General features: G+C 51.5%; 48 protein-coding genes (1 of these 48 running past the window's edge). 20 read left to right on the top strand and 28 right to left on the bottom strand.

Annotation, left to right across the window (positions count from 1 at the left end; all coding sequences use genetic code 11):
* Nucleotides 1-2,372, bottom strand: partial view of a PAS domain-containing protein gene (locus K3G39_RS13490; RefSeq protein WP_220626693.1) — the 5' portion only. 739 nt of this gene lie to the left of the window's left edge; 2,372 of the gene's 3,111 nt are visible here — the first part of the coding sequence; its start codon is at nucleotides 2,370-2,372; its stop codon lies off the left edge, out of view.
* A gap of 610 nt (nucleotides 2,373-2,982) precedes the next feature.
* Here K3G39_RS13490 and K3G39_RS13485 point away from each other — a divergent pair.
* From K3G39_RS13485 to K3G39_RS13475, 3 genes are all read left to right on the top strand, one after another.
* A complete protein-coding gene (locus K3G39_RS13485) occupies nucleotides 2,983-3,207 on the top strand; it encodes a hypothetical protein (protein ID WP_220626692.1) in 225 nt (74 codons plus the stop codon).
* Between the two features lie 56 nt (nucleotides 3,208-3,263).
* Nucleotides 3,264-3,935, top strand: coding sequence for a hypothetical protein (locus tag K3G39_RS13480; RefSeq protein ID WP_220626691.1), 672 nt, complete (start codon nucleotides 3,264-3,266; stop codon nucleotides 3,933-3,935).
* Nucleotides 3,936-4,160: 225 nt separating this feature from the next.
* Nucleotides 4,161-4,997, top strand: coding sequence for a tRNA pseudouridine(38-40) synthase TruA (locus K3G39_RS13475; protein ID WP_255594324.1), 837 nt, complete (start codon nucleotides 4,161-4,163; stop codon nucleotides 4,995-4,997).
* Nucleotides 4,998-5,097: 100 nt separating this feature from the next.
* On the opposite strand, the gene K3G39_RS13470 is transcribed toward K3G39_RS13475, so the two are convergent.
* From K3G39_RS13470 to K3G39_RS13450, 5 genes are all read right to left on the bottom strand, one after another.
* Entirely contained in the window at nucleotides 5,098-5,607 is a 510-nt protein-coding gene (locus K3G39_RS13470; RefSeq protein WP_220626690.1) for an SRPBCC domain-containing protein, read from the bottom strand.
* Nucleotides 5,604-5,924, bottom strand: a complete 321-nt coding sequence (locus K3G39_RS13465; protein ID WP_220626689.1) for a helix-turn-helix transcriptional regulator — start codon at nucleotides 5,922-5,924, stop codon at nucleotides 5,604-5,606. The genes K3G39_RS13470 and K3G39_RS13465 overlap by 4 nt, the downstream gene beginning before the upstream one ends.
* 403 nt (nucleotides 5,925-6,327) lie before the next feature.
* Nucleotides 6,328-7,260, bottom strand: coding sequence for a phosphate/phosphite/phosphonate ABC transporter substrate-binding protein (locus K3G39_RS13460; protein WP_220626688.1), 933 nt, complete (start codon nucleotides 7,258-7,260; stop codon nucleotides 6,328-6,330).
* Between the two features lie 57 nt (nucleotides 7,261-7,317).
* The gene (locus K3G39_RS13455) at nucleotides 7,318-8,406 is read right to left on the bottom strand and encodes a DUF3616 domain-containing protein (RefSeq protein WP_220626687.1); all 1,089 of its coding nucleotides are present in this window, start codon (nucleotides 8,404-8,406) and stop codon (nucleotides 7,318-7,320) included.
* A 286-nt stretch (nucleotides 8,407-8,692) separates the two neighbouring features.
* A complete protein-coding gene (locus K3G39_RS13450) occupies nucleotides 8,693-8,920 on the bottom strand; it encodes a hypothetical protein (RefSeq protein WP_220626686.1) in 228 nt (75 codons plus the stop codon).
* A gap of 61 nt (nucleotides 8,921-8,981) precedes the next feature.
* On the opposite strand from K3G39_RS13450, the gene K3G39_RS13445 reads away from it, so the two are divergent.
* From K3G39_RS13445 to K3G39_RS13435, 3 genes are all read left to right on the top strand, one after another.
* Nucleotides 8,982-9,188, top strand: coding sequence for a hypothetical protein (locus tag K3G39_RS13445; RefSeq protein ID WP_220626685.1), 207 nt, complete (start codon nucleotides 8,982-8,984; stop codon nucleotides 9,186-9,188).
* Between the two features lie 160 nt (nucleotides 9,189-9,348).
* Nucleotides 9,349-9,963, top strand: coding sequence for a c-type cytochrome (locus K3G39_RS13440; protein ID WP_220626684.1), 615 nt, complete (start codon nucleotides 9,349-9,351; stop codon nucleotides 9,961-9,963).
* Between the two features lie 231 nt (nucleotides 9,964-10,194).
* Nucleotides 10,195-11,328: an ATP-binding protein gene (locus K3G39_RS13435; protein ID WP_220626683.1), complete on the top strand. Its 1,134-nt coding sequence runs from the start codon at nucleotides 10,195-10,197 to the stop codon at nucleotides 11,326-11,328.
* 24 nt (nucleotides 11,329-11,352) lie between these two features.
* On the opposite strand, the gene K3G39_RS13430 is transcribed toward K3G39_RS13435, so the two are convergent.
* Entirely contained in the window at nucleotides 11,353-11,838 is a 486-nt protein-coding gene (locus tag K3G39_RS13430) for a DUF6644 family protein (RefSeq protein WP_370627263.1), read from the bottom strand.
* 2 nt (nucleotides 11,839-11,840) lie between these two features.
* Entirely contained in the window at nucleotides 11,841-12,194 is a 354-nt protein-coding gene (locus tag K3G39_RS13425; RefSeq protein WP_220626682.1) for a DUF6152 family protein, read from the bottom strand.
* A 435-nt stretch (nucleotides 12,195-12,629) separates the two neighbouring features.
* Here K3G39_RS13425 and K3G39_RS13420 point away from each other — a divergent pair, with 435 nt between their 5' ends.
* From K3G39_RS13420 to K3G39_RS13410, 3 genes are all read left to right on the top strand, one after another.
* Nucleotides 12,630-16,544, top strand: a complete 3,915-nt coding sequence (locus tag K3G39_RS13420; protein ID WP_220626681.1) for a S8 family serine peptidase — start codon at nucleotides 12,630-12,632, stop codon at nucleotides 16,542-16,544.
* 290 nt (nucleotides 16,545-16,834) lie between these two features.
* The gene (locus tag K3G39_RS13415) at nucleotides 16,835-17,626 is read left to right on the top strand and encodes a hypothetical protein (protein WP_255594322.1); all 792 of its coding nucleotides are present in this window, start codon (nucleotides 16,835-16,837) and stop codon (nucleotides 17,624-17,626) included.
* Between the two features lie 116 nt (nucleotides 17,627-17,742).
* Nucleotides 17,743-17,919 (top strand): hypothetical protein, encoded by a 177-nt coding sequence (locus K3G39_RS13410; protein ID WP_220626680.1) that lies wholly within the window; start codon nucleotides 17,743-17,745, stop codon nucleotides 17,917-17,919.
* Nucleotides 17,920-17,970: 51 nt separating this feature from the next.
* Here the strand turns inward: K3G39_RS13410 and K3G39_RS13405 are convergent, their stop codons facing one another.
* The 6 genes from K3G39_RS13405 to K3G39_RS13380 all read right to left on the bottom strand — a co-directional run bounded on the left by K3G39_RS13405 (nucleotide 17,971) and on the right by K3G39_RS13380 (nucleotide 25,125).
* The gene (locus tag K3G39_RS13405; protein WP_220626679.1) at nucleotides 17,971-20,178 is read right to left on the bottom strand and encodes an acylase; all 2,208 of its coding nucleotides are present in this window, start codon (nucleotides 20,176-20,178) and stop codon (nucleotides 17,971-17,973) included.
* 309 nt (nucleotides 20,179-20,487) lie between these two features.
* Nucleotides 20,488-22,236, bottom strand: coding sequence for an ABC transporter ATP-binding protein (locus tag K3G39_RS13400; RefSeq protein ID WP_220626678.1), 1,749 nt, complete (start codon nucleotides 22,234-22,236; stop codon nucleotides 20,488-20,490).
* 78 nt (nucleotides 22,237-22,314) lie between these two features.
* A complete protein-coding gene (locus K3G39_RS13395; RefSeq protein WP_220626677.1) occupies nucleotides 22,315-22,932 on the bottom strand; it encodes a hypothetical protein in 618 nt (205 codons plus the stop codon).
* A 105-nt stretch (nucleotides 22,933-23,037) separates the two neighbouring features.
* Nucleotides 23,038-23,247, bottom strand: coding sequence for a hypothetical protein (locus K3G39_RS13390; RefSeq protein ID WP_220626676.1), 210 nt, complete (start codon nucleotides 23,245-23,247; stop codon nucleotides 23,038-23,040).
* A 13-nt stretch (nucleotides 23,248-23,260) separates the two neighbouring features.
* Entirely contained in the window at nucleotides 23,261-24,745 is a 1,485-nt protein-coding gene (locus K3G39_RS13385) for a S41 family peptidase (RefSeq protein WP_255594321.1), read from the bottom strand.
* Nucleotides 24,746-24,756: 11 nt separating this feature from the next.
* Nucleotides 24,757-25,125 carry a hypothetical protein gene (locus K3G39_RS13380; protein ID WP_220626675.1) on the bottom strand — a complete coding sequence of 123 codons (369 nt, stop codon included), beginning with the start codon at nucleotides 25,123-25,125 and terminating at the stop codon, nucleotides 24,757-24,759.
* Nucleotides 25,126-25,419: 294 nt separating this feature from the next.
* Here K3G39_RS13380 and K3G39_RS13375 point away from each other — a divergent pair, with 294 nt between their 5' ends.
* The gene (locus K3G39_RS13375) at nucleotides 25,420-26,346 is read left to right on the top strand and encodes a macrolide 2'-phosphotransferase (protein WP_220626674.1); all 927 of its coding nucleotides are present in this window, start codon (nucleotides 25,420-25,422) and stop codon (nucleotides 26,344-26,346) included.
* A gap of 90 nt (nucleotides 26,347-26,436) precedes the next feature.
* Here K3G39_RS13375 and K3G39_RS13370 read toward each other — a convergent pair whose 3' ends face one another.
* The 3 genes from K3G39_RS13370 to K3G39_RS13360 all read right to left on the bottom strand — a co-directional run bounded on the left by K3G39_RS13370 (nucleotide 26,437) and on the right by K3G39_RS13360 (nucleotide 28,422).
* Nucleotides 26,437-26,913, bottom strand: a complete 477-nt coding sequence (locus K3G39_RS13370; RefSeq protein WP_220626673.1) for a DinB family protein — start codon at nucleotides 26,911-26,913, stop codon at nucleotides 26,437-26,439.
* Nucleotides 26,914-27,142: 229 nt separating this feature from the next.
* Nucleotides 27,143-27,856: a hypothetical protein gene (locus K3G39_RS13365; RefSeq protein ID WP_220626672.1), complete on the bottom strand. Its 714-nt coding sequence runs from the start codon at nucleotides 27,854-27,856 to the stop codon at nucleotides 27,143-27,145.
* 74 nt (nucleotides 27,857-27,930) lie between these two features.
* Complete coding sequence (locus K3G39_RS13360; protein ID WP_220626671.1) at nucleotides 27,931-28,422, bottom strand: hypothetical protein; 492 nt, start codon at nucleotides 28,420-28,422, stop codon at nucleotides 27,931-27,933.
* A 290-nt stretch (nucleotides 28,423-28,712) separates the two neighbouring features.
* On the opposite strand from K3G39_RS13360, the gene K3G39_RS13355 reads away from it, so the two are divergent.
* Both K3G39_RS13355 and K3G39_RS13350 read left to right on the top strand, forming a co-directional pair.
* Nucleotides 28,713-29,552, top strand: a complete 840-nt coding sequence (locus K3G39_RS13355) for a hypothetical protein (RefSeq protein ID WP_220626670.1) — start codon at nucleotides 28,713-28,715, stop codon at nucleotides 29,550-29,552.
* 87 nt (nucleotides 29,553-29,639) lie between these two features.
* Entirely contained in the window at nucleotides 29,640-30,008 is a 369-nt protein-coding gene (locus K3G39_RS13350) for a hypothetical protein (RefSeq protein WP_220626669.1), read from the top strand.
* Nucleotides 30,009-30,067: 59 nt separating this feature from the next.
* Here K3G39_RS13350 and K3G39_RS13345 read toward each other — a convergent pair whose 3' ends face one another.
* The 3 genes from K3G39_RS13345 to K3G39_RS13335 all read right to left on the bottom strand — a co-directional run bounded on the left by K3G39_RS13345 (nucleotide 30,068) and on the right by K3G39_RS13335 (nucleotide 32,110).
* Nucleotides 30,068-30,559 (bottom strand): hypothetical protein, encoded by a 492-nt coding sequence (locus K3G39_RS13345; RefSeq protein ID WP_220626668.1) that lies wholly within the window; start codon nucleotides 30,557-30,559, stop codon nucleotides 30,068-30,070.
* Between the two features lie 14 nt (nucleotides 30,560-30,573).
* Complete coding sequence (locus K3G39_RS13340) at nucleotides 30,574-31,725, bottom strand: zinc-dependent alcohol dehydrogenase (protein WP_220626667.1); 1,152 nt, start codon at nucleotides 31,723-31,725, stop codon at nucleotides 30,574-30,576.
* 253 nt (nucleotides 31,726-31,978) lie between these two features.
* Nucleotides 31,979-32,110, bottom strand: a complete 132-nt coding sequence (locus tag K3G39_RS13335; protein WP_370627265.1) for a DUF1059 domain-containing protein — start codon at nucleotides 32,108-32,110, stop codon at nucleotides 31,979-31,981.
* A 292-nt stretch (nucleotides 32,111-32,402) separates the two neighbouring features.
* On the opposite strand from K3G39_RS13335, the gene uvrA reads away from it, so the two are divergent.
* Together uvrA and K3G39_RS13325 are read left to right on the top strand one after the other, a co-directional pair.
* Nucleotides 32,403-34,940 (top strand): excinuclease ABC subunit UvrA, encoded by a 2,538-nt coding sequence (uvrA, locus tag K3G39_RS13330; protein WP_220626666.1) that lies wholly within the window; start codon nucleotides 32,403-32,405, stop codon nucleotides 34,938-34,940.
* Nucleotides 34,941-35,497: 557 nt separating this feature from the next.
* On the top strand, nucleotides 35,498-36,031 hold the full coding sequence (locus tag K3G39_RS13325; protein ID WP_220626665.1) for a hypothetical protein: 534 nt from the start codon (nucleotides 35,498-35,500) through the stop codon (nucleotides 36,029-36,031).
* Here K3G39_RS13325 and K3G39_RS13320 read toward each other — a convergent pair.
* The 4 genes from K3G39_RS13320 to K3G39_RS13305 are packed head-to-tail and all read right to left on the bottom strand — an operon-like array spanning nucleotide 36,028 to nucleotide 40,306.
* Entirely contained in the window at nucleotides 36,028-37,221 is a 1,194-nt protein-coding gene (locus tag K3G39_RS13320) for an anhydro-N-acetylmuramic acid kinase (protein ID WP_220626664.1), read from the bottom strand. The genes K3G39_RS13325 and K3G39_RS13320 overlap by 4 nt on opposite strands.
* 36 nt (nucleotides 37,222-37,257) lie before the next feature.
* A complete protein-coding gene (locus K3G39_RS13315) occupies nucleotides 37,258-37,938 on the bottom strand; it encodes an ABC transporter ATP-binding protein (protein ID WP_220626774.1) in 681 nt (226 codons plus the stop codon).
* Between the two features lie 29 nt (nucleotides 37,939-37,967).
* Nucleotides 37,968-39,227 carry an FtsX-like permease family protein gene (locus K3G39_RS13310; protein ID WP_220626663.1) on the bottom strand — a complete coding sequence of 420 codons (1,260 nt, stop codon included), beginning with the start codon at nucleotides 39,225-39,227 and terminating at the stop codon, nucleotides 37,968-37,970.
* 2 nt (nucleotides 39,228-39,229) lie between these two features.
* Nucleotides 39,230-40,306 carry an efflux RND transporter periplasmic adaptor subunit gene (locus K3G39_RS13305; protein ID WP_255594319.1) on the bottom strand — a complete coding sequence of 359 codons (1,077 nt, stop codon included), beginning with the start codon at nucleotides 40,304-40,306 and terminating at the stop codon, nucleotides 39,230-39,232.
* Between the two features lie 276 nt (nucleotides 40,307-40,582).
* On the opposite strand from K3G39_RS13305, the gene K3G39_RS13300 reads away from it, so the two are divergent.
* The 4 genes from K3G39_RS13300 (at nucleotide 40,583) to K3G39_RS13285 (ending at nucleotide 45,626) form a co-directional block, all read left to right on the top strand.
* On the top strand, nucleotides 40,583-41,356 hold the full coding sequence (locus tag K3G39_RS13300; RefSeq protein ID WP_255594318.1) for an SDR family NAD(P)-dependent oxidoreductase: 774 nt from the start codon (nucleotides 40,583-40,585) through the stop codon (nucleotides 41,354-41,356).
* A 121-nt stretch (nucleotides 41,357-41,477) separates the two neighbouring features.
* Nucleotides 41,478-44,255: a cation-transporting P-type ATPase gene (locus K3G39_RS13295; protein WP_220626662.1), complete on the top strand. Its 2,778-nt coding sequence runs from the start codon at nucleotides 41,478-41,480 to the stop codon at nucleotides 44,253-44,255.
* A gap of 11 nt (nucleotides 44,256-44,266) precedes the next feature.
* Entirely contained in the window at nucleotides 44,267-45,082 is an 816-nt protein-coding gene (locus K3G39_RS13290; RefSeq protein ID WP_370627262.1) for an alpha/beta hydrolase, read from the top strand.
* An 82-nt stretch (nucleotides 45,083-45,164) separates the two neighbouring features.
* Nucleotides 45,165-45,626, top strand: a complete 462-nt coding sequence (locus tag K3G39_RS13285; RefSeq protein WP_220626661.1) for a TerB family tellurite resistance protein — start codon at nucleotides 45,165-45,167, stop codon at nucleotides 45,624-45,626.
* 18 nt (nucleotides 45,627-45,644) lie between these two features.
* On the opposite strand, the gene K3G39_RS13280 is transcribed toward K3G39_RS13285, so the two are convergent.
* Both K3G39_RS13280 and K3G39_RS13275 read right to left on the bottom strand, forming a co-directional pair.
* Complete coding sequence (locus K3G39_RS13280; RefSeq protein WP_220626660.1) at nucleotides 45,645-46,064, bottom strand: DoxX family protein; 420 nt, start codon at nucleotides 46,062-46,064, stop codon at nucleotides 45,645-45,647.
* Between the two features lie 159 nt (nucleotides 46,065-46,223).
* The gene (locus tag K3G39_RS13275; protein WP_220626659.1) at nucleotides 46,224-49,409 is read right to left on the bottom strand and encodes an AsmA family protein; all 3,186 of its coding nucleotides are present in this window, start codon (nucleotides 49,407-49,409) and stop codon (nucleotides 46,224-46,226) included.
* A gap of 294 nt (nucleotides 49,410-49,703) precedes the next feature.
* Here K3G39_RS13275 and K3G39_RS13270 point away from each other — a divergent pair, with 294 nt between their 5' ends.
* Nucleotides 49,704-50,036 (top strand): hypothetical protein, encoded by a 333-nt coding sequence (locus K3G39_RS13270; protein WP_220626658.1) that lies wholly within the window; start codon nucleotides 49,704-49,706, stop codon nucleotides 50,034-50,036.
* A 73-nt stretch (nucleotides 50,037-50,109) separates the two neighbouring features.
* Here the strand turns inward: K3G39_RS13270 and dacB are convergent, their stop codons facing one another.
* Nucleotides 50,110-51,504: a D-alanyl-D-alanine carboxypeptidase/D-alanyl-D-alanine-endopeptidase gene (gene dacB, locus K3G39_RS13265; protein ID WP_220626657.1), complete on the bottom strand. Its 1,395-nt coding sequence runs from the start codon at nucleotides 51,502-51,504 to the stop codon at nucleotides 50,110-50,112.
* Between the two features lie 102 nt (nucleotides 51,505-51,606).
* Entirely contained in the window at nucleotides 51,607-52,269 is a 663-nt protein-coding gene (locus tag K3G39_RS13260) for a hypothetical protein (RefSeq protein ID WP_220626656.1), read from the bottom strand.
* A gap of 838 nt (nucleotides 52,270-53,107) precedes the next feature.
* Between K3G39_RS13260 and K3G39_RS13255 the strand changes: the two genes are divergently transcribed.
* A partial coding sequence (locus K3G39_RS13255) for an InlB B-repeat-containing protein (protein WP_220626655.1) occupies nucleotides 53,108-57,671 on the top strand: 4,564 nt, incomplete at its 3' end.

Here is a 57,671-nt window from a genome sequence, read left to right as displayed (position 1 = left end):
ACATCGGTGGCCGTTCCGAACCATGCTGTCACTTTGCCCTCACTGTCGCGTTGAGGAAGTGCGCGGCTCAGGTGCCAGCGATAACTGCCGTCCCGCACCCGCAACCTGTGCTCAATCTCATAAGGCATACCCGTCTGCACAGCCTTCTTCCAGGCCTCTACCGTTGACTGCTCATCCTCTCCAATAAGAATGCTCTCCCAGTGCCATACACCGTTCGGCAGTTGCCTGGCCCCCGAAAACTCAGATACTCTGTCGTTGTAGTAGGTCACTGTCCCTTTTGGTTCGGCGATCCAGACGAGCTGCGGCATGGCGTTGGCCAGATTCTGCAGGTCCCGGGCGCTTTGTTCAATTTTTTTTCTGGCCTGTACCTGTTCTGTTACATCAAGCGCTACATGTATTACGCCGGTCACTTCGCCTTCTTCCATCAGCGGTGTGTAAGACAGATTCAAATAGTGCGGTTCCACTTTCCCGTTTTTCAACAAATGGACCAACACTTCGTTCCCGGTTCTGGTCTTTCCTGTTTGCAGCACTTCACGTACAATTTCCAGCACCGACTGGTCCTTCACCTCTGGCAGCGCCTCCACTAATTTCTTCCCGTTCACTTCGTCTGCCGACTCTCTGCCCATAATATGCAGCATGGGCGCGTTTACGTTCTCAAACACCATGTCGCAGCCCCATGTTAAAGCGATGGCGACGGGTGACTGCTTGATCATATTCCGGAAACGTGACTCGCTTTCCGCTAATCGCTTTTGGACCAGTACCTCTTCTGTGACATCCACGGCTGTGTGGTGGATACCGTAAACTTCGCCTTCTTTGTTAAAAAGCGGTTTATAGGTATAGTTGAAGTAAGCAGTCTGTAAGCGGCCATCTATTTCCAGTTCCGCTCTTTCTTTAGCACCAACATAGGTTTGCCCGGTCCTGAAAACGGTCTCCAATAAGTCGGAGAACGGCTGGCCCTCTAACTCCGGCAATGCCTGGCGAAGTGTTTTCCCAACTACAGCGCTGTCTTTTCCCCAATAATCCAGCATGATTTTGTTGGCATACTGTATTTTTATATCCTTGTCCAGATAAAGTGCGGTGGCAATCGGTGCTTCCTCGATCAGGGTGCGATAACGGGATTCGCTTTCTGCCGCTCTTTCGTGGGCTTGGTTGAGTTCTGTCACATCCGCCCCTGTGTTGATGACACCGTATACCTCGCCGGCTGCGTTAAACAGGGGCGTAAAGCTAAGATCAAAAAAATGCGTCCGCAGCACTCCGCCCACCTCCAAGTTCAGTTTGTGATTTTTGGCTTGGAAAGGTACGCCTGTTGTATAAACTGTTTCAAGCTGGTCGAACACCTGCTGGTTCTCCAACTCTGGCAACACCTCTTTGTAGAGCTTGCCCACAATGTCATTGCCTTTGCCCAGACCGTTTTTGAGCGCCTGGTTGGCAAACTGTATCCGCATCTCACTGCCCATGTATACACCTATGGGGTGGTGCGAGCTTTCTATAAAGGATCGTAGCTGCTGTTCGCTCTCCTCTACCTTTCTGCGGGCCAGCACCTGCTCCGTGACGTCATGCGCCACACTAAACACTCCGGCAGCTGCCGTATCGCCTGCGTTGGCATAGTATGGCTGGTATACAAAATTGTAGTAGCAGAGAACTTCCTCCCCATTCTTAATTAGTTTGACAGGAAACTCTGTCGCATAAAAAGGCACGCCTGTATTACGTACCTGGTCCAGCAATTCCGGGAGACCTTGCGATGTGATTTCCGGAATGGATTCAAATAATGGCTTGCCAATGATATCGGATGTTCTTCCCAGTATGGTGAGTATTTCCTCGTTGGCGAGCTCTACCATATTCTCAGGCCCGGTTACAATGCAGACTGCTACTGGAGCCTGCATAAACAGACTGTACTTTTTTTCAATCTCCCGCATGGCAGTAGCCTTTCTTTCTGCCATCACCTGCTCCGTGATCTCAGATGGAGCATGCAAAATATACAGCACGTTGCCCTTCGCATCCAGCACCGGCTTATTACTTGTTTTCCAATACCGCTCTTCAAATATGCCTGCAGCGTTTACCAGATCATAACGCAGCACCGGCATCTGATCGCTCACTTTGTCTTCCAGTACTTTCGCAAGCGAAACGCTTAAGTTGGAGGGACCCGTTGAGGAGGCATCTTCCGGGTTCTCAGGGTATGCCTCAAAGACATTCTTCCCAACTAATTCTTCCCTGTTCTGCCCTGTCAGTTGCAGCTGTTCGTCGCTCACGGCCAGTATGGTAAACAGGGGTGGATTGGGTTGCAGCAACAAAAAATTGCCTGATAAGGTGTTAAAAACTACCTGAAAGTCTGTTGCCGGAACATGCCCTCCGGCAAAAATAGCTTGCTGCATGCAGTGTGTAATAAATGATGTTGTAAGATACACAATTACGCAGCAAGATTAATTCCGCTGCGCTGCAATGTCAGTGTTAAGCCAGAAAATTTTATAACAGACAAACTACCCGGAAATGCCTATACCTCGGCCCCAGCCACCTATACCTATTAGCTGACCCACAACGGACTGGCCGGCCGGAAAGAAAACAGAAAGGTGCTGGATGCGAATAAAAAGGACAGTACCTCCGTCACGGTTCAGGATTAAGCGACAAAGGCATTATGGTTTCGCTTGTTAGGGTCGAGAACGGGGCCATACCTGGCCGGGCAGTGCACCCTTTAGCATTGGCTACCCTTTGGGCAACACGACCTCAGACATCAATGAAATGAAGTGGAACACTTTCAACAAAAACAGGAAGCGCTAAGGTATAGCAGTTGCAGCAAATCTAAAGAATCACTTTACTTTTAAAACAAAGCAGTCTTGGGAGATTAGTACCGGGACTGCTTAGTCTTTGATGAGAGCTGATCTATAGATTAATACTACACTTTTTTCATAGCCTTAATGTATTGTTTTAAGATTAAGTTAATAGATTTTTGTATATTTTAAAGAATATATAAGAAACTTAAACTATATGGATTCAATTTTTGCTTATGTAAAGTATGAAGGGGAATCAGTTGAGGATGGCTATCTAGATGCAAGAAAAGCAGGTGAGGCATTAATTGGTATTGAAGTAGCTCTAAGATACTTCATTAATCATGAAAATCCAGAGTTACAGAAAATAGAATACGAAACCCTGTTAGAGTTCGCAAAGGAAGCTGGGAAGCCATCTTTCAGGAAAATTTTGACAAACTTATAATTAATGCAGGATTACGTTGGGCAGCTAAACAATATGTTGGGCCTGCTCTTAACAAAATGGCTAAAAACAATTTTAAGGATGTTGGATTTAAGAATATATTCAAAAATGCATTTAAGGCCATGACTTGGGTTATAAAATTGGCAACCCATCTTGGTACATTAAAAAAGAAGCGTTTTGATAATGTAGTCTTTTCAGATCATAACAAACTTGTAGGAGTAAGAAACCCAGATGGCAAATTATTATGGATTCCTGTTGAATACTTAGAGCAATTCGCAAATTGTCCTGATTCATTTTTCAATAATTTAGCTAAAGTTATCGACAATGAAAGGGTGCTTGTTGTTGGCTACGCTGAAAATAACACGGATAATAAAAAAGTTGAGGCTAGAGTTAACTTAAAAAATAAATTAATTTTCTTGCAAGAAGAAAATTCTGAAGAAGACCTATTTCCAGAATTAAAACATAATGACTTTGTAGAATTATATGGATACATCACCAGGGGTAATGAAAAAGCCAATAACCTTGGTTTTTTATATAATGGACACATTATTACTTGCTATCCAAATGAAGGTTATATTAAAAATTACAGACAAGCCCTCTTCAATAACTGCCTAATTAGGGGATTTGTAGAGAGAATTGATATAAATGGACATGCGCAAAAAAGACCATCGATTAAATTTAGTAATATCTCAATAAATGATCCAGGAGGAAACCAACTGAGATTATTCTAGAAGCCTACTCCCCGCTGGCGCGAGTTCGTAGTTCGTGCCTTTTCTATCCATAAAGCCAAACCTGCAGCACGAGTTATAAGCCACTAGTGATACACACTAAGGCATGCAATTAATTTTAACCTTTGCGCGGTGATAAGAAGGGCAGTCATTTACCCGCGGGAAGAAGACTTACCTAATCAGTATTCATTATACCTACGAGACCAATAAACCCTCTTTATCACTATCTTGCAAGGAAACTTTCAGCACCTATACCCAACCAAAACCTTGCGCTACTTCTTTCATATCGGCTATAGCGGTACACACTATAAAGGTTGGCAGCGACACCCCTCTGGTGTAGGCGTGCAGCAGGTGATAGAGGAATGTCTGAAGAAGATTCTGAAGCAGCCCGTAGCGATTGTGGGTTGTGGCAGAACGGATGCCGGGGTACATGCGAGCCAGTTCTTTTTTCACCTGGATGTAGCGCAGCCCTGGGAGTTTGACATGCTTTTCCGTCTGAACAAAGTGTTACCGCCCGCTATCGCCGTGTTCGATATCCTACCGGTAGAGGGCTTGCCCCACGCCCGCTTCGATGCCAGCAAAAGAAGCTACGACTACTTTATCCATACCTACAAAGATCCGTTTCTGCACGATGTAAGCGCCCTGTACCCGGTCCGGAACCTGAACCTGGATGCCATGCAAGCGGCTACTGCCCTGCTCCCCCTTTACACCGATTACCGAAACCTGTGCCTGACGCCGGCAGAGCATGACAGCACCATCTGCCATGTAACAGCAGCCTGCTGGTTGATGGACCAGCAGGGTGACAGGCTGCGTTTTCAGATATCGGCAAACAGGTTTCTAAGCCGCATGATCCGCATTATTGTGGGCAAGCTACTGCAGATCGGAACCAACGCACTCAGCATGCCCGAGTTCGAAAGTTACCTGGCGCTTGAGAAAGCACCCAAGCACCTTTCACCAGCCTATCCGCAGGGGCTATACCTGTCCAAAGTGACCTACCCTTTCCTGGACATCGCGCCCCGTCCTGCCTTCTCTCCTGCCACAGATGCCGGCTGGCAGGCACCCTGAGATGAGCATTAAACTAAAAAAACGGAGTTTTCAGGTGATGCACCAGCCCCGCTTTTAGGTATGTTCTTAAAAATGATTTTTTTTCTGCCGCCTACAGACCTTAGGCCTCCTGTTTCTGGGCAGCCAGTAAGGCATCAAGCCCTTCCATTGCTGCTGTCAGGCCTTCTTTAAAGCCCATCTGGATCGTGGTTTCGAGTTGTGCCAGGTCATCGAAAGTGATTTGGTTTTCTACCAAAGTCACCTCATCTTTGGGTGTAAAGCTTACCTCCCACTTCGATTGCGGCATTTCTGTGTTTACCACTCCTTCTGCATCGGCAAAACCATCGAGTGCGGCAAAGCGCTTTTTAGGATCAATGGTCTTGTAATTGGCCAAGGCCCAATGCTCTTCCCCTTCCGGTCCGACCATGGCATAGTGCCAGTGGCCGCCTTCTCTGAAATCCATCGTTTTGGTGCGGGATTTCCATGGTTTAGGCGCCCACCATTGGTCCAAAATCTCGCTTTTTGTGTACGCATCCCACACAAGCGGGAGCGCTGCGGCAAACTCTCTTTTAACAGTGATCGTTTTGTTTTCTTTGTTCACATTAAACTCAAATTTCAGGTCGTGTTTCATGGCTTATTGGTTTTTAGGTTTGATAATACGTTGTCAAGTTCGCTGAAACGGTCTTCCCAGATCTTCCGGAACTGTTCCAGCCATTTGTCGATTTCTTTCATTTTTGCAACTTCCAACTGATAGTAAATCTCGCGCCCCTGCTGCTCCTGTTTCACAAGCTGGCACTCTGTCAGAATCTGCAAGTGCTTTGAAACAGCTTGTCTGCTGGTGTCAAAATGTTCAGCAATAGCATTTGGCGTCATAGCCTGCAGGGCAATTAAACCAATAATGGCTCTTCGGGTGGGGTCTGCTATCGCCTGGAAAACGTCTCTTCTCATGTGTCAGTCTAAATATGCAACCGTTTGTTTGCTAATATACGTGCAACTAATCGGTTGCGTTATTTTTTTCAGATATTTTTTTATCTAACCTGCTGAAAAAGGGCCTGTTAAGTCAAAGTCGTTTCATACTAAGAAAGCACGCTAAAACCCTATTGTCACCCTGTAAAGAAACCTGGTTGAAATAGAAGGCCCCTACCCCCGGGAGGTTAAGCAGATGCTACTGACGGTGTAAGACCCGTCTTCACCAAGATCCTTTCAGGATGACAAAAAAGCAAAATGAAACGACCTTACCTTTTAAAGAGTGAATGTGATGCAGTCTTTGTGTCAGAACCCCTTTCAGTACACGAAGCCAGCTACCGGGCTAAACTCCATGAAATAACAACTGTGAGTACGTATAAGAAATTTACAGATGCTGTTCCAGCAATTTTCTGAAGTTGGCTCTGCTGCCTGAAAGGCCGATCACACTTTGGTAGTATGCCTCCTGCACCGGCACAAAAGTTCTGGCTTCATGGGCTTCGGTCCAGGCACGTTTTAGCTGCAAGATGGCTTCCGGATTTTTGTCGTGGGCCTGCAGCAGCACCTTCAACAGCTTTTTCTGCTGGCAGGCAGGCATAGTGGCTTTGCACACCACCGGCCCCTGCGGAATATTCTCCGACTGCCACAGCAGCGTGACATCCCCTTCTTTCAGTTTCCCGCTCGCCAGTAGTTTTTCGTATTCGCCGGTGCCAAGCGCGGCCACATCAGAAGTGCCGTCTATTACCTCCTGCAGCGCCAGGGCATGGCTGTTCAGGAAATCCACCTCCTTCAACTGCTTCTCCGGGTCCATAATGCCCAGCGAGCCCAGGTATAGCCTCGGAATCAGATTGCCTGAAGTCGAGTGCCTGCCGGCGAATACCAGCGAATATGCTTTTGGGTTATTCCGCAGGTCTTCCACAGAACGGATGCCGGAATTTTTACTGGCGATCAGACAGGAGGTATAGGTATGGGGGGCATCTGCCGGAACCTCTAAAGCCGCAAGGGACACAATAGCTGGTTCAGGGTCTGTTTGCAGTAACAGGTAACCAAAGGTATTCATGACTGCTACGTCGGCCTCTCCGTTTCGTATGCCAGCTACCAGCTCGCCTACCGTGGGATAGCTTTTGAGGTATAGCGTTGCCCCCAGGGCTTTGGCCATATCCCGGGCGATGGGCTGAATGTTGCCTAAGCGGTCGTTGTCGCCATAGGTATAGGTCGCCACGACTAACTGTTTCTTTTGCTTCGGATGAAAAGGGAATGCGCCTACGGCCGATGCAGTCAGCAGGTATAACAGGCAGATCAGGGAAAGGTATTTATTCATTTCAGGTATGGAACAGAGATTTAGGTATAACAGCAAAGATAAGCACTTAAACCATCGCTACTCCCCTATCCACAGCACATCTGCCTCCACATCATTTTCCCCGACAGTACGATCATCCGTCGGGCTGTCGAATACTACCAGCACCCGCTGGTCATCCAGTATGGCAAGCCCTTCGGCTTTGTCTTTCCCGGTGTTCTCGCCTGTGCCATGTGGCACCTCGCCCAGCCGCTCCAGCTCGTTGTTGTGCACCACCTGCTCACCCTGCTTGCTGAGTGCATTAGGCCAGCGGTAGATGGCAATCACGCCGTCCAGGTCCATGGTGGGACCGGCCAGCAGGTATATATCATCTCCGTGAATGCGCAGCTCACGTATACCTTTGCCCCGCAGGTTCAGAAAATGCTTCCGGTAGGGTTTCTCTTTTGTCAGCTGCTTCAGGTGCAAAATGCCGGCCTTACCCTCCTCCGGCTCCACTTCCAGCACCATCGCCCAGCCTCTCAGCACTGGTCCGCGCAGCCCGATAAAAATGCGGCTGCCATGCACGGCCAGTCCTTCTATATCAAAGCCGTTATCTTTACCAGGGATGCTCATGAAAGGTGCTATATGCGGGTCCTGCTCCATCAACTCGGTTAGCAGATTGCTGGCATTGTCGCCCCGCAACTGCCCCGCCCGCAGCATTTTCCCAGGCTGGTCCGGATCTTCCACTTCTTTGTACAAGGTATAGTCCCCTGTTTTCGGGTCCTGCAGCATCGGGATGCGCGCCAGGATGTAGCGGTTGGGGTCGCTTTTGATTTGAGCCAGTCGCTTGATCTGTTTGGCGATAGAATCATGCCGCTTTGGCTTCTTGCGCTTCAGGCTGTGGGAGCCGATCAGCCAGAGGTAGTGATCAGCCATACCCATTCCCTCGATGTCAATCTCGCTGAAATCCTTTGCCGGGAGGTCCAGGTAATCATGGATATCAAAAGATCGGTGGTCACCGAATGAGCCGTCGGGTAAACGGGTGAGGCGCTCCACGGTGGTGCGCTCGTCACAACTCAGCCATAAGTTATCGCCCAGGAGAAGGGCTGTAGAAAGGCCATCGCGCACATGTTTGCCTTTGGCATTCTGGCTCAGTTCCGGGGAAAAGGAAAGCTTTATTTTATCGCGCATGTAGTGGTTTCGGTTTAGGCCATACCTGTTAAGATGTACGCAGGTTCAGGTGTACAGACTGTGGCTATAAAACGAACCATGCAACAAATAGTATGTCCTCCGCCGGCGCGAGCGTCCTTGCCTTATCATGTCCCATAAGTTTTCTGTAACGCGAGTTGATAGCCCCGGCACCTGCTCGAGCAGATATTCCATCCTCTCCCAATGATTTTCTCTCCTGGCAACGGCTGCTTTTTGGAAGGCGTAAAGCCAGCCCGTGCAGCTATGGCGCCTAAGGCTCCTTTTACTGTCAGCGTCTTCTTGCCTGTCTGCTGCTCGAGTACTTGCAGCTGAAGCGGCTCAAAAACATGCGCTGCGCTGCCAGTTCCGGGGCCTGCGCTGCCAGTTTCTTGAGCCAAAGCAGCTGCCAGGCCACAAGGGAGAGCAGGGCAATGGCATTGGAAAGGCGCTGGAAACTGTCAACCTGCAGCCGCTCCACTTTCACGCCGCCCTTGAGCACCAGGTGCCACCGCTCCATGACCCAGCGCCTGTGGTAATTGACTCAGCGCCTGCGGTCATAGTCGAGCATGAGCAGGGCGGTGACTTCATCTTCCGCCTGGATGGTGTTCATGTTTGTGCTATACCTGCCGGTCGGCGTGCTGGTTTATCCGGTAGCGGCTCTGGTCATCTTTGCGCTGGCTGCGCTGGCCTGCCTGTTGGCGATCCGACCCGAAAACAAGCAGTATTTCACCCGGCCGTTGCAGGAGCTGCAGGCTTTTCTGGATGATTTCAAAAGCGAACGATAACAGTCACCTTTCTGCCACTTAGTCCGGAAATTATTACCTTAACCCCATGCACCCATCCGTTCACAAGGTAATCCAGTAAGTAATTCCGATAGTGATGGAGTTGAGGTAAATTAGGTATACTGTTCGCAAACTGATTCCTACCACCTTAAACCTTAACACTATGAAAATCTTTCTATTTATCTCATCCCTGTTACTCTTCTCCTTGCTGCTGTTCTCCATGCCATACTTGCCACATCAGCCTGGAGAAAGCATGAAACTGGCCGGCGCTGGCAGTGCACTGCAGACAGATCAGGAACAGCTCAAACTCGGGGAGCACCTGGTGATCACTTCCGGTTGCCATGATTGCCATACTCCCAAAAAAATGACCGACAAGGGCCCCGTGCTGGACTACGCACGCGCCTTATCCGGACATCCGGCCAATATGCCGCCCCCTGACGTGAACCGCAAGGAAATGGAACAGAAAGGCTTGATTGTAACCAATACACTGACTGCCTGGGTCGGGCCCTGGGGAATTTCGTATGCAGCCAATTTAACCTCTGATGCAACCGGCATTGGCAATTGGACGGAAAAACAGTTCTTTACGGCCATCCGGAAGGGCAAGTATAAGGGCCTGGAAAACAACCGAAACCTATTGCCCCCTATGCCCTGGGACATGTATATGAACATGACTGACAAAGAGTTGAGCGCCATTTTTGCCTACCTCAAATCTACCAAGCCGATCAATAACGTTGTTCCGGCTCCTGATCCTCCGGTAACTGCCACGCCCGGCAAGTAGTGTTCTACTTTGTTTTGATCCATCAATCAGCAATATCCGCTTGCCAGATCAGGCTAATACCGGTTAGTGTGCGCTTGCAGCACGTACTTTCAGCCCGGGTAGCATCACGAACAGCTAGCCCGCAATAGCAGTAGATTTCGTTCTGATGAATCAAACTATTCTTCCTGATAAACATCATAACCTCCGCCTTGTTTAAAGAGTAAACAGTTAGAAAAAAAGCGTTTACACTGCATGAACCCACAGCATTCACCTGAAGAAATCAACTCTTATTTTATTGAGCAGGTTAAAGATTACGCCATATTCGCGATGGATACCGAGGGTATCATCACCACCTGGAACCAGGGAGTAGAGCAACTGAAGGGATACAAAGAAGATGAATTTATTGGTGAATTTTATGGCATGCTGTTTCCGGATGAATACCAGCAGGCAGGCAAACCCCTGACAGAACTGAAATCTGCCCTGGAGGAAGGCGTGTATGAAGCGCAGGACTGGCGCAAGCGAAAAGACGGTTCGCTGTTCTGGGCCAATATCAAACTTACCCCCATTTATTCAGACGGCAAACACATTGGTTTCACAAAGATAACGGGCGACAGAACCGAGCAGAAAGAGCTGCGGGATAAGCTGGCTGCCCGCCAGCAAAGCGCACTCGAGCACAAGAATACCGAACTGGAGCGCATCAACCTCGACCTGGATACCTTCATTTACACAGCCTCCCACGATCTCCGGTCTCCGATCATGAACATAGAAGGGCTGATGGTTATCCTGAAAAAGGAATTGCAGACTTCTGATGCCCTGAACAGCACCACCGAAGAGATTTTGCAGCATGTAGTGGATTCTGTTGGTCGGTTTAAACGGACCATAGCAGACCTGACCGAGATCAGCAGGATGCAGAAAGGTTTCAGCGAAAGTGCTTCGAATGAGGTGATCAATATCAAGGAAGTGTACGATGAGATCATGGCCGACCTGAACAAACCAGCCAATCTGAAGGACTGCTTCATCCATACCGACCTGCAGGTATATCAGCTGATGTTCTCACGGAAAAACTTCAGGAGTATTTTGTACAACCTGATCAGCAATGCCATCAAGTTTCAGTCGCCGGACCGTGATTGCCTTATCACGCTAAGCACACGCCTGGAAGAACCCTGGGTGTTATTATGCCTAAAAGACAATGGCCTGGGTATAAACGCTCGCCAGCAGCCACAGATGTTCACGATGTTCAAGCGATTTCATGACCATGTGGAAGGTACCGGCATCGGGCTATACATGGTGAAACGCATCCTGGAGAACGCCGGCGGCAAAATAGAAGTAACAAGCGAGGAAGATGCCGGTACAGAATTCAGGCTTTATTTTCCGGCAGCCGTTTAAGATTTTCTTCGGATTTGTGGTGATCTAATAAGCCAGCAGGCGGCCGCAGGTAATCACCATCACCCACACTACGATAGAGCACACCGCCACAGTTTTTGCGGCGGCGGGTGTGTTGCTATACCGCCAATCGGGTAATGAAGAAGCGATAAAACGATGAAAAAACCCGGCATTTAAACCGCCCACTACCAGCAGAATTAGCTTAAGGTGAAAGACAGTGTCGCTTGCCAGTGCTACCGCATTCGTACAGAACAGCAGCAAACCCGAAGGCACGATCAGGTATAGCCCCCTTCTGGACCAGGGCAACAAATGGCGGGCCAGGTCCGGGACGGGCAGGTTTTTAGAAAAACCCAGCAGGCGCAGATCGAAGAGGAAGGCAGCGCCCACCAACAACACGATGCCCAGGATGTGCACAATCTCCAGAAATGGGTATAGCCACGTAGAAGCCCGGATGGCACCAGCCGGTGCGGAGTCCTCCAGTCCTTGCAGCAGCCCTGCCAACGCACCAGTCACTGCTAGCGTAGTTCTATCTTTTTATCTCCCACATAGATCCGCTCTGCACGCATCTCATCTTCCACTTCTTTATGCGGATACCCCACAACACGCACCGAGTCTCCCGGCTGAATCATGTCTTTTGTCAGGCCCCGGGAGTTCATTCTGCTGGGCGGTGCCAGTACGACCGTCCAGGTCTTGCCCTCGTGCTCTAACTGTAGCATGCCATGCGGATTCTCGTAGGTCAGTTCTTCTACCAGGCCGGTGTAGTCCAGCCTTTTGGTTTGGTCGTAGTTAGCCCATCCATGGTGCAAAACGGTAATAGCGGCAGAGAAAGGCAGAAAAATAATCAGAAGTATTTTGGCAGCTAAGATCATAGGTATAAGCAAGTTAGTATTACACTTATGTTAAAACGAGGGAAAATGGAAAAGGTGCAGGTGTAGAACACTCTTTGTAACACCGGCTACTCTGCTCTGAAGAAGGCCAGAAGATTATGGTTATACCTGCCGCTTTGCAGGGTTCCGGTTGGGTTGCCGGATGCAGCTGCTATTTAGCCTAAAGGCTTCACAAGCCATTGTACAACTTTTGACTCTGCCTTCACCACGCTTGCTTTTCTTTTGCTATCATGTTTTTATACAACACCTGCAACAATCTCATCCAGCTATATCAATAACAACCTGTGTTTTAACATCAGTATCCTATTTTTATATCTTACTATAAGCATATCCAAATATTAAAATTTACGTATTGTTTCCCTATAGCAAAATTCACTTGCAACTACCTTAAAACTAACTTTCACCTCAAACTGTCTTATGAAAAAAATTTACATTGCCTGTACATTGCTCGCGGCGCTGCTGGCCGGGCAGGTAGCACCACTGCGGGCGCAGGAGCTGACCGCGCCTCAACTCACCTCCGCTACCCCGCCTACAGGCTCCCAGAGTCTGGAAAAGCCTTATCACGACGATAAGATCTTTGTGAAATTCCGCTCCGAAACGACCGGTGCTGCCCTTGCCTTCAACGATAAGAAGGCCCGCGGACAGAAGTTGAAGCAGGACAAGCTCAGTAAGGCGCTGCTCAAAGCGGATGCCCGTATGATGCGGCAGGCTGCCGGCAAGGCTATGGGCCGCAACGTGGACCGTATCTTCCAGGTAGAGCTCGACGGCTCCAAAGGAACAGTAGACCAGCTGCTCACGGAGCTGAACGCCATGCAGGAAGTAGAGTATGCCGAGCGCGTGCCGATCTACTACATCCACACCTCACCCAACGATCCGTTGCTGACAAACAATCAGTATTCCCTTCATATCACCAAGGCGATTCAGGCTTTCTCCTCCTTCAACAACCCGGACAGCAAGCCTGTCAAGCTCGCCATTGTGGACGATGCCGTGCTGATCAGCCACAGCGACCTGAAGGCAAACATCTGGACCAATCCGGGTGAAACAGGACTTGATGCCAATGGTAACGACAAGGCTACCAACGGCATCGATGATGATGGCAACGGTTACATCGATGACGTGAACGGCTGGGATGCGGCCGACAAGGACAATAACCCGAGCCCACCGTTGGTGCCTTCTGCCAATGGCAACCTTGCCAGCCCGACGGTATTCTCACATGGCACGCACTGCGCAGGTATAGCGGGTGCGGTTACCGGCAATGGCGTTGGCGTAGCCGCTGTCAGTAACAACAAGGTGCAGATCGTACCTGTGAAGTCTACCCTCGACAATACAACTAGCACTACCGCCATCAATGCTTCTTTCGACGGCCTGGCCTATGCCGTGCGTGGTGCCAAGGCGGATGTGGTTTCCATGTCCTTCGGAGGCGGTGGTTATTCCCAGGCTTTTCAGGATCTGATCAACGAAGGCGCTGCAATGGGGATGATCTTCATCGCCTCTGCCGGCAACAATGGTAACGACGTTGAGCAGTACCCGGCTAATTACCAGAACGTGATCTCGGTTGCCAACTCGGATGCTGCTGATAAAAAAAGCAGCTCCTCCACTTACGGCAAATGGGTAACTATTACTGCACCAGGCAACGCTATTGTGAGCACCGTGCCTGGAACAGCACCAAATATTGCTGCTGGTGCTTATGGGGCTAAGTCTGGCACCTCCATGTCTACGCCAATGGTAGCCGGTCTGGTAGGAATGATGAAATCTCAGAACCCATCACTTACCCCGGAGCGGGTGAAGCAGATTCTCACTTCTACTGCCGATAACATCGATCTGGTAAACCCAGGCTACGAGGGGCAGTTGGGTGCCGGACGCATAAACGCTTATGAGGCTATACGTGCTGCAGGCGGCACCAGCCTGCAAGCAGCAGCTGCCTTTATCCTGAGCAAGTCTGAGATCGTTATAGGCGAGAAAGTGACCTTCGTGAACCGCTCGATTGGAGAAAGCAGCTTCGCCTGGACTTTTGAAAATGCCGACAAAGCCACTTCCACTGAAATAAATCCGACCGTTGCCTTCACACAAGCAGGTACGCATACCGTTACCCTCACGGTGAACGGCAGCGCCACCAAAACCATGCAGGTGAACGTTACCGGCTTTTCCCAAACTGACATCCTGGGCTTGCCGCTAGCCGGTCCTGTGGGGGCATCTGGGGTGAACGGGCATAGCACCAACAACATCCCGGCTTTTGCCAACTTCTACAAGTACAGCGACAGCCACCAGATCGCTGGTGTGAACATCTCCTTCCGACTGGCAACCGCTGGATCCCCGAACGGTCATATCCGGGTAAAGGTATGGGAAGCAGACAAAGGTCTTCCGGGCCGCGTACTGCACAGCCAAATTGTTAAAATCACTGACCTTGTAGCCAATGGCTTACCAGGTACCCTCAGCCCGAACTACATCTACTTCGACAAACCGGTGCAGATCCCGGCCGACAAGAGCTTTTACATCGGTTTTGAAATTGACTACGGTACTGGCGATAACATCTCCATTCACCACTACACCTCTGCTGCCAGTGGTTCGAATGCGGCAATGTATTTTAGCAACAGGTGGCAAATAGCCGGACAAATCGGTGCCGCCTGGACGCTGGCCATCTTCCCGGTTGTGGCTGAAAAATCCCTGTTCCCAAGCGGCACCATGTCGGCAAAAGCCGAGGTTTGCATGGGCAGCCCGCGGGCATTCAGCGCATCAGGTATAGCCAACGCAGATGCTTACAGCTGGAATTTCGGCAATGGCAGCACTTCTACTGAGGCCACAGCTTCTGCCACTTACACCTCAGCAGGTGTTTACCAAGCCAGCCTGGCAGCACGCCGCAACATCACGATCACTGAGGGCAGTGTAAATTATCCGGTGCAGCTCCGCAACACTTTCCTGCAGCAGGTGAGTGTAGCTGATTGCAGCAAAGCGCCTGTAGCCGCTTTCGAGGTGTCTGCTCAGACAGCCAATGCAGGTATGCCTGTACGGTTTGTGAACAAAGCCGAGAATGCTACCAGCTACGAATGGCTGATCGTGCAGGGGGGGCAGCGCATCACCTCCACAGAAATCAACCCGGAGATCACCTTCACGCAGAAAGGGAAATACGATGTGACCCTGATCGCCAAAAATCCGAATGGTGTAAAGGCGGAAGCCTACAAGAAACAGTATGTTGAGATCCTGAATGCTGGCCAGGACTGCAACACCGTCGACTTGCCGTTTCCTCGCCTGACAGCCTACGGTACAGCAGCAGGTGGCGCTTTCTCAGGCCACAACGGCTATGGTATAGCAGACTATGCCAAACTGTTTGAACTGAGCGCAGGCCAGGCACTGACCAAGGCTACTCTGAATGTATATGCAGCAGTTGCCCCGAATCCGGCTAATTCCACAATTCTGGTGAAGGTATGGGACGCGACTGGCCCGGACGGCAGACCAGGTCAGGTGATCAGCTCGACAACCGTAAAGTATAGCAGCCTGATCCAGGCCGTAAATACAAACAGCGGTAACATCGACGTGGTGCTGGACCAGCCTGTATTGGCACCTGCCAATGGCAAGGTATATGTGGGCTTCTCAATTAACTACGCTCCACAAGAAACCTTCTACCTGTCCACCAGCACGGCTGGCGCGAACATGGGTACCCGCTCCATGGCTAATTACTCTGGCACCTGGCTCAACATGGTAGAACTGGTGTCGCTGTATTCAGATCTGGCCATTGCCATCCACACTATTGATAATGCAGACAAACTGCCTGTTGCAGCCTTTTCAGCTTCTGCCACCAAAGTTAATGTAGGTGAAGCTATCCAGCTGAACGCGGGTCAGAGCAAGAAAGCGCTTATCTATAACTGGAATGTGAGCGGAGGTGCCATCAGCTTTGCTCCGACCAAGGGGCAGCGTGCCGCTCATGACATGACCAACGCAACTGTTACCTTCGGCAAGCCGGGCATCTATACCATCACCCTGACTGTGCTAGGCGACTGCGATGCCAAGGTTTCGACCAAGAGCATACAGGTAGAAGTGACCGATAATGCACTGGCGGCACAAAGCGAGTCTGCCATCATGGGCGCTTCGAGCGACATGGTATACCCGAACCCGACCAACGGCGATTTCAACCTGGTAGTGAATGGTGCGGCGCATGAGCAGTTCCAGATCAGCGTGTGGGATGTAAACGGCAAACTGGTGCAGCAGCGCAACCTGACTCTGGAAAGTGCTACACAGACCCAACAGCTGAACCTCGAAGACCAACCAAAGGGGCTATACCTGATCCAAGTGACGAACGGCAGCAAGGTGCAGACGCACAAGCTGGTGAAAGAATAAAGCTACTTTTTAACCTACAAAAAAGCCTGGCTCTACGCTGGGCTTTTTTGTAGGTACTAGTTTCATCCGAGCCTGACAGGCATGGCAGCAGCTCTACACAGGTAGAGGCCTTCAGTAGCTAAAGCACAAAAGGTTACCAATGTTACCAGTTTTTGGCTATAATACTGGTCGATGGGCTTACAGGTAATGCGCGCAGTTCGTACTTCTTATGATGGGAAATACGTATAGGGCTTAGCCGCTTTACAGGTGCCTGCGGCTGGCTGACAGAAGTTTAGAGAAGGATAAAAGGCATGGCAACAGAAATAATGTACGACCATAACAGTATCCTGATCGTGGCGGTGTTGTTTGTGCTGATACTGGTCGCCCAAGAGATTGGCTACCGGATCGGACATCGCTACCAGCGCAAAACTGATAAAGACGTTAAAACGCAAACCAATACCATACAGGCTGGCACCCTGGGCTTGCTGGCACTGATACTTGGGTTCACCTTCAACATGGGCCTGCATCGCTACGACAGCCGCAGTGAGGCGGTCATAAACGAAGCCAATGCCATCGGCACCGCCCTGGTGCGGACACATTTGCTCCCGACCCCCTACGACTCGCTATCGCAAGCGCTGTTGCAACAATACATTGACCTGCGGCTGGCAGTCAGCAACACGGATTATGCCATGGTAACGGAGCAGGAGGCACTCGCCAAAGAAACCAAAGACCTGCAGCGCAATATCTGGGAGCACGCTGTCAAGGCAGCCCGTATCGATCCGCGCACGGTAACCACAGGCTTCTTCATTAATTCGCTCAACAACATGATTGAATCCCACGGCATCCGGAATGCGCTATTGGCCGCGCATATACCTGAGGTGATTCTGTTTCTGCTCTTTATTGTATTCATCATGTCAGGTGCCTTGATCGGGTATGGCAGTGGACTGGGTAACCAACGTGCCATCCTGCCATCAGCGCTGATGAGTTTTCTGATCTGCCTGGTGGTGTTCATTATCATCGACCTCGACCGGCCAAAGCGTGGGATCATCAAAATAGATCAGCGCAGTATGGAGCAACTCAAATCCGCCGAAGTATCTGAGTAAGTATTCATTTGTAGTACTTTTGTTTGTGATACCCCCACTGATCCGACGCAGGGACTCCTTTGGGAAATATACCCGAATAAGACGTTGACAATGGATTAAAATACGTATCTTAGAGTATGTTAAAAAATACATTCCCTATCCGATCTGAAGTGTTCACAAAAGTGAATCCGGATCTAAAATTAATCATCAGACTATACCTGAAGCACATCTACTACTGCATCGTCAATGGTAACCTTTCTCAAAAGGACATGGTGTACTTCGGGCGCGAACTGATGCCGGTACGAGTTAAATAAAAATAAAGCCTCTGCTTTTAGCAGAGGCTTTTTAAATGGGTAATAATTCTTCTATTTAACTACTTTCTGCCCCGGCTTATACCTGGCTTTGGCTCTTTTCTCCACATCCTCGCGGTAGTAGGCCACATCCTTAAACTGCACATCGGCATAGCGCTGGGCCTGGTCGTTAAAGTGCGGTGATTTTGGGTCGCCGCTTTGACCACCTGCCAGGATGGTCTTGGCTTTTACCTTGTCGCCAAACTCCACCATCGCTACAAAGCTGTTGCCGGAAGTACCGTACAGACGCTTGGTGTCGTAACGGTTGGCGCCATAGGAAGCCAGGGCTCCCCAGTTGCCCGAGGCCATACCTACCGGTATACTTGGTGCCGCATCATTAAAGGGCTGCTTGATGTCGCCGGTCAGGCGCTGGAAACGATTGATCTCCCCCCAGGGTGTGTTCCACTTCCCGAAATCCTGCTCCAGTTCAGCGATAGTCTTGCTGAAAATCTCCAGGCGCTCCGATGCAGGGGCTGTGTCGGCATAGTAGTCGAAACGCTCCATGATGTGTCCCTTTGGTGCGCTGCCGTCGCGCAGCAGGTTGGTGGCATAGAAATGCGCCAGCGACATCGCCACCGACTCTTCCGAAACGGCATAGTCCCAGTTGCGCATCACGTCGATCGCTGCTTTTAGTTTCGGGTCGGTTGGCTTTTGGGCATCATAGGCTTTCACGAGTCCAGGTATGAGCACTTCAAAGCCCGGCAGGTATGGGTCGTAGGCCAGGTCTATGAGTTTGTCGAGTGTCAGGTTCTCTGCTTTTTTGAGCAGTCGGATGGCGTGCACGCCCCGGTAGTTTTCAGGCGAAGGCGCCATGTATACCGGGTAATCCTCTTTCTTCGGGCTGTACTCAGCAGCGGCTGTGAAAGGTGTGGAGTTACAGTTTTGGATCCAGCCGTTTGGCGGGTTCACAAGGCGGATCGTTTCGTCCAGGGTATGCAGACCGTTCCAGTCAGTTTTTGGGTTGCTGCCATCTACGGGCTTGGAGTAGTCGAAGGAAGTGTCGCGCTTGGGGAAGAAGTTGCCGTGGTAGTAGGCGATGTTGCCGTCGGCATCGGCATACACGGTGGCGTTAGATGAGTTAGTGCGCATCTGCATCATCTCGTCGAATTCCTTCAGGTTGCTTTTCTTGGTGCGGGTATAGGACTGAATCAGGGCATCAGCTGGCTTCCACATCAGCGCCGTGGCCACCCATTTGTCGCCGTTCATATGCGTGATCGGTCCGTGGTGGGTGCGGTAGGTCGTGAAAGTCTTCTTCTTCAGTTCATCGCCGGCCTTGTAGGCTAAGGTTACTTCCTGTGTTTCTACCGGGCGCAGTTCCTCCCCATACCTGTAGAACAACTTGCCGTCCTGCTTCACAATCGTCTCTTCAAACTCGTCGATCACATCGGCATAAGCGGAAGTGTGCATCCAGCCGGTCTTCTCGTTAAAGCCTTGGTAAATGAAAAACTGCCCCCAGGTCACGGCACCGTAGGCGTTCAGCCCCTCTTCACTTACGGCATGCACCTCGCCCCTAAAGAAAAAAGAGGTATGCGGATTGATCAGCAGCATGGCGTCGCCGGAGGCCGTGTGCTTACCTGAAATGGCAAAGCCGTTCGAACCCTTCGGCTCTTCCAGCAAAGCCGGCTGCACCAGACCGTGGCCGTGGCTGTTTAGCCCAAGCGACCGGTCTTCTTCATAAAAAGCTTTGATGCCCTTGGTGGAAACACTTTCGATGTCGCCGCCAATAGAGCCTTCGCTGAAGTACATCGGCATCCAGGGCTCAAAGCGGGTGAGCAGTTTCGGCTTCACCTCCGGGTGCGAGTGCAAGTAGTAGTTGATGCCGTCGGCAAAGGCCTGGCAAAGCTCCTTCAGCCACTCCGGACTTCTCTCATATTCAGCTTTCGCCTCTTCTTCGGTCATGTACAACTTCGCACGCAGGTCGCTGTAGATCATTTCCTCTCCTTCTGCCTCTGCTAGTCTTCCGATGGCCCACATGTAGTTGCGTTCTACGCGGTTAAAATCATCTTCGCACTGGGCGTACAGCAGTCCGAATACAGCATCGGCATCGGTCTTGCCATAGACGTGCGGCACGCCAAAATCATCGCGCATGATGGTGACGCGGGCGGCTTGCTCTTCCCACTTCGCCAGCTCAGTTGCAGTGTCAGTTTTGCCGTTGGTGGCGCAGGAAGAAAGGTAGACGAATAAAAGCAGCAGGAGCGCCTTGGACTTGAAAAGGTATTTCATGGGTTTTAGGTAGATAAGCTGAAATTCGATTTACCAATTTAAGCAATATTCTGAAAAACACAGAAATGATGTATAACGGGCGCACGCTATACCTAAGGCATTCATAACAGCTTCAGGTATAGAGCCCCGCTCCAAGAGCTTTTTCGGATTTGTAATCCGCATAGCAAAGGCAGCAGCTACTGACCGGTAAACGGATTGCAAATCCGCAAAGCGAGTGGTTCCTGATCGCAAATCCGGAACAGAAATAAATGGCAAATGCGAAATAGCAAAAGCAGGACAACTGCCTACAAATTCAAACCAGCTATAACCTCAAATTCGGGCCTGATAGGTATAGAGTTGATAATAACGTCCCTGCTTCTCCAGCAGTTCTTCATGGCGCCCCTGCTCGGCAATGCGGCCCTGCTCGATCACCAGAATCTGGTCGGCCTGCCGGATCGTGCTAAGGCGGTGGGCGATCACGAAGGTGGTGCGACCCTGCATTAGGGTTTTGAGGCTGGCCTGAATGAGGCTCTCGCTTTCGGTGTCGAGGTTGGAAGTGGCTTCGTCCAGGATGAGGATGCGCGGATCGGCCAGTATAGCACGGGCAATGGCAATGCGTTGTCGCTGTCCACCTGACAGTTTCACACCCCGCTCTCCGATCAGCGTGTCCAAGCCCTCCGGGAAACGGTCAGTGAACTCCTGCACATGCGCGGCCTGTACTGCCTGCATCAGTTGTTCCTCGGTGGCATGAGGGCGCGGGAAAAGGATGTTCTGGCGGATGCTGCCCTCGAACAGGAAATCATCCTGCAGCACCACGCCCAGCTGACTGCGGTAGCTCTGCAAACTGATGCTTTGCAGGTCGTGACCATCTACGGTGATGGTACCACTGTCAGGATTAAGAAAAGAGGCGGCCAGTCCGGCGATGGTCGTTTTGCCGGAGCCCGAAGTGCCTACCAGTGCCGTGACAGAACCTGCAGGTGCCCGAAAGCTGATCTCCTTCACCACATCTTTACCGGTTTCATAAGCAAAAGCCACGTGGTCGAACACGATGTCGCCGTGAATCTGATCGAGCTTCAGGGTGCGGGTTCCGTGAGCATCCTCCAGCGGTGTGTTCAGGATCTCCTGGGTTCGGTCGAGGCCGGCGAAGGCTTCCGTGAACTGGCTTCCGATATTGCTCATTTGCAGGATCGGCGCGATCATAAAACCAAGGTATAGCGTGAAAGCCAGAAAGTCGCCAAAGGTCATTTCGCCTTTCATGATCAGGTAACCGCCAATGCCCATGATGCCCGCCGAGGCAATACCCAGCAGCAAGGTAGCGGCAGAGGTCACCATACTGGTGGTGGTCAGGCTCTGTTTCACGTTCAGGAAAAGTCGCGTCACGCCATCCTCAAATGTCTTGATCTCCTGCTCCTCTGCATTAAAACCCTTTATCACGCGCACACCACCCAGCGTTTCGGTCAGGCGGCCAGTTACCTCGGCATTGATCACGCCGCGCTCCCGGAAGATCGGCCTGATCTTACCGAATGCCTTAAGGGAGATCACTCCAAAAATAGCTACCGGAATGAGTGCAAAACCTGTCATGAGTGGACTGATGTAGATGAGCAGCACCAGGCAGATGAGCGAGGTCAGTACGCCGCCTATCATCTGCGCAAAGCCGGTGCCCACAAGGTTTCGCACCCCTTCCACATCGGTCATGATGCGCGAGACCAGTTCGCCGGTTTTGGTATTGTCGAAAAAGCGGATGGGCAACTGCATGATGTGGCGCTGCACTTTGGCGCGCAGTTGCGATATGAGGTGCTGGGCCTCCACACTCAGTATTTGGGTGAGCGCAAAAGAAGTAACCGACTGAATGACAATAGCCACCAGCACGGCCCCGATCAGCCATTTGAGCATGGTGCTGTCACCGGTCGGGATCACATCATCGATAAGAAACTTACTGGCACCCGGCAGCACCAAACCAGCCAGGCGACTAATAACGATAAGCACCAACCCGACCCCGAGGTACTTGCGCCGCGGCCAGATAATAGTCCTGAATACTTCTGCAATCGTAACGTTCTGTAGTTTTTTTGATTTTGGCATGGGTGAAGATACGACAAAAAAATGCTCACGACAGGTATACCTGCTGTGAGCATTTTAAAAAAAGGGACGTGCTATACCTTAAGAAGGAATGCTGCGCCGCCAGTTGTTCCACTGCTGAAGCTGAGTCGGGTTCAGCGCAGTTTCAATGTCCTGCATCAGGCGGGCGCGGTGCTGGCGCAGCACCTGCATATGCGGTTGTTTCTTTTCATCTTCTCTGAGTTCTGCCGTCACACGATCGAGGAGGGTGACCAGTTTCTCGTCCAGTTGCGCTTTTGTGATTTTCTTTTCATAGAAGGCGTTCATATGGGCGTCGCGCTTGGCGTTGGCCCGCATCAGAATCTGTTGGTGGATCATGCTGATGCTACCCCGGACGGTCACCGTAGACTGCTGGTGATTGCGTGCAAAATCGCGGATCGTGGCGGCCTGGTTGGTCTGCAGGCCCAACGCAGGCAGGATGTATGAAAGTGTTTGCCGGTCAGTTCTGGATGTGGCTGCGGTATGGATGTTAAACGCTTTATCATTGCATCCATCGCGCAGCTGCGGTTTTGCCAGCGCATCCAGGTCATCGAGCAAAAACTCAGACGATGAGAATGAGAGATCAACAGCAGAATCAGCGCCGTCTCTTTCCTCGCAGGCCGACAGGCTCAGAAAGGAGATGATGGCCATCAGCCCCCAGATGCGTAAATTTATTTTCATAGCGAAGTATTTTATAATAAGTAATTTATATATACGAAGCCAGCATTAAAAGGAAGATAACTTTGCTTGGGAAGCAGGTGTGTTCACCATGTTTAACCGCCCTTATCAGAAGCCTTCCCGAAACTCCCGCAGATGGGCATAACAAACCGGACTACTGTAATCGGCTGTTTGGTCTTCTGAGGAATAGCTGCGTATGTCAGCAGGGGAAGACCGGAGGTATAAGCGCACCAACTGCACGGGCTCCTGCATACACGTGCAGCTGCTTGTCAGAGGCTTGTTTGAGCGCTTCGGTCCGGTATTGGTTTTTCTGGGCATAAGCAGATGCAGTTTACTTTTGAGCAGAAGATTGGCGTTGGGGCTGTATGAGCTTTTCCAAGGTATAGCGCAGTATTTCGTCTTCCTCGTCGAGCAGATGGTCGCGCACCAGGTGGTCAGGTATAAGGCCGGCCAGTTTTTCATCGCCGTTCGGACGCACAATGTAGCCTTTGGGCACTTTGAGTTCTACGCTCGTGCGTGGCAGCTTAAAACTGAACTGCGCAGCATACAGGGTCGGTGTGTCACCGGTCTCCTCTCCCACGATCTCGCCAAAACCATAGTCCTGTATCAGGGCGCCGCTCACGGCCGCCATGGAATAGGATTGGCGGTTGACGAGCACGTATACCTTGCCCTTAAAACGCCGGTCCTCCGGCATGGGCTGCTGCATGGTTTGCGCGTAGGCGAAGGTAGTGCCATCCGGGTTTTCCAGTATCTGCCGGGTATAGTCGTCAGGTATAGCATCGGGGTACTGCTTCCGGGTTTGCTTCTTGAGTACCTCACTGGTTTTTACGGTGAAGTCAGAAAACCAGCGGAAAGGCTTGTCTGCAAAATAGGCGATCAGGTGGTCGCTGAAAGTGTTGTGCCCGCCGGCGTTGTTGCGCAGGTCCAGGATCAGGTATGGCGCTTGCTGGGCGTTGATGTCTGCAAATGCACTGTCTACGAAGGCCTTGAACTGCGCCTCCCCTTCAGGCTCGGGCGAACTGAAGGGACCGGGATGCAGGTAAGCAACATCCTCCATATAACTGAAAGAGCGCTCGTTATTGAGTATCTCCCCTCCCCGGCTGGCCTCGTATCCCATCACGGTGATAGCGTCTAAGCTATGGGTGCTGCGCTTGCCGCTTGCCTGTTTTACTTTCACTTTAAAGGAATCCTGCTGCCCGAACACGGCCCAGTAATAACGTGGAAAAGACCAGAACTCGAGTTTGGCATCTTTGAAATAAGGGCGCTCCGCCGACAGGTAGGGATGGATGGCGGCCTGTATTTTTTTGATGGCTTTGCCATTGAGCTGCAGCAGTTGGTCGCCTGCCTTGATGCTGGAATCCGGCACATAACTTTTGCGCACAAAAGCCTTGCCGTCTTCAAAGGCCAGCTCGAGCGGAAACACGGTGCCGCCCTGCGTCGCGTAGGTAATGTAAGACCCCGCCGGGAAATCCACTTCGCAATGCCCCACATTGCCAACCGCCAGCAGCTTTTGCATCAGCATGGTTGCTTCGAGCATGCTCAGTGAGTCTTTTTGGATCGAGTTCAGCAGGTTGTTGTAGGCCGCATCGTAGTCGCGCTTGCTCACATAAGCGAACAGGTTGAAATGCGCTTTTTGCAGGGTTTCGTAGGCATAGGCCATATCAGCTTTCACATCCGTAGCGGCAAATTTGATTTGCTTGTGCTGTGCGGCTATAAGTCCAGGCGTTGCCAGAAACAAGAACAACAGTAGCTGAATAGGTTTTAAAGACAAGGTGCTTTTCATGCTGTCGCTTTTCAGGGGTTTGTGCGCTGCCATTTGCTCCGGTCTTACATCAGCACCAAACGGTACAACAAGATAAGCACACTGACGAAAACAATCGTGGTATAGATCTCTTTATTATACCTGGCCAGCCAGTTAGGCAGAAAAATGTCAAAATTGTCGCGGGTAGAATTTGAGTAGCGCCGGGCCACTACCGTGATCGGACACATTTTATTGAACACCAGCAACACCAGTCCTTCCAGCATAATCAGGCCCAGACAGATCCAAACCCAATGATCGATCCGGTTGGTTAGCACGGCATAGAGCAGGTAAAAGATCACGACATTATAAAACACCCACAACACGGTATGCACCACTTTGATGAGCAGTAATTTCCGCTTCTGAAGAAGTTGCTCATGTTCCTGGCGCTGTTCCATCTTCACTTACATTTTTTTAATTTTACGAGCACCAGCGCTGTGTGGAACAAAGGCTCCTTCCCCATACCTTCCTTCCCTTGTTGCGTATAGTTTTTTATCTTTCATCCTCAAAGGCATCGGCTATGCGTATGAGCACTTCCTTACTGCAACTCTATTTTTGATCGGCCGCTTCGGTAGCGCCAAAGCCGGGCACCTGTTGTGCATCGGCTGTATCACAATGCCCTGTACCTTCGCTTCATTTCCTAACCAGGTATAGGTGCCTTTTTTTAAATTATACCGAAATAGATCAACATCATGAAGGAAGTAAAAGATAATCCCCTCACAGAAACAGAACTGGTAGCCCTTGCCCAACAGCATGGATTGCGGCTGCAATCAGAAACATTCAACTACAACGAAACCGGCCTCGACTTTCAGGTGATTCAGGCACTGGACGAAAAGCAACAGCCCTGGATCCTGCGTCTGCCCCGGCGACCGGATGTGTTGCCCCGGGCCAAAAATGAGCACCGTGTGCTTCAACTGCTGCAGGGCAAACTTCCGGCAGACCTCCCTGACTGGCAGATTTTCGACCCGAAGCTGATCGCCTACCCAAGACTGGCCGGTATACCTGTCGCCAACATCGACATGGAAAATATGTGCTACGTCTGGAATTTGGACCTGGAAAAGCTGCCGCAGACATTTGTGCAGTCGCTGGGACAAACCATTGCCGCGCTGCATGCGCAGGACACAGCAGCCGCTGCAAAAGCGGGCATCAAAGTGTTGCAGCCGGAGCAGTTGCGCGAGCACCTGAGCGGGCAAATGCAACGCGTAAAGGAAGCCATTGGAGTAGCAGAACAGGTATGGGATCGCTGGCAAGCCTGGCTGCAGGACGACAGCTACTGGCCCCGCTATACCTGCCTGGTGCACGGCGACCTGCAGGCAGCTCACATCCTCACTGACGAAAACGGCAAAGTGAACGGCCTCCTCGACTGGACCGAAGCTGAAGTAAGCGATCCGGCCATTGACTTTGTGGCACTGCTGGCCGCCTTCGGAGAGGATTTTCTGAAACGTGTGCTCACAGCTTATGAACAGGCCGGCGGACAGATATGGCCCCGTATGCTGGAGCATGTGCAGCAACGGCACGGCGCCTATGGTGTGAACATTGGTTTGTTTGTGCTGGAGTCAGGCACGGATGATTATCTGCAAATGGCAAAGGATGCGCTGGGATTAAGTACCCCAAAATAAACTTGACTGAAAATAAAAGCGTCGGCTATACCTTGAAAGCAGGTATGGCCGCCGCTTTTATTTTGCCATTATGAGATTCTATACCTGCTCCTACAGCCTGGCACCCAGCAAACGACGAAGCACCACGATCTGACCCAGGTGATAGGCATTATGCTCGGCTATCAGCATGGCTTCGCGCAGGAGTGTCTGGCCGTTTCCATGAGGTATAGGCGCAAAGAGATCATTTTCAGTATCCTGCACCAACTTCACCATCGCATCCAGGTCCTGCTTAACAGTTTGCAAAGTCTGGTCCAGAGCTGCCTGATCGGACGGTGATTCTGCTGACGGCCAGTAGTCGTCTGGCCAGGCGGGTTCCTGGTAGTTGGAGTTGCGGCAGAAGTCAAGGATGTCGTGCTGAGTGAAGCGAAGGTGCTCGAGCAGTTGCCAGATAGTATAAGGCAGGTCCTTTACCCGCCCGCCAGCTTCCTGCACACTTATTCCCTGCAGCAGTTCCCCGACCGGACGAAAGGCCTGCCCCATCCGCATCAGCTTCTCCAAATGATCACGCAATTCCTGGTCTTCTTTCATGACTTAGATTTTTAATTGATCATACTCCTGATGTGGCAAAAAGGTCGACCCTACAGTTAAAATTGATGCCCTCTCACATAAAAAGCCAAACTATCCGGACTGTCTTTTTCCTGTATCTTTAACGATGGCTATACCTTAGTTTTTCATTTGTCTATGCGCATTACCAAAACAGCGCAGCCGCTACCTGAGTGGTAACGGCTGCGCTGCTTTTATTCTGTTAGTTATCATACTAGTAACGGTCGTTGCGGTTGTAGCCGCCTTGTGAGCTATAGCCCCCGTAGTTGCCCGACGAAATGCGGCTGCTCCGATCGCGGTCAAAGTCAACGCCATAGTCATCTTCCAGGCTGCTGGTGATGCCCGCATTCGGAACGCCCCTGTTGGAGTGGATGTCTGACTGTCGCATACGACCGTAGTCCGAAATGCCATAACCTTCGCGCATACGGCCCTCCTGGTTTAAGCGGTTCGCACGTCCCTGCTCCATCCGGCTGCTGCGATCCTGGTTGCTAAACCGGTCCTGACTACGCATGTCCCGGCCACGGTCAAAATCATCTGAGCGCTGGCTATACCTGCCTGATGTGTTGTAACGGTCCGCATCAGACCAGTTCTGGCTGCGGTTGCGGTTTTCGCCCCAGTTATTGTTGTTGCGCTCCCCATAATGCATTTCAGAGCCGGAATTACGGCCTGCGGTGCCTCTTCCTTCGAGCCTGCGCTCATAAGCATCACCCCTATTGCCCTCGTGATAGCTCTGCCGCATGTTGCTACTGTTGCGGTTAAAGCGGTCGTCGTCCCTGTCCCGGTGATGGCTGCGGTATTCCTGTTCAAACTCATTTGTCAGGTTGCGGGCACTGTGATAGTGCTCATCGTTTCGGTTATAGCCGGCACCTTCGCTGTAGTCCCGGTCATAGTTGTCGTAATCGTAGCGATCTCTGTCTCGTCTGTTCATAGTGTTAAATCAGGTTTAAAATGATACTCCTTTTATAAACGAGGGCAGCCGCTTACGGTTATATTGCCAGTGACTCAGGTCTCTTTGATGCGGGAGGCCAGCACCCGGAACAGGATGTAAAGGAAAGCGAAAACAGCCATGGCAATCAGTGTCCAGAATTTCTGCTCATTCTTTTCCTGCCAGTAGTCGCGCTCGCCTTCAGTGGACTGTAATCTTTTGCGGAAGGCCTGATTCGCCAGTTGTTCTATCTGAAGTTCACGGTGCAGGGAATCCAGTTGCAGGGTGTCGGTCAGGTATAACGTTTGGGTGATCACGCGGGGCTTTAAGTTAGAGAAAGGCATAGCGTAGCTGTCAGTTGGCCGGTAGGTATGAGAGGCTGCTTCTCCCCTGCTGGCTGCGGTACTGAGTTCGGACCGGTCGACCCCGATGCTGGGCCTGGCGTAAATGGCAGGGGCGTACAGCTTCGGCACCTTCGCGGGAGCGGACGGCGTAGCCTCTTCGGACCCGGCACGACGCTGGGAGACGCAGGCGCTGAGCAGCAGCAATAGTACAAGGGTCCATCTCATGCAGGCAGGATTGTCACAGGTTATAGGCGCTCTAACTGTCGCCTATACGCATGCAGCCGCCATGTGGGTATAGAAATGCCGGCCCGGTGTAGAAAATCTGTCTGTACTTATGATCCTGACTAAATTTATAGGGCGATGTTCCGCTTGTGACGCAGTGCCTCTATACCTGCAAAGAACAAGTATGAGATGCCAGAGATCAGGGCAAACTCAAGACCGCTGAAGGTGATGAACAAGAAAGTGCCAAAGGGACGTAAATTGCGTTAATTTGCATATCAAAGCCGCTCCCTTTTATGCCGACAAAACGATTTTTGCCACGCGACAAAGCCGCCGAACTGCTGCAGGTCATCCGTACATCCGATATCAGCACCGAGTACGATCCCGAAAAGCACCGCCTGACAATCCTTGATGAGGCAGGTATAGCGCAGGTCCAGTTCCGGCTGCCGCTCCCGGTGCCTTATGCTGAAGCCGGTGCAGGTATAGCCGAAGCCAGGCAGGTAAACTACGTGATGCTGCTGATTCAGGCGGGTAACTGCGCCGTAGGTTATTTTGAGAATGGTCGCTGCCTCAATCACAAGGTGTTCCGCTCATACATGGTGCGCAAAAAGCAGGGCAAAAGCCAGATTAAATACCTCAAGACCAAAGGCAAATCAAGGGCAGGCTCACGGGTAAGACTGGGCGAAACCACTGAGTTTTTTGAGAACATCAACAGCCGCCTGCAGGAGTATTTTCAGCAGCACCGCATCGACCGCATCGCCATCAGCTGTTCTAAAACCCTGCTGCCTTACCTGTATACCTCTGCTATACCTACGCCCTTCGACAAGCGTGATCCGAGGCTCTTCAAAATACCCAAACACATCCACACTCCCATCTATGACGTGCTGCTCGACGCCAACCGCTTTCTGCAGCGGGGTGAACTGACAGACCTCCACGATACCGGGTTTGCCGCTACACCTGTGCTACACGATTTTTTGCTCCAACATGCAAGCCAAAGTGATGCAGCAGAAGCAGAGGACATAGCCCATGAACTGGCAGACGAGGTATACGTGGAAGACGAATGGGATGAATCGGATGAGGATGCAGATTTCTACAGCGAGGAAGATGAGGATGACGACATAATTGACTGGGACTAGAGCAGTCATGACACGCATTACGGGCTCTTTCATTCCGACTTCCAAAGGTAACTTTACGTAAGTAGAGCTATCAGAAAATCGAAAACTATGGAAGATCAGATCAACAGAGACATGGCAGCGTTTGAGCAGGTATGCGAAGTAAATGAACTGGACCCGCAGGCAATTGAAGAAGAAGCGCAGAGCCGGTTTCCGGATAAGTTCAGAACTGGAAAAGATCCGGAGCGCCTCATCTGGTCAGCACTTGACTTCCGGGCCAAGGCACTTATCAGTCAGGTGGTTCAGGAAACAAACCATGATGCTGAACAGCTAACAGATAAGGTCTACACCATTGATGGCGACCCGGCTGCTCCCGCTTTTGTTATAAACGAAGACGCGATCCGTAGCCAGTACAGTCCAGACAAAGCAGCAGAGATTATTGATGTGCTCGGACAGGTAAAGCTTCCGATTACAGGCTAAAACAGGAAAGGCAGCCACCCTGCGGTAGCTGCCTTTCTGACAGGCTAGTGTTAAATCCTTCAGCTGTTTTTCTTTCGTGTAAGCAGCACAACGGCAGCAGTCGTAACCAGTGCCAGCACGCCTATTTTCTGGATCAGGCCGCTGCGATTATGTTCCCAGTCAGCTTTCCAGCCCTTCTCGGCAAAGATGTTCGGCACAGTACCTTTGGCAAAATCATCGATCACGCCCTCTACCACGTTCACGCGGTCTGCCATGAGCAAAGGCAGCCAGTGCAGGTAGCTGTTTTCGCTGTGCTTAAAAGCAAAGCGCCGGATCATACCGCTTAGTCCGCTCGGTGGCATAGAGGTACCGAAAACGGCAGATACGTTGGGGCGTTCGTTTGAGTGCAGCACTTCGATGTTGATGTCCTGCTGCGTCGGCCGCTCCCAGTTATAGCCCTCCTGCTCGGCGTCGGTGCGGTGCTTCATGGGGTAAGTCGGGTCGTTTTTCGGATCGGCGTCTATACCCCAGCCTTTTATATGCGAATAGTCTTTTGGTGTCTTATTTTCCATGGTCTTTCTCCTTTCTATCTGGCTGATGGCGGAATCAGGACAGGCTTGATACAGTTGTCCAGCTTCTCTGAAAAAATGTGGTAAGCGTCGGCGACATCTTCGAGCGGCACACGGTGCGTGATCAGTGCTTTCGGATTCAGGATGCCGTTTTGCACATGCTCGATCAACCTTGGCAGCAGACGTTTTACGGAGGCCTGATTTGCACGTATCGTAATACCTTTATTCACCACATTACCGAGCGGGAAGAGGTTGTCAGTTGGTCCGTATACACCCACGATCGACACAATACCGCCTTTCTTGACAGAGTTGACTGCCCAATGCGCCGCCGTAGCCGAGCCTGCCTGCAGCAACAGTTTGCGTCCTGTAATGGTCTGCATCAGGTTACCGGTTGCTTCGGCACCTACCGCATCAATCACCACATCGGCCCCCATCCAGTCGGTCGTTTTCTTCACAAACACCACCGGGTCATCCATCTCCTCGTAGTTGTAGGCTTCGCAATTAGCATAGTTTCTTACAAACTCTAATCGGTATTCTATCTTATCGATCACGATGACGCGGCCCGCTCCAAAGAGCCAGGAGCAGCGTGCCGCCATAATACCGATCGGTCCGGCACCGAAAATCACAACGGTATCGCCTTTCTGTATACCCCCCATCTCTGCGGCCTGGTAGCCGGTTGGCACCACATCTGTGAGCAGCACGGCATCATCCGGGTCCATCCCCTCCGGTATAACTGTTGGCCCTACATCAGCATAAGGTACACGCACATACTCGGCCTGTCCGCCATCATACCCACCGGCCGTATGCGAGTAGCCGAAAATGCCACCGACTGCCGTTGCCTGCGAGTTGGATTCGTGGCAGTTGCCAAACAAACCCTGCTTACAGAAATGGCATTTACCACAGGCGATGTTGAAAGGCACGATCACCATGTCGCCCACTTTCAGCTTCTGCACTTCAGGTCCGATCTCTGTTACTTCGCCTATAAATTCGTGTCCAAAGGTCATGCCCACGCGGGTGTCGGGTACGTTGCCATTGTAGAGGTGGAGGTCAGAGCCGCAGATGCAGGAGCGTGTCACACGCACAATTGCATCCTGGGGATGCAGAAGCTTGGGCTCTGGTTTTTCGTCAATGCGGACCCGCTGCGGCCCGCGATAGTTCATTGCCAGCATAAGTTAGTTTTCAGTTTATCGCTAATAAGTATTTTCTTCCACCCGATGCAGGCTTCCGAATTGTGTTTCAATAAATACTATTCTATACCTTAATGGTTACGATAATTGTATTTTTAAAAGAAATACCTATATACTTATGCTGTTATATTTACGATGAAAGAGCAAAGACAATAAGCTATTCTCCTGACACAAAAATGGTACAAGCCAGCGCCTGTGCCATACTAAAAATGTAACGTTTCTACTGCGTAAAAGACTAGCTTCTGCCGTCGTCCCTGATCTTGGTTTTGATCTGCTCGGCCACTTCAGGTGTCACATCCACGTGGTGCACATCATGTGCATGTTTTCCGGCCTGTACCATTACTTCCTGTTCGCTGTTAGCCCTTATCTAGGCATCGCAATCAAAGCCGGCATCCCTGCATTTTAATGTTTTCATGATTTAGCTGGTTTAGTGTTTGAATTGGAGATGGCCCATCAGGATTAAGTGGTTCCAACTTATTTATACCTTGTTGTTTTACAAGAAGGTATACCTCACCCTTAATTATCTCGACTAGCTCATTTAAGAACCTAAGGAGTAGCTATACCTTACCATGAAGCGCTATGATGCGTACACTCAACAATTTTCATTTGCGACAGGATGCTATACCTTCGTAACAACGCAGTTTACACGACAACATCATATGGCGATACCAGAAAAAGATCAGACATCAACCGGGCAGTTCAGTGGGTTTGTAGAAGTACGTGGGGCGCGGGAGCATAACCTCAAAAACATCAGCCTCACTATACCTCGCGATGCACTCGTTGTGTTTACAGGCGTGTCTGGTTCAGGAAAATCGAGCCTGGCTTTTGGAACGCTCTACGCGGAGGCGCAACGCCGCTACCTGGAGTCGGTATCGCCTTACGCCCGCCGCCTTTTTCACCAGATGGCGGTGCCCGAAGTGGACGCCATTAACGGACTTCCTCCCGCTGTGGCTCTGCAGCAGCAGCGCGGCACACCCACTACCCGATCGTCGGTAGGCAGTGTCACCACACTTTCCAACCTGCTGCGCATGCTCTACTCCCGCGCCGGCGATTACCCGGAGGGGCAGTCCATCATCTATGCCGAAGCTTTCTCGCCTAACACTGCAGAAGGTGCCTGCCCTACCTGCCACGGTTTGGGGCGTATGTACGATGTCACTGAAAAATCAATGGTGCCAGACGACTCGCTTACCATACGGGAGCGCGCCATTGCGGCCTGGCCCATGGCTTGGGGCGGGCAAAACCAACGCGATATTCTGGTGACGATGGGGTTTGATGTGGACATACCCTGGCGCGACCTGGCGCAGAAAGACCGCGACTGGATTCTCTTTACCGACGAGCAGCCTGTCGTGCCGGTATACCCTGGCTATACCCCGGAAGAAACGCAACGCGCTCTGAAGCGTAAAGAGGAGCCCAACTACATGGGGACTTTCAGCAGCGCCCGCCGCCACGTGTTCCATACCTTTGCCAATACCAACAGCCCGCTCATGAAAAAGCGGGTGATGCAGTACATGCTCAGCACCGACTGTCCCACCTGCCAGGGCAAGCGCCTTCGCCCGGAGTCGCTTTCTGTCAAGTTTGCCGGCTACGATATCACAGAGTTTTCGCGGCTGCCTTTGAAACGAGCACAAGCTGTTTTGAAACCGTTTGCCCAAGGCAACGAGTCAGGACATTCCCGCACAGAAGCCAAACATCCGGAGCAGGCGATCGTGGCCAAACGCATTGCAGAAGATTTGTGTGCCCGCATCGATGTGCTGCTCGACCTCGGCCTGGGCTATTTGTCACTGGAGCGCAGCACGCCTACCCTTTCTCCGGGCGAACTACAGCGCCTGCGCCTGGCCACGCAGCTTTACTCGCATCTGTTCGGGGTGGTGTATGTGCTTGACGAGCCTTCCGCCGGCCTGCACCCTGCCGACAAAATTGCCCTGCTTCGGGCACTCGACGGACTCAAGAAAGCGGGCAATTCGCTCTTCGTTGTAGAGCATGACCTGGAGGTGATCCGGCACGCAGACTGGATCGTGGATGTGGGCCCGGCTGCTGGTGAGAAAGGTGGGGAGATTCTGTTCAGCGGTCCTCCTGAAGGATTAAGCCAAGTCGCTGCCTCCCGCACAGGTGAGTACCTGTTTGGCAAGGCAAAAGGTTTTAATCCGACTCCAAGAGCTCCAAAAGGATGGCTTAAACTAAGCGATGTCAGCCGAAACAACCTGCATAACCTGTCTGCTGAGTTTCCGCTGGGCGTGTTTACCGCGGTAACAGGTGTATCAGGATCAGGTAAATCCAGCCTGGTGAGTCAGGTGCTGGTAGAATTGGTGGCGACGCATCTGGGGCATCAACTGCCCGCCGAAGAAGAGGAAGGCGATGAACTGGAGCGTGATATACCTGTCACGACCGGAGGCCATATTACAGCAGGTATAGAGCAGATCAAACGGCTGGTGCGCGTAGACCAGAAACCGATCGGTAGAACGCCCCGCTCCAATATGGCCACCTATACCGGGTTGTTTGACCACGTGCGTAAGCTCTTTGCTAGCACGCCACTTGCAAAAAAACGGCGATACGATGCCGGTCGGTTTTCCTTTAATGTTACCAAAGGCCGCTGCGAAAATTGCCAGGGAGAAGGATTTGTGATGGTAGAGCTGCTCTTTCTGCCGAGCGTATACGCCCCCTGCCCCGTGTGTCACGGCGCACGCTATAATGCCAAGACGCTGGAAGTGACCTACCGTGACAAGAACATCGCCGAGGTACTCGATATGACAGTGGACGCAGCCTGGGAGTTTTTTGACGAGGAACCGGCCGTCCATCGCGCCCTTACCATGCTCCGCGAAGTTGGCCTGGGCTACCTGCGACTCGGGCAGCCCGCCACAGAGCTCTCGGGTGGTGAAGCGCAGCGCATTAAACTCGCCACCGAATTGCAGCGCTCCCAACGCGGCAATACCCTGTACATTTTAGACGAGCCGACTACCGGTCTGCACCCTGCAGATGTCGACAAGCTCAAGACCCAGCTTCACCATTTGGTAGATGCCGGCAATACAGTTCTTGTAGTAGAGCACGACATGCGCGTAGTGGCTGCCAGTGACTGGGTGATCGATATCGGTCCGGGTGCCGGCGAAGAGGGTGGGCAGATAGTTGCGGCAGGCCCACCTAAGAAAATTGCCGGATCCAAAGAAAGCAAAACAGCGCCCTTTCTGAGAGCGTTGTCTTAGGTAAAACTACCTGAGACTATACAGGTATAAGAAATTCTGTAACGGGATCAACTCAAAGAGGCGAGCTATGCCTTGCGTGATGTGCCACTCCGCACTGGCTTGTACCTTGTAGCACTTGTTTTAAAATTCTCTAGTGCGACGGGCAACTGCATGAAAGTGAGGTATTTCGTGGTTCGCAGTCCACAGTTAGAACTAAAGCCTATAAGATCCACGTGGGGAAGCACATTCACTCTGAAAGTAGAAGGTACCGGCTTTGTCAATAATGTTTAGCTGCGCTACTTCCGGGTGGTTTACTTAGTGCATCACTATAAATAAAGCTCTGCTAACAGTAGTAGTCAGCGCTGAATTCTGCCTGTCGGCTTTTAACCCTTAAGGTCTGATGTGCTTATCCTAGAAGTAGTTCAAAACGAAAAGCTCCAATTGGAAAAAGGGAACAATTAAAAATTGTAATTTTATTTAAACAACACTACAAGTACTTAACAAAGTGATATTTATAGTATTGTTTGCATAGTAATAATATGTTTATATTTGTAAAATACCATCTTTTTACTTTGTCGATGGAATACAGATTCGTACATCACTGGAATTACGCGCTTCGGGAGGACGAGCACCGTATTCTGGAATCCGCCATCTCGCTGATCGCTCAACCGCGCGACGAGTCGTTCCTGCGACGGGCTGCTGAGTTCATCGCAACGCACGCGCAGGTACAGTATGTGCTGATCGGCAATTTGAGTGATGATGGCCTGAATGTCGTCACGAAAGTATTTCTAAAAAACGGAGCGCCTTTACCCAATTTCTCCTACCCCCTGCACTATACCCCCTGCGACTCTGTTCTCACCCAACGCTTCTGCTACTACCCCAACAACGTACAACGTTATTTCCCGCGCGACATTGAGCTGCAGGATTTGAATATCGAAAGCTACCTGGGCAGCATCTTCCTGAAAGAGGACGGCGAACCGGTCGGACTGATCTCTTTGATGAGTGACAAGCAACTCGAAAATGCCGCCTTTGCCGAACACCTGGTGCTCGTCCTGAGCCCCGCCATCGAAGAAGAACTCATCCATATCAGCCACAAGGACGCTAAACCTTAATCCGGCAAACTGATTTTCCCCATCCTCACAGCAGGTATACCACTTGCTCCCAAATCAATCTGATTTCCTGCCAGGCATTCATTCGCCAAGGTTGCAAACAGTACTGCTTCTTTTGCATCTGGCAATATCCCCAGGGCTTCAGTATTCTGTATAGTAGCATCCGGTAACAGTTCCTGCAGGTTTTGCAGCAGCAACGGATTATGCATACCGCCCCCACTCAGGTATAGAGCAAGCTGGCTGGCCTGCACCGTGTCCTGCACGGCTCTGGCTATACCTGTCGCCGTAAAACGGTTCAGGCTGGCCATGACATCAGCAGGTGAAAGTGATGTTGTGCCGGAGGCTTGCTGGGCTCTCTCCAGGTAAGCAAGGTTGAAAAGCTCCGGTCCGGTGGTTTTAGGTATAGCCTGCCCGAAAAACGGATGCTCTAACAGGGCGCTGACAAGCGCGGCGTTATACCTGCCCTGCAAGGCGATGGCTGCGTTGTCATCGTAAGTTTTGCCCGGGAAGTTGGCCTGCACAAAGGCATCCATCAGGGTATTGCCCGGCCCCACATCCGTCGAAAAAATACGTCCGGACTGCAGGTCACCCGGCAGGAAAGTGAAATTGGAAATGCCGCCAATGTTAAGTAAAATCCGGTTTTCACTTTTTTCAGAAAACAGCAGATAGTCGCCGTAGACCGCCAGGGGTGCCCCTTCGCCGCCAGCTGCCACATGTTTCTGCCTGAAATCGCTGAGGGTGATGATGCCGGTTTTGACTGCTATATGGTCGCCGTCGCCGATCTGCAACGTGGCGTTTGGCATAGCTGCTATACCGTGCAAAGAGGCTGGCGCATGGTAAATCGTCTGCCCATGGCTGGCAATCACGTCCACCTCCTCCGCCTTCACGCCCCAGTTATCCAGACATGCATTGATCAGCTCTGCATGGTAACTTCCGATGTAGGCATTCATCAGGCAAACCTGTTCCAGATCGACCTGACGCTTCGAAAAGATCGCCTTCACGCCAGCCCGAAAATCATCCTGATAAGGTATAGAGTTGAAATGGACAACACTTGCTTTGGTGGCTGTGCCGTGTCCGGATAAGCGACAAAGGGCCACATCCAGGCCATCCAGCGAAGTGCCCGACATCAGGCCGATAATGGTGCGCGTTTCTTTTTCAGCAAGCTGGGCAAGCCTCAGGATACTTTGGTTCATAGAATTCTGGTTTTTAATAAATTATAGCGGAACGGTTTATTGTCTGATGATCCGGCCATCCTCCATTTCGATGATGCGGTGGCTGTTTTCGGCAAATTCTGTATCGTGTGTAACTATGAGCAGCGTCTGGTTGTGTACTTCGGTGAGCTCTTTGAAAATATTGAATACAATATCGCTGTTGCGCTTGTCGAGGTTACCGGTAGGCTCGTCTCCCATGATAATATGCGGATCGTTGACAAGTGCCCGGGCGATGGCGACTCGCTGCTTTTCACCACCTGAAATGCGGTAAGCCGACTGTTTGGCCAGATGGTCTATACCTAGCATTTTAAGTCGCTCCATGGCGCGGTGCTCTACTTCCTGCTCGCTATACCTGCCCAGTTTCAGGCCGGGCAGCATCACATTACGCAGCACCGTGAACTCGTTGAGCAGGTAGTGAAACTGAAACACAAACCCGATCTTCTCGTTGCGGATGCGGGCCAGCTCCGGGTCCGGTCGACCTGACATCAGTTCTGCGTCGATGTATAGCTCACCGGTATAGTCAGTGTCCATGGTGGAAAGGATGTAGAGCAATGTGGACTTGCCACAACCCGATTTCCCGATCACCGACACAAACTCCCCTTTGTTCACAGTGAATGTAATATCGCGGAGCACCTGCACTGTCACGGGGTCGTGAAACGATTTATTGATCCCCCTTGCTTCGAGTATGACTTCCTGCATCTTTTCTTCGCTGCCTTCCATATCGATACCTATTTGCCCCTGATGATTTCGACCGGATCTACCTTGCTTGCCTTTCGGGCCGGGAAAAAACCGGCAAAGTACGTGGTGACCAGCGAGAAGACCCCACCAATAAAATAGTACATCGGATCGTAGTTAACCGGATACGTCGTAATGGTAGGCAAGGCAGAGGTGTTAAAAGGAATATTGTCGATTACCAGCGAGAACAGAAATCCGAACACCAGCCCCAGCATACCCCCGAAAAGACCTATGCTCATGGCGATCACCACAAAGACCAGGTTCACGTCACGTCCCGAGAAACCGGTAGCTTTGAGGATGGCGATGGAGTCCATTTTCTCGTAGATCATCATGTTGAGAATGTTGAAAATACCGAAGCCCGCCACGATCAGCAGCGTAATACCCACGGCATAAGATATAAGCGATCGCACACTGCTACCCGTCTCAAACTGGGCATTGGCCGTCTGTATGTCCTCAGCGTCGATCTGAAACAACTGTGCATACTCGCGGGCAACGGCCGGTGCCTGCTCCAGGTCGTAGAGTTTAACCTGAATATCGGTCATGTAATTGGCTGGTTTGCCGAGCAGCTTTTGGGTAGTCGCGATGGAGGCGTAGCTCTGCACCTTGTCGATCTCCTGTATACCTGACTGAAAATACCCCACCACTTTCAGCGGAAAACGCTCGCCCTGCGCCGTCGTTACCTGCACCACATCGCCTATATCGGCCACCAGTATTTCTGCCAGCGCCTTGCCCAGAATAATGCTGTTGGCCACGTTCTTGGCATCGATAGGGTTGCCCGACGTCACGTAGTCCTGGAAGTTAAACAACCGACTCTCCTCCTCCACATCCACGCCATTGATTACACCTGTGATTTCGATGGTGCCTTCGTTGTAAAAGACCTGTGCAAGCAGCTTAGGTGTGGCACCCAGCACCCGCTCATCGTCCTTTACGGCCTGCAGAATAGGGCCGCTGTTATAAATCTCCTGACGGGAGATGCCGGCTTTCACGGAGCTAATGAAATTGTAGGAATCCTTGTACTGCCCCGATACATTTACCGGCTGGTTTTCGCTGGGCTTGATTTCGTTATAGAGTCGCACATGCGGCGTGCGGTTTAGGATGAGGCCATCGAGCAGATCGTTGAGGCCGTTCATGAAACCGAGCAACGTGATGAACATAGCGATGCTGAAGGTTACCCCAACGGCAGCCACCAGCGTTTGCCGCCAGCGTGCCAGCAGCATGGATTTCGCTATGCTGAATATCAGTTTAAAATTCATCGCTAAGGCTTCACGATCACATCTTCTTTCGACAGACCCTCCACTATTTCCACTTTCTGGTAGTCCTTCAGCCCGGTTTTCACAGGTATGCGTTCTTCATTTTCATTTAGCACAAAGGCACCATCCACCAGGTACTCGCGGGGTATGGTCAGGGCGTCCTTTTTGGCCTGAATAATGATGTTCGCCTCTGTGGTCAGGTTGGGGTAAAGCGCATCGGGCTGGGTTACAAAAGCAGCTTCCACGGTAAAAGAGCGGGTGCGCTCATTCATGGCCGGGTTGATCTTGGTGATGCGCCCTTCAAATACCCGCCCTTTGTAACTGTCCAGGTTGAGCAGTACCTGCTGGCCTGGCTGTATGCGGGCTATGTCATACTCGTCTACCTGCAGCTCCAGTATAAATTCATTTGCATCGCCTACCACCGCAATCGGCACCTGCGGACTCACGAGTTCTCCTTTTTCCCGCAGCACACTGTATACCTTGCCATTGGTTTCGCTTTTCACGGTATAGTCATCGCGCATGGTCCGGCTGATCTGCAGGTTTTTCTGCGACTGGCGGGCGGCAAAATCGAGTTGTTTTTTGAGATCACTGTAGCGCAGGCGGGCTGAACGGTAGGTAGTTTGGGAGTTTTTGTAGGCCAGTTCGCGCTGTTCCAGTTCCACCCGGGTACCGATCTGGTTGGCCCACAGGTTGCGCTGCCGCTCCAGCAGCAGCGAGTCGTTGCGCATGCGACTGCGGGCCATTTCAATGGACTCCTGCAGCTCGGACAGCTTTTCGGCATTAGCACCAACGCGGGCATACTCTGCAGCCAGGCGGGCATTTTCCGTGTTCAGTTGGGCGGCATCGTTGTTGATCCGGACCAGCGTTTCGCCCTGCTGCACGGTGTCACCCTCAGTTACCAGTATTTCCTCTATAATACCGCTCACGACCGGGTATACCTGGTACTGGTTGCGGCTCTTCACGAGACCGGAAGCGTATACGGCTTCCGAAATATCTTCCACGGTTGGGTTTGTGGTTTCCTGTTGGCCTCCGCAGGAAGTGAAAACGAGGACTAGCAGAAGCAGTTGTAAATAGTGTTTCATTGACATGATAGCTCAAATGTAAAGTACACTATGCAGCAGGATTTTCTCCCGGGGCCGGTTATACTACCTGCCATCAGCAAAACTGAAAAAAATGTGCTGCGCTTCAAATGTACTACATTCAGAACATGATTTCATTATTTTAAGTAAACCAAGAAGCATATTGGGAGCATTACTGAGAAATGCTTTTTTCAAAAATGATCCAGGTCATAAAACGGCCCTGCCGGTCTTTCGAAATTTGTCTGAAAGTAAACTCCTATACCTGCACGAATAAAATTTATGAACGCCATGACTCAGGATCAAACAAAACTATTCCAAAATAAAGTGGCCCTCGTGACCGGAGGCTCATCCGGCATCGGCAAATCTGCTGCGCTGCTGTACGCCCGCGAAGGCGCCAGCGTTGTCGTGTCCGATATAGACGAAAAGTCCGGTCTGCAGGTCGTGCGGGAAATTGAGCAACTCGGGAGCCAGGCTGTTTTTGTGCAGGCCGATGTGTCAAAACCGGAGGACTGCGAGCGCATGGTGCAGCAGGCCGTCGAAAAATTTGGCCGGCTGGATGTTGCCTTTAACAATGCAGGTATAGGCGGTGAATCCAATCTGATTGGCGACATGAGCATCGAGGGCTGGAACAAAGTAATCAGCATTAACCTGAGCAGTGTGTTTTACTGCATGCACTTCCAGATACGGCAGATGTTGCAGAACGGCGGCGGTGCCATTGTCAATAATTCCTCTATACTCGGACAGGTGGGCTTTGCCAACTCAGCCGCATATGTGGCAGCCAAACACGGTGTGGTGGGCCTGACCAAAAACGGGGGCATAGAGTATGCTAATCAAGGTATACGCGTCAACGCCGTTGGGCCGGCCTTTATCAAAACCCCCTTGCTAGACAGCATGGACGAGGAAACACTGCAGTACCTGACATCCAAGCATCCGATCGGCCGGTTGGGAGCACCGGAAGAAGTGGCGGAGCTGGTTATATGGCTCAGTTCTGACAAGGCTTCGTTCGTGACAGGCGCTTACTACGCCGTGGATGGGGCTTACCTGGCGCAGTAAATATTCGTACTACTTACAGAATACCACCTGCTTTCATAATTCAGATACTCACCTTGTATAAGGATTATAAAGGTCTGCACGAGCATTTCACTGCCTCCGCAGGTATAGACGTTAAGCTAATATGAGTGTAACAGAAAAGAAACGAACTGATAATATTATCCTATCACCAGATAAGCCCCGGCACTGGCATAACCTGGACCCACAGGAGGCACTCGAACTACTGCAGGTTGACCAGCAAAAGGGATTAACAGACGAAGAAGTCGCCAGCCGCCAGGAAACATACGGCCTCAACGTCATGACGCAGAAACAGCAGCAGAGTGCGCTCGTGCTGTTTTTGCTTCAGTTCCACCAACCGCTCATCTACATCCTCCTGATCGCCACTGTTGTATCATTTCTGCTCGGCGAGCACATCGATTCGGGTGTTATCTTCGCGGTTGTCCTGATCAACTCCATCATCGGCTATATTCAGGAGTCAAAAGCGCTGGCAGCCATCGACGCCCTGTCCAAAAGTATGTCCGCTAAAGCCAGTGTGCTGCGCGGTGGCAACAAGCAACAAATCGACGCTTCGGAGTTAGTGCCCGGTGACATCGTACTGCTGCATTCCGGCGACAAGTTTCCGGCTGATGTGCGGCTAGTACAGGCCCGCGACCTGAAAGTGGACGAATCGGCATTAACGGGTGAGTCGGTGGCGGTGGAGAAACACACTGATCCCGTGGCCGAAGACGATGTGCTAGGCGACCGCTTTTCGATGGGATTCGCCTCCACGGTGGTCACCTACGGGCAGGCGACCGGTCTGGTAGTGGCCACCGGCGACAAAACCGAAGTAGGCAAAATACAGGAATCCATTTCGGGCGCGCAGGAGCTGGACACGCCTCTTACCATCAAAATAAAAGAATTCAGCCGCTTGCTGCTGTGGGTAATTCTGGCGCTTTCGGCTGTTGTTTTTCTGGTAGAATACCTGCGCGGCGCAGATGCGTCCGATACCTTTATGCTGGCGGTGGCCCTGGCGGTGGGCGCTATACCTGAAGGTCTGCCTGTGGCTGTTACCATTATGCTGGCGCTGGGCGTCTCTAAAATGGCCAGGCGGCGCGCCATCATCCGCAAGCTGGTGGCCGTCGAAACCTTGGGCAGCACCAACGTCATCTGCTCTGATAAAACCGGAACACTCACCGAAAACCAGATGACCGTGCAGCAGATCGTGGCGGGTGGCGAGCAGTATACGATTAGCGGACTGGGCTACCGGCCGGAGGGTGAAATTCAGCAAGAAGAAAAACAGGCAGACCTGAGCAACAACAAAGCGCTGGAAGAATGCCTGAAAGCGGGCTTGCTGTGCAACGACAGCTCCTTGAAGGAAAAGGAGGGGCAGTGGTTGATTGAAGGCGACCCAACCGAAGGAGCGTTGGAAGTCGCCGCCCGAAAAGCCGGCTTCGGGAAAAGAGAACTGGAGGAACAACAGCCCCGCAAAGATGCTATACCTTTCGAATCGGAAAACCAGTACATGGCCACGCTGCACGGCGGCGAGCGCCCGGTTATATACCTGAAAGGCTCTGTAGAAGCCGTGATGGAGCGCAGCAGCAAAGCCCTCCTGCCAAACGGTGAGTTGGGTGAATTAGACCAAGAGCGCATTGAAAAGAATGTGGAGCAAATGGCGAGTGAGGGACTGCGAGTACTGGCTTTTGCCATGCTGGACGCAACAGACGGACTGCCACGGCTAGACCATGAACACACCAACTCAGACCTAGTTTTCCTCGGCCTGCAGGGCATGATCGATCCCCCCCGCAAAGAAGCGATGGAAGCCGTGGGCCTGTGCCAGCGTGCAGGTATAGATGTAAAAATGATCACCGGCGACCATGCTGTAACAGCCGCTGCCATTGCCAGCCAGATCGGTTTGAAAGGCCATCAGGAAAACGGAAAGCTTGTCGCCGTGACTGGCAAGGAACTGCAGCGGATCGGCGATCAGGAACTGCCTGACCTCGTGGAGAAAACCGCTGTATTTGCCCGCGTGGCACCAGAACAGAAATTAAGGTTGGTCAAAGCACTGCAGTCGCGCGGCCGGGTGGTGGCCATGACCGGCGACGGCGTGAACGACGGGCCGGCCCTCAAGCAAGCCAACATAGGTATAGCCATGGGCATCACCGGAACCGACGTAGCCAAAGACGCCTCGGACATGGTGCTCACCGATGACAATTTTTCGTCGATAGAAGGTGCTGTGGAAGAAGGCCGCGGCGTATTCGATAACCTGACCAAGTTTATTGTCTGGACGCTGCCTACTAATCTGGGTGAGGCGCTGGTGGTGTTGCTGGCTATTGCGCTCAGTTCCCAACTTCCCATCCAACCCGTGCAGCTGCTCTGGATAAACATGACCACTTCGGTGCTGCTGGGCCTCACTTTGGTTTTCGAGCCCAAAGAACCCGGCATCATGGACCGCCCGCCTCGTCCTTCGGACCAACCGCTGCTTACTACCAAGCTGATCCTGCGTACGCTGCTGGTGGGTGTGCTCATGCTCATAGCCGCATACGGCCTTTTTCTGTACGAAACGGAGCAGGGCGCAACACTAACAGAGGCCCAAACAGTGGTAACGACGGTGTTTGTGGTGGTAGAATCCTTTTACCTGCTTAGCTGCCGCTCGCTGGTGAGGCCAAACAGCCAGATTGGCTGGTTCACAAACAAGTGGGTATACATTGGTATTGCCGTTATGTTTCTGGCTCAGGCGCTCTTCATCTACACCCCGTTCATGAACATGCTCTTTGGCTCTGGTCCGCTCAATGTCATGCAGCTGCTGCGCATTTTTGGAGCAGGCGCGGTCGTGTTTACGATCGTATCAATTGAGAAGCAGATCCGCTTCCGCCTGGTTGCTAAAAGGCTGAAAGCCGCTGAAAAGGAAGATCCGCAATCCTAAGCTATACCTTGGTGAAGCAGGTACTCAAGGCGGCGGTTTTAGTTTGTATCCTATACCTTTTGATGATGGGTTTTATTTCATTTCAGCAGGAGAAACTGATTTTCTTTCCGGAGAAACTTCCGGCAGACTACACATTCAGGTTCGACCGGAATGCAGAGGAAATAACTATACCTGCAGCTGATGGTGTACTGCTGCATGGCTTGCTTTTTAAGGCGGATGCGACAAAGGGGCTGGTATTTTACCTGCACGGCAACGCGGGTTCAGTGGCGAGTTGGGGTTGGGTGCACCAGGCCTATACCGCCCTGGGCTATGATGTGTTTGTGCTCGACTACCGAGGCTATGGCAAAAGCCAGGGCAAGATAAGCAGCGAGCGCCAGTTTTACGACGATGCTGAGGCAGCCTTTCTGGAAGTGGCGGGCAGGTATAGCGGCCAGCAGATCATTGTCGCCGGCTACTCCATCGGAACGGCTGCAGCAGCGCGGCTATCTTCTCTGCATACACCCACTTTACTGCTGCTGCAGGCGCCTTATTATAGTCTCAGCGATTTAATGCAAAGCCTGTATCCTTTGGTGCCGGGTTTTCTGCTTCGTTACAAATTCGAGACGTATACCTTTGTGGCGCAAACCAAATCGCCCATCGCTATTTTTCATGGTGAGCTGGACGAGATCATTTATCCGGGCTCCTCCGAAAAGCTGAAGGCACATTTAAAACCGTCGGACCAGGTCATATTGCTCAAAGGCCAGGGCCATAACGGCATGAACGAGAACCCGGCTTTCCGGCGCAAACTGGCAAAAGTGCTCAGCAAGCTGTCACCTGCAGCGCCCTGAACTTATACCTGATCATGCATGGTGCTACACCTAAAAAAGGCACTGTGGCAATAAAAATTAAAACACGAAAAAAGAAGAAAACATGGAAGGCGTTTTTAACACAACCGGTCGGACAAACATACCTGACTCCTATACCTACACCCCACAAAACGAACAGGAAGCCTGGATTGCCATAATGCACGCCTGCGTGGCCGTAGACGACGATGTGGCCGACGAAGAACTGGACGAAATGGCGCAGACCATGGCCGATCGGGCACTGTTCGAAGGACACGATATTATGGCCTACAGCCGGAATGTGTTCTACGCCCACGTGCAGCTCGGCAGCAAATTACTGATCGATAACTCAGTAGACCTGATCTCGGAGGAGAACCGCCCTACCCTGTTTGCCCATACCATCCAACTGGTGCTGTCAGATTCTGTGGTTAGCGAAAAGGAGGAAGAGTTGATACGGTACCTAAGCTCGGCTTTGGATATGGACGAGAAAGAAGCGCACGAAATCGTCCGGGATGTACTGAACTCTAACAAAGACAAAATGCATCCCTAAATTCCAATAGCTGTAACCTCAGGTATGCCTGCTTCGACTATTAGGTTGTGAACCCCGCCCCGTGGCCCCGTCGATACTCCAGATGCCGGAACCGCGTGCAGCCATGTACAGGAAAAGAAAACAGTACAACAAGGCTTTTTCCCCGTTGTTGAGCAGCGGATTCCAGCCTTCGGGCATGTGTGCCATAAAAAAAGCCGCCGCCATCTGACCACTGGCAATAAAGGCTGCCCAACCCGTCAGAAAACCAAAGGCAATCATGAGTCCTGTGACCAGTTCTACTATACCTGCAAAGCCCATCAGCGAGGCTATTTCTACGGTGTTGCCGTCGCCGGGCCAGCCGAAGAGCTTTTGGGTACCATGCATGGCAAACATCAATCCGGCCACAATGCGCAGGATGGCATACAGTTGCGGGCTGTAGGGCCCCAGAAATCTATCCATAGTTTCAGAGATTTATACCTGATCAGTTAGCAGGCTGTCATACAAGCGATTACATACGAAAAATAACGATTTTTCGGCTTATAATGTTGACCTAATCTGATCGGCCAACTGCTGCGCGAAAAGGCAATTTTGGTTACTACTTCAAGTTAAGTAGCCGGGCTATTTGATTTCGGTGAAAGCCGTATCGATCTGGTATTGTTCCAACACATCCTGAAATTCATTGCGCAGCACAAGCGAAATGCCTTCTCTTTCCCGGCGGTTGCTGAGTTTCACTTTGTATTTGTCCTGCTCGCGCACCAGCAGCAGGTGCTGTCTGTTTTCGCTCTTGTTCAGCGACAGCGAATCTTCCTGTATCTGCTCAATGCGGCGCTGGTTGTTGCCGAAGAGGATGTTGAAAATGTTGATATCAATACTCAGGCTGGCCTCCCCTCGCATGGTATAGGAGCCCCGGAGGTCGAAAGACGACAGGTTGTTATGCATACTGAAACTAGGCGCGACAAACTTATTCTTATAGAGCACAAAATCAGCATTTACATCCTCAAAGAAAAGATGCTCGGTACGCTCCTTCCGCATGAAACCCAGAGCTTCCTGTATAGGCTTGATATCGATCAGCTCCATAGACCGGAAAGTGGCCTGGGTATAGGCAACCGTACGGTCGAAGCTCGGAGCAAAGGTCCCGTCCAGCTTGGTATGGACAGCTATGTTGCAGTCTGCTTTGCCTTTTATATTCCTGCTTCCCAGCATATCCAGTTCCATCTGCTCGGCTACCGCAAACAGTTGCTCCAGATCGACATCCTGTACCTGCGCTTTCAGCCGGACGGGAATGGTGTCAGAGGGCTCATTCAGGTACATCATGCCGTTTGAAAAAATCTTTCCGCCAAAGGCGTGCAGGTATAGCTTGTCGAGCTGCGCCTGCTCGCGGTTCATGCGGGCCTTTATCTCCAGGTTGCTTCCCTTCAGGTAGTCGTACTTCAATTCCTGCGCTTCTACATGCAGCCCCAGATCGTATACCTTCTCCCGCAGCTTTGTGCTTATCCCGTCTTCGGTTTTCTTTTCCGCCAGATCTTGTGGCTGTTCGGTAGGCAGCAGTGTTTTTAGCGCTGCGAAATTCTGCATAAAGGCCTGCAGGTCCAGAAAATCATATTGCAGGTTCACGTTCAGGTATGGCCGGGTCAATTTTGAACTGATCAGGTAGAAGCCGCCCTCAGCAGAGGCCACACCGCCTTTCGAAGTCTTGAAACGCATCGATTGCATCGTCACATGGCTCTTGTTTTTATGCAGGCGAACGGACAGATGCTGCAGGTCTTCCTCCCCGGGCAGGTCGATATGCTTTACACGCAGCAACAGGTCCACCTTCTGCAGTGGTGTCAGGAAAGCCATACCTTCGGCTTTGTCAGCCGTCGTTGTTTTTTTACCGCCCCCAGCCGAGCCGGCAATCGCATTCACCTGCTGCAGGCTGTTCAGATCCAGGGTGTCCATCTGCGCTGCCAGTTGTATGTTAGCGGCATGTAATTTCCGGTTGTCGTTTGGCGCTGTTACGTTTCCTGTCACCGTAATCCCCTGCGAGGTCAAACCAATATCGGAGAGCGTAAGGCGCTTGCCATTACTTTTGAGCCTGGTCTGCATGTTATGCACGGAGGCTTCCTCAAGGTTGAGCTGTTCACACACCAGCCGCATATTCAGTCTCAGGAATTCAGGTAGGATCGTTGTAGTTACCACTGCTGAATTTGTCGATGCTACTTGCTGCCCATTGATTTTAGGATCAGACTTCAGCTTGAGCCAGGCGGTATTTACCTGCTTCAGTTTGATGGCCCCGTTTATCGTCACCGTTTGCTGCTGCCCCATAAGGTAATTCATCACATCGCGCATAGATCCTTCTACCGAAAAAGACTGTCCGCCCATTTTGCCCCCCATACCTTGCAGCCGCAGCTCGTTACCTGCCAGCTTCGCCTCCCCGTTCAGGTCGGTGAAGGGTACCGTGAGTTTTGCCGGCTGAAAACCAACTCCCTGCAGGCTTATAGCCCCCTGCCATTGTAAGTCCTGCTCCCGCTGCCGGTCCTCGGTGGCGTACAGATTCCCCCTGATGGTCACGTCGCCGGCCAGCGTACCGCGCGGCAAGGAGAGGTAATCCGGTGGCATCAGGTCCGCCAGGCTATCCAGGGTATAGCTCCCGCTGATACGTGCCTCTACGTAGGGTTTGGTAAAATCTGTAATCTTCGCTTTGAGTTGCAGGCTGTCGTTGCCGGTACGAACCGACAGGCGCTGCAAGGTAAATGTACTCGACTCTGATGAATGCTTCGGCCCGTTGTCCAATAGTCCGGCTACCTGTATATGCGATAGCGTGATGCGGCTGGTGGGCCAGTGTAGTTTACCATCCTGCAAAGCAAAGTGCAGCTTGTTTCTGGGACGTTCTGTTGGCCCGGAGTGGCCGGCAATGTGGTAGTGCAGCATCACGCGTCCATCGCTCTCCACCTGCCGGAGCAAAGGTATAGACCGGACGGAATTCATCTGGTTGAGCAGAAAGAAAAAAGGTTGCTCTCCTTTAAAGTGCAGGTCCAGTTCTGAGCCCGGCCCATTATCCATCTTTTGGTGCGTTCCCGAGATCAGCACTTCATTTTCGTTGAGGACAGCCCTGCTCTCTTCAATTCTTCCCAGCTTGTTTTGTAGGTCGTAGGTATAGCGCGCATCGGCCGTAAAGTTTCTGTCCTCGAAAAGGCGCAGGTCACGGCTGCTGATGTAGTTGATCTTCCCCTCCAGTTTGCCTTTTATTTTGAGGCTATTATCGCTTAGCTCTGCTGCCAGGTCAGAGTCGAGTAGTTGTATCGAAAAAGCGCTCTCCTTGTAGTGGTTTTCGCTCAAAAACCGGGCATTGCTTATCCTGATCTGCGGAATGTTCAACGTGAAACTGCCTGAATCGTCGTCCTGCTTTTCTTCTTTGCCAAAGCTGAGGCTGCGCTTATGGCCTGTCGAATCTACCTGCTGATGAAACGTGAGGCCATCGAGGTATAGCTTGCTGATCCGGAGCTTACTAAAGGGCCACTGCAGCACCGGCACCAGCACCTGAGCATGCCTGACGGCCAATACTTCTACGGGCTGGGCACCGCTCGTGTCCTTCAGTGAAATATTATCGAGTGTGAGGGTCAGGTAAGGGAAATTTTTCCAGTTGGAGATATCGGACTGAAAAGGCGCCAGCACCAGATTGGGATCTTTGGTGAGTGTTGTTCTGATGAAAACCGGCAGTTTCTCCTGATAGAGCGGTGCCAAGAGAAACTGAGCAGCCAGCACTAGCATGAGCAATAGTCCGGCTACCAGCAGAAAAATTTTAACGAAGGAGCGCGTTTTCATAACAGATTGCATTGCCTGACCGAAGCTTAGTTTCCGGTTTGCTTCTACTTAAACTCTCTTTTCAAGAGAAAGTTTGATTGGCCCGCTCCTGCCCGAACCTCCTGTGTTATATAGTTTTATACTATATAAAGCCCGCCTCTTGGCTTGGTTTCCTATTCTATTATTTGTAGTAGCTTCAGGTCCGGTCCTGGCCAAATATTTTTAACCTAAACCCAGCTGGGGACCGTACAACTAACCAACTCTGGGGTTAAGTACAGGGTTAACCATTATGTTCTACCTAAAAGAAAACAAACCATGAGCGACAACAATAGAAATATCCCTGAAGATCCGAATTCAAGAAAAGGTGAAGGCGTAAGTGGTCTGGGCAAAGGCAAGCAGACCGGCCCGGTGGCAGGCGGCGCTGACAACACCCGTGGCGAGAACAAGCCAAGTCGTGAGGGAAGCAGCGGTGGTGCCAAGCACGGCAAGGACAATCCGAGGGAACAGAAAAGTCCGCAGGGCTCTAATGCTAACCCCACCACAACCACCCGTGGCGCTGACGGCACCGACAAGGAGTTCCGCAACAACCAGCCGAACCCGAGCACAATTACGGACCCGGATATGAAAAACAAGGAAAGAAATAACTAAGGCAATGCCTAAAAAGAAAAAGCCCCGGCAGTAGTCGGGGCTTTTTCTTTATACCTGTTGTAGTAGTTATACCTTACTTTAGTTCATCCAGCACCACATACATTTTTTTCACAAGTGATGAGGCCGAGCCATTGTAGTTATTCACCACGAAAGAGAAAAGGTATTCCCGGCCGTCTTTGGCTTTGTGGTAACCGGTATAGCCTTTTACGCCGCGTATGGTACCACTCTTCATTTTCATGCCATTGAAAGTGGGCAGTGATTCATGTAAACCTAGGCACCAGTTCTGCTGACGGGCATGCAGCAGCATTTGCACCTGGGCATGGGTCGTCACGCGGTTGAGCGGAGAAAGTCCGGAGCCGTCTACCATCGCCAGTTCAGATTCGGCAATCCCTTTGCTTTTCCAGTGCTGCCGGATCTTGTTCAGGCCCTGGCGGGTGTCGCTGCTGCTGCCATCGGCAAATGCAATTGTTTTGGCCAGTGCTTCGCCATACAGGTTAATGCTCTTACGGTTGAACCAGTACACGATACTATCGAGTGGCGGGGAGGTAACGGTATGGAAGAAGGTATAGCCTTGCTGCGGTATACCCTCGTGCTGTAAAACGGCCTGCTGCGGCATGCTGATGCCGATTGTACGGAGTGTATCGGCCAGCATGCTTACGAACTGATTCGCGCCCGAAGGAAGTGCGCCCGAAATCTTGAAACTGCTTTCGTTAACAGGTATAGTACCCCGGATGGCGGCTGTAGAATTGCCCACCGGGAAGTAAATATAGGCATTATCGCCAGTACCCGCAGCGGCGGAAGTCAGCTCGGAGCGCAAGCCATAGCCGTTTAGGTTCGGTACCGTCTTCACAATCGAAACAGGCTCACCAATCTGCTTGCCCGACTTAAGGATGACATCGTACTGGTTTTCGCGCCAGTTGAGCTTGGCTGCGCCTGCTCCGTAGTAGTTGGCAATATCCTGCCACATCCACCCGTCAGGCACGGTCTCTTCGTTCCAGCCCTCGTTACTCACTATCACTTCGCTTACCGTTTTTATACCTGCACGCTGCATCGCACGCACGATATCTTTCAGCACAACGCCTTCTTTTGTTACAGGCCAGCGCCAGCTCCCCAACGTTGGGTCACCGCTGGGTATGATGAGGAGCGACGTTTGCTTTCCGTTTTTACGAAGGGCAAATTTCGTTTCGTAGCGGAAGTCTTTCCCAAGCAGTTCGTAGGCGCTGATGCTCGTGATGAGTTTCATGGTAGAGGCCGGGGCCAGCCCGATTTTGCTGTTGCGATCGTATACGACCTCCCCTGTTATAGCGTCCACCACATATAGCGAGGCGATGCCATTCTGCAGCTGCGAATCAGCTTCGAATTTCTGGAAAGCGGTAGTAATTTTAGAGGCTACCGACTGCGCCCAGGTATGCTGTAGTGTCAGCAAACAGGCAACAAAGAAGGTGAATGAGGTAATGCGGGTTTTCATAACCAAAAATTACGCATTTCTGCCGGTTATCCCCAAACCTAAAATCAAAACGGCCACTTATTCCTGCGAATAAGCGGCCGTTCTCCTTATTAAATCCTATTTCTACCAGTTCTGGTTATCGCGGTATCTGTTACGATCGTCATTGCCACGCTCGTCCTCGGACCGGCGCTGCTGGTTGTGGCCCCAGTTGTTGTAGGCGCTGCGCTCCCGGTCTTCGTCGCGGTTGTTATACCTGGTGGAGCCGTAGCCTGTGTCGCGGAACTCGTCGAAGCTGCGGTTGTAGCCTCTGTTGCCTCTGTCCTCGTTCCGGTAGCCGGACCTTGACTGATTGCTGTCTATGTAGCCCGTACCACGATACCCTCTACCCGATTCATCGTTCATGCGGCCACTATAGTTAGAGCCTCCGGAATGGCCATAATTCTGACGGCTGTGCTCGTTGTGGTCGTAGTAGTTGCGGTCGCCGCCCATGTGGCTTGGTCTTTCCCGACCTGACATCCCATAGTTCGATGGTCCGTAGGCAGAGCCGCCGCCATAAGTGCTGCCCCCTTCGCCGTAGCGTGTTCCGCCACTGAAGTCACCATAAGCGCGTGTACCATGGGACATCCTGCCGCGCTCGTAGCGGTCGCGATCACTCCTGCGCTGGCTGCTTTCAGGGTTGAAGCGTGAGAGGCTGTTGGTGTTACCGGTGCGGGCATTGCCGTGTTCATCGAAGTCGGCGTAATGGTTCTTGCGGGGGCGATCGTTATACGCGTTGTTTCTGTTCATAGCTATATTATTTAGGTTAATACACTCCCCCTCATAACGCAGCAAACTGGAGCATGTTTACATATCTCTCGCTATTTGCGCAGCATATAGTAATTCCACATTGGCTTTTATACTGACTATAATATTTTAGAGGTATAGCAAAAGAACATCAGAAGTTCATTCATACAATTTATAAAAATACCAATCATAATTATCCCTTTTTAAATACATATTAACAAAGTCACAACATTTTGCTTACCTCCTATTTTATGCCATTCACCCTCATATTAGCTCTATTCACTATTCATAAGTAAATAAGTTAAAATTTTTATTGATAGAATTATAACACATCCGTACTCATTAATTAAAATAGTTTAACAACTAATTCTTTAAATCCTATTTAAACGCTCATTCCCTTAACTAATCATTAGCCATTTGTTTCAAAATCAGTTTAGACTATCAATTGTATTATTTTTTCACAAAACCACAAAAAATTATGAATGACAATCTTTACACCCGGACCCGGGATGGAAGGGCTTTTAGTTTTGAGTCCCTGCAAGGTAAAGGGCGCCTGCCAGTTAGCAGAGGCCAAGTCACCTTGCTTCCCCAGGAATCAAGAACAAAATTCTTAATTCCACTCTTCCTGTTTCTATTATCATCTATCTTTTTACAACCGGCTACCGGACTTGCTCAAACAATTTCCGGCCCTTCGCCGCTGTGCCTGGGTACCACACCTGTCACTTATTCCATTCCTGTACAGACAGGTGATGTAACCAATTATGTGTGGATTTTGAGTTCAACAAGCACAGACTCTTACATAGTCGGTGGCACGGACTCTATAAACTCAGTTGGTCAGCGTATGAGTGTTATAGTAGGTCCTACGGTAACTACTATCAGCATAGTGCCGGGAATGAAGGGTGGTCAGTTTTCATTAACTGGGAGAACTGAGTTTGGAAACGGAACAGCAAAAGGTTTCTCATTAAGGAATATTACAATACCTTATGCTGAAGCAGGAGATCCAAAAGAGTTATCCTGTGCCACTCCCAGCGTGACCATAGGTAACCCTGCTTTTCAGAATGGTGTGCTTTTCAAATGGACTGGTCCGAATGGCTACACCAGTAGTGTCAAAAACCCGGTTGTTACCGTACCGGGAACATATGTACTTACTGTAACCAGTGGCTCATGTACCATTACGGACGAGGTAGAAGTTACTTCTACCATAACGCCTGGACAAGCCTGTGCACCGGTAATGAAGCCGGTTCCTAATAGAAATCTTGTAGAGATGGTAGCACTGACTCTTCCTGCTGCTACTTTTGATGCTACCGATGGCGATACTCCCGCAGGCAACCTGGTATACACCATGGAAGACTTACCTACAGGTGCAGCCTTTAACTCCAGCACCAAGACATTCACCTGGACACCCACAGAAGAGCAGGGCCCAGGCGTTTATTTGTTAACTGCCAGGGTATCGGATGGGACATCAGATGATACTGTTCAATTTAAGATAAATGTTACGGAAGCAAATCGCCCACCTGTAGTAGATCAGCCTGCTCCGCAGATTGTGGCAGTAGGCCAGGAACTCACTTTCACAGCAACGGCTACTGATCCAGACCTACCGGCTCAGCAGTTGTTCTTCTCACTTTCAAATTACTCAAGCACGCAGGTTGTGCCTCCGGGTGCCACAGTCACACCAGAGGGCCATTTCTCCTGGACTCCAACCAATGCAACTGTTGGTAGATTTAATTTTAACATGGGAGTGCGGGATGAGAGGAATGCCGGCCATATCAAAGTGTTTAATACGACTGTAAATGCCGCGCCTGTATTAAACCCGATTGGAAATAAAACTGCAGCAGTAGGGGAAGCGCTGGTTTTCGCGCTTTCTGGTTCCGACATCAATAACGAAGGGCAAGGTTCACAACCTATGAAACAAGCCAGAGTTTTTTCTTTAATTGATGCGCCTACAGATAAAGGACCTATAAGTGTTACAACTTCACCAGGGGGAGATTATACTGGAGCTGAAAACGTTTTTACAAGAAGCACGAGTAATATAAATGGTTTTTTTAGCTGGACGCCCTCCGAAACTGGTACTTATAAATTTAAAATCAGGTTAGCTGATAACGGGGCTGTTCCGCAGTATGACGAAGAAGAAATCACCATAGTAGTAAGCGATGCTTACACCCTTACGATTACTCCTCCCACAAATGGAACCATTAGTGCCAATCCAGCACCTGACCAGAACGGCAAGTATACTAGTGGCACCGTGGTAACACTGACGGCCACGGCGGCCGATGGCTTCCGATTCGTTGGCTGGACGGGAGACGCTGAGGGCTCCGAGACCCCGTTGCAGCTGACCATGGACGCTAGTAAGACAGTCTCGGCTACGTTTGAACCGATTCCTTCCTATACGTTGACAATCACAGAGCCAAGTAACGGCACGATCAGTACGAATCCGGCACCAAACGAGGATGGTAAGTATAGAGACGGTACCAATGTGATTTTGACAGCTACACCAGAGGCTGGCTATCGCTTCGTAGGTTGGGGCGGTGCGGTTTCGGGTAACTCTGTTACTACAGTCGTAACTATGGACGGCGACAAAACCGTCTCGGCCACCTTCGAGATCATTCCGCCAACGATGTACTCCCTGACGCTCACCCAACCTCAGAACGGCTCTATCGCAGCTGAGCCGTCTGCGGCCACCCACGTAGCAGGTACCGTGGTGACACTAACAGCTACAGCAGAAGACGGTTATCGCTTTACCGGTTGGACAGGCGATGCCTCTGGCACTACCAATCCGCTGCAGCTGTCCATGAATTCGGATAAGACAATTTCGGCCACCTTCGAGCTGATACCAACTTACACACTGACAATCACAGAACCGAGCAATGGCACGGTTACCGCAGATCCAGCACCAGATCAGGCAGGTATATACCGCGAAGGCACGGTGGTCACGCTCACGGCTATACCTGCCGACGGCTTCCTTTTCTCAGGCTGGAGCGGTGATGCGTCTGGCAGCGAGCTCACTGCGACCGTGACCATGAACGGCAACAGAACAGTAACAGCGACCTTTGAGGCCCTCCCGCCAACCATGTACACGCTGACGTTGAACCAACCTGAAAACGGTTCGATCAGCCATGAGCCAGCTGGTGATACCTACGAAGCTGGCACCGTAGTAACGCTTACGGCTAACTCATCACCTGGCTTCCGCTTTTCAGGCTGGACAGGCGACGCCACAGGCACTACAAATCCGCTTGCCCTGACCATGAACGGTAACAAGACCGTCTCAGCAACTTTCGAAGCCATCCCAACCTATACACTGACAATCACAAATCCCGACAACGGCTCCGGCACGATCAGCTATACTCCGGAGGCAGATCAGGATGGCAAATACACTGAAGGCACGCAGGTAACGCTAACTGCTATCCCAGCCGCTGGCTACCAGTTTACTGGCTGGATGGGAGCTGCGTCCGGTATCGTAAACCCGCTGCAGCTAGTTATGGACGCTGACAAGAACGTTTCGGCTACGTTTGAGCTCATCCCGCCGACCACGTACACGTTGACACTCAATGATCCTGAAAATGGTTCTATCGAGGCTGATCCAGAGGCTGTTACGTACGTGGCCGGCACGGAGGTCACACTAAGAGCCATACCGGACGATGGTTTCCGCTTCACTGGATGGTCAGGAGACGCCTCCGGAACGGATCTCACTACGTCTGTGACTATGAACGCTGATAAGACTGTCTCGGCCACATTTGAACCAATTCCAACCTATACGCTGACAATCACAGAACCAATAAACGGAACTATCGGCATTAATCCGACTGCAGACCAGGATGGCAAGTACAGTGAAGGCACTGTGGTGACGCTAGTGGCTATACCGGCAAGCGGCTATCGCTTTGTGAATTGGTCAAGTGATGCGTCTGGCTCAGAGTCTACTGTGATGGTGACCATGGACGCTGACAAGACTGTCTCTGCCAATTTTGAAGTTATTCCACCGACCATGTATGCCCTGACGTTGAACCAACCTGAAAACGGTTCTATCTCCGCTGCCCCATCCGCAGCTACCTACGTGGCCGGCACCGTGGTCACACTCACAGCTACACCAGCCGACGGCTACCAGTTCGTGGGCTGGACTGGAGACGCTTCTGGCAGTGAGCTCACTGTGAGTATAACTATGGATGCTGACAAAGCTGTCTCAGCTACGTTCGAAGTCATACCGCCAACCATGTATGCCCTTACGCTGAACCAGCCTGAAAACGGCACTATCAGCGCTGATCCAAGCGCCCCTTCTTATGAAGCCGGCACGGTGGTAACGTTGACAGCAACCCCAGCTAGTGGTTACCGCTTTACGGGGTGGACGGGCGATGCGTCTGGCAATGTGCTTACTGCGACCGTGACGATGGATGCAGACAAGCAAGTCTCGGCTACGTTTGAGCTCATCCCGCCGACCATGTACGCTCTGACTATCACGCAGCCTGCTAACGGCTCTATTACTGCCCAGCCCGCTGCGGCCACCTACGTAGCAGGTACCGTGGTGACACTCACAGCCACGCCAGCCGACGGCTTCCGTTTTGTGAGTTGGGGCGGAGCTGCTACAGGCACCGAGCCCAATACGACAGTAACCATGGACCAGGATAAGACTGTTTCAGCCACCATTGAGGCCCTGCCAACCGGCCCACTGGTGACTAGTTTCACGCTGGTCAACTCCCACACCGAGCAGGATCACTTCCAGCTTGAAAACGGAGCGGTGATCGCCCTCTCTGAGCTCTCCAGCACCAAGCTCAACATCCGGGCCAACACTGCGCCGGGCACAGTGGGCAGCGTCAAGCTGGAGCTGAGCGGCACCCAGTCGAGGACCTACACTGACAACGCCGCCCCCTACGCCTTGCACGGCGATGACGGACGCGGTAACTACTACTTCGGCAACTGGAACCCGCCGGCAACAGGCACCTATACCCTGACGGCCACCCCGTATGCCGGCGCCAACGGAACCGGTGCGGCCGGAACCCCGCTCACCATCTCCTTCAATGTGGTGGATCAGCCCGAAACTCCGACCGACCGTTATAACCTAACGCTAACTACGATAGGCAGCGGCACGGTGAGCCGTAATCCGGAGCAGAGCACGTATACGGCCGGCACCGTGGTCACGCTCACGGCTACCCCTGCAGCTGGCTTCCAGTTTGCCGGCTGGAGCGGTAATGCCTCTGGCTCCCAGAACCCGCTACAGCTGACCATGGACGGCAATAAGAGTGTGACAGCTACCTTTACGGCCTCCACCACTCAACAGCAGGTGACTAGCTTCACGCTGGTCAACTCCCACACCGAGCAGGATCACTTCCAGCTTGAAAACGGAGCGGTGATCGCCCTCTCTGAGCTCTCCAGCACCAAGCTCAACATCCGGGCCAACACTGCGCCGGGCACAGTGG

The sequence above is a fragment of the Pontibacter sp. HSC-14F20 genome (assembly GCF_019599265.1).
Taxonomy (GTDB): domain Bacteria; phylum Bacteroidota; class Bacteroidia; order Cytophagales; family Hymenobacteraceae; genus Pontibacter.
This window is presented reverse-complemented; position numbering and strand designations above follow the sequence as displayed.

Bases quoted from the DNA above. Each gene is read 5' to 3' on its own strand.
- K3G39_RS13485 (WP_220626692.1), top strand. From the start codon at position 2,983: ATGGATTCAATTTTTGCTTATGTAAAGTATGAAGGGGAATCAGTTGAG.
- K3G39_RS13480 (WP_220626691.1), top strand. From the start codon at position 3,264: ATGGCTAAAAACAATTTTAAGGATGTTGGATTTAAGAATATATTCAAA.
- K3G39_RS13470 (WP_220626690.1), bottom strand. From the start codon at position 5,607: ATGAAACACGACCTGAAATTTGAGTTTAATGTGAACAAAGAAAACAAA.
- K3G39_RS13465 (WP_220626689.1), bottom strand. From the start codon at position 5,924: ATGAGAAGAGACGTTTTCCAGGCGATAGCAGACCCCACCCGAAGAGCC.
- K3G39_RS13460 (WP_220626688.1), bottom strand. From the start codon at position 7,260: ATGAATAAATACCTTTCCCTGATCTGCCTGTTATACCTGCTGACTGCA.
- K3G39_RS13455 (WP_220626687.1), bottom strand. From the start codon at position 8,406: ATGCGCGATAAAATAAAGCTTTCCTTTTCCCCGGAACTGAGCCAGAAT.
- K3G39_RS13450 (WP_220626686.1), bottom strand. From the start codon at position 8,920: ATGGAGCGGTGGCACCTGGTGCTCAAGGGCGGCGTGAAAGTGGAGCGG.
- K3G39_RS13440 (WP_220626684.1), top strand. From the start codon at position 9,349: ATGAAAATCTTTCTATTTATCTCATCCCTGTTACTCTTCTCCTTGCTG.
- K3G39_RS13435 (WP_220626683.1), top strand. From the start codon at position 10,195: ATGAACCCACAGCATTCACCTGAAGAAATCAACTCTTATTTTATTGAG.
- K3G39_RS13425 (WP_220626682.1), bottom strand. From the start codon at position 12,194: ATGATCTTAGCTGCCAAAATACTTCTGATTATTTTTCTGCCTTTCTCT.
- K3G39_RS13420 (WP_220626681.1), top strand. From the start codon at position 12,630: ATGAAAAAAATTTACATTGCCTGTACATTGCTCGCGGCGCTGCTGGCC.
- K3G39_RS13415 (WP_255594322.1), top strand. From the start codon at position 16,835: ATGGCAACAGAAATAATGTACGACCATAACAGTATCCTGATCGTGGCG.
- K3G39_RS13410 (WP_220626680.1), top strand. From the start codon at position 17,743: ATGTTAAAAAATACATTCCCTATCCGATCTGAAGTGTTCACAAAAGTG.
- K3G39_RS13405 (WP_220626679.1), bottom strand. From the start codon at position 20,178: ATGAAATACCTTTTCAAGTCCAAGGCGCTCCTGCTGCTTTTATTCGTC.
- K3G39_RS13400 (WP_220626678.1), bottom strand. From the start codon at position 22,236: ATGCCAAAATCAAAAAAACTACAGAACGTTACGATTGCAGAAGTATTC.
- K3G39_RS13395 (WP_220626677.1), bottom strand. From the start codon at position 22,932: ATGAAAATAAATTTACGCATCTGGGGGCTGATGGCCATCATCTCCTTT.
- K3G39_RS13390 (WP_220626676.1), bottom strand. From the start codon at position 23,247: ATGCCCAGAAAAACCAATACCGGACCGAAGCGCTCAAACAAGCCTCTG.
- K3G39_RS13385 (WP_255594321.1), bottom strand. From the start codon at position 24,745: ATGGCAGCGCACAAACCCCTGAAAAGCGACAGCATGAAAAGCACCTTG.
- K3G39_RS13380 (WP_220626675.1), bottom strand. From the start codon at position 25,125: ATGGAACAGCGCCAGGAACATGAGCAACTTCTTCAGAAGCGGAAATTA.
- K3G39_RS13375 (WP_220626674.1), top strand. From the start codon at position 25,420: ATGAAGGAAGTAAAAGATAATCCCCTCACAGAAACAGAACTGGTAGCC.
- K3G39_RS13370 (WP_220626673.1), bottom strand. From the start codon at position 26,913: ATGAAAGAAGACCAGGAATTGCGTGATCATTTGGAGAAGCTGATGCGG.
- K3G39_RS13365 (WP_220626672.1), bottom strand. From the start codon at position 27,856: ATGAACAGACGAGACAGAGATCGCTACGATTACGACAACTATGACCGG.
- K3G39_RS13360 (WP_220626671.1), bottom strand. From the start codon at position 28,422: ATGAGATGGACCCTTGTACTATTGCTGCTGCTCAGCGCCTGCGTCTCC.
- K3G39_RS13355 (WP_220626670.1), top strand. From the start codon at position 28,713: ATGCCGACAAAACGATTTTTGCCACGCGACAAAGCCGCCGAACTGCTG.
- K3G39_RS13350 (WP_220626669.1), top strand. From the start codon at position 29,640: ATGGAAGATCAGATCAACAGAGACATGGCAGCGTTTGAGCAGGTATGC.
- K3G39_RS13345 (WP_220626668.1), bottom strand. From the start codon at position 30,559: ATGGAAAATAAGACACCAAAAGACTATTCGCATATAAAAGGCTGGGGT.
- K3G39_RS13340 (WP_220626667.1), bottom strand. From the start codon at position 31,725: ATGCTGGCAATGAACTATCGCGGGCCGCAGCGGGTCCGCATTGACGAA.
- uvrA (WP_220626666.1), top strand. From the start codon at position 32,403: ATGGCGATACCAGAAAAAGATCAGACATCAACCGGGCAGTTCAGTGGG.
- K3G39_RS13325 (WP_220626665.1), top strand. From the start codon at position 35,498: ATGGAATACAGATTCGTACATCACTGGAATTACGCGCTTCGGGAGGAC.
- K3G39_RS13320 (WP_220626664.1), bottom strand. From the start codon at position 37,221: ATGAACCAAAGTATCCTGAGGCTTGCCCAGCTTGCTGAAAAAGAAACG.
- K3G39_RS13315 (WP_220626774.1), bottom strand. From the start codon at position 37,938: ATGCAGGAAGTCATACTCGAAGCAAGGGGGATCAATAAATCGTTTCAC.
- K3G39_RS13310 (WP_220626663.1), bottom strand. From the start codon at position 39,227: ATGAATTTTAAACTGATATTCAGCATAGCGAAATCCATGCTGCTGGCA.
- K3G39_RS13305 (WP_255594319.1), bottom strand. From the start codon at position 40,306: ATGAAACACTATTTACAACTGCTTCTGCTAGTCCTCGTTTTCACTTCC.
- K3G39_RS13300 (WP_255594318.1), top strand. From the start codon at position 40,583: ATGAACGCCATGACTCAGGATCAAACAAAACTATTCCAAAATAAAGTG.
- K3G39_RS13295 (WP_220626662.1), top strand. From the start codon at position 41,478: ATGAGTGTAACAGAAAAGAAACGAACTGATAATATTATCCTATCACCA.
- K3G39_RS13285 (WP_220626661.1), top strand. From the start codon at position 45,165: ATGGAAGGCGTTTTTAACACAACCGGTCGGACAAACATACCTGACTCC.
- K3G39_RS13280 (WP_220626660.1), bottom strand. From the start codon at position 46,064: ATGGATAGATTTCTGGGGCCCTACAGCCCGCAACTGTATGCCATCCTG.
- K3G39_RS13275 (WP_220626659.1), bottom strand. From the start codon at position 49,409: ATGAAAACGCGCTCCTTCGTTAAAATTTTTCTGCTGGTAGCCGGACTA.
- K3G39_RS13270 (WP_220626658.1), top strand. From the start codon at position 49,704: ATGAGCGACAACAATAGAAATATCCCTGAAGATCCGAATTCAAGAAAA.
- dacB (WP_220626657.1), bottom strand. From the start codon at position 51,504: ATGAAAACCCGCATTACCTCATTCACCTTCTTTGTTGCCTGTTTGCTG.
- K3G39_RS13260 (WP_220626656.1), bottom strand. From the start codon at position 52,269: ATGAACAGAAACAACGCGTATAACGATCGCCCCCGCAAGAACCATTAC.